This is a genomic window from Streptomyces sp. B6B3, from assembly GCF_039871525.1.
GTDB lineage: Bacteria > Actinomycetota > Actinomycetes > Streptomycetales > Streptomycetaceae > Streptomyces.
In genome coordinates this window covers 1-57,671 of the sequence record NZ_JBDPLU010000031.1, presented here as the reverse complement: position 1 = coordinate 57,671, position 57,671 = coordinate 1, and the positions used below count along the sequence as shown (strand labels likewise).

Annotated in this window: 35 protein-coding genes and 8 pseudogenes (1 of these 43 running past the window's edge); 31 read left to right on the top strand and 12 right to left on the bottom strand. The window is 68.9% G+C overall.

Annotation, left to right across the window (positions count from 1 at the left end):
* On the top strand, positions 1-116 hold the final stretch of the coding sequence (locus tag ABGB06_RS36480; protein WP_347598923.1) for a glycosyl hydrolase. It extends 949 nt beyond the left edge of the window; the window shows 116 of its 1,065 coding nt (coding positions 950-1,065); its start codon lies beyond the left edge, outside the window; its stop codon occupies positions 114-116.
* 202 nt (positions 117-318) lie between these two features.
* Here the strand turns inward: ABGB06_RS36480 and ABGB06_RS36475 are convergent, their stop codons facing one another.
* The gene (locus ABGB06_RS36475; protein ID WP_347598920.1) at positions 319-2,628 is read right to left on the bottom strand and encodes an RICIN domain-containing protein; all 2,310 of its coding nucleotides are present in this window, start codon (positions 2,626-2,628) and stop codon (positions 319-321) included.
* Positions 2,629-3,400: 772 nt separating this feature from the next.
* Here ABGB06_RS36475 and ABGB06_RS36470 point away from each other — a divergent pair.
* From ABGB06_RS36470 to ABGB06_RS36460, 3 genes and pseudogenes are all read left to right on the top strand, one after another.
* Positions 3,401-4,036 (top strand): annotated as a pseudogene (locus ABGB06_RS36470) (dienelactone hydrolase family protein); the annotation flags it as partial.
* 192 nt (positions 4,037-4,228) lie between these two features.
* Positions 4,229-4,609 (top strand): annotated as a pseudogene (locus ABGB06_RS36465) (RICIN domain-containing protein); the annotation flags it as partial.
* 230 nt (positions 4,610-4,839) lie between these two features.
* The gene (locus ABGB06_RS36460) at positions 4,840-6,201 is read left to right on the top strand and encodes a cellulose binding domain-containing protein (RefSeq protein ID WP_347598917.1); all 1,362 of its coding nucleotides are present in this window, start codon (positions 4,840-4,842) and stop codon (positions 6,199-6,201) included.
* An 886-nt stretch (positions 6,202-7,087) separates the two neighbouring features.
* Here the strand turns inward: ABGB06_RS36460 and ABGB06_RS36455 are convergent.
* The 3 genes from ABGB06_RS36455 to ABGB06_RS36445 form a co-directional block, all read right to left on the bottom strand.
* Positions 7,088-9,571: a glycoside hydrolase family 2 protein gene (locus ABGB06_RS36455; RefSeq protein WP_347598914.1), complete on the bottom strand. Its 2,484-nt coding sequence runs from the start codon at positions 9,569-9,571 to the stop codon at positions 7,088-7,090.
* Between the two features lie 152 nt (positions 9,572-9,723).
* A complete protein-coding gene (locus ABGB06_RS36450; protein ID WP_347598911.1) occupies positions 9,724-10,767 on the bottom strand; it encodes a glycosyl hydrolase in 1,044 nt (347 codons plus the stop codon).
* 193 nt (positions 10,768-10,960) lie between these two features.
* A complete protein-coding gene (locus ABGB06_RS36445; protein ID WP_347598908.1) occupies positions 10,961-12,418 on the bottom strand; it encodes a glycosyl hydrolase in 1,458 nt (485 codons plus the stop codon).
* A gap of 584 nt (positions 12,419-13,002) precedes the next feature.
* Here ABGB06_RS36445 and ABGB06_RS36440 point away from each other — a divergent pair.
* From ABGB06_RS36440 to ABGB06_RS36410, 7 genes are all read left to right on the top strand, one after another.
* Positions 13,003-13,980: a glycosyl hydrolase gene (locus ABGB06_RS36440; RefSeq protein ID WP_347598906.1), complete on the top strand. Its 978-nt coding sequence runs from the start codon at positions 13,003-13,005 to the stop codon at positions 13,978-13,980.
* Positions 13,977-16,505 carry a glycoside hydrolase family 2 TIM barrel-domain containing protein gene (locus tag ABGB06_RS36435; RefSeq protein WP_347598903.1) on the top strand — a complete coding sequence of 843 codons (2,529 nt, stop codon included), beginning with the start codon at positions 13,977-13,979 and terminating at the stop codon, positions 16,503-16,505. Before ABGB06_RS36440 ends, ABGB06_RS36435 begins: the two co-directional genes overlap by 4 nt.
* 33 nt (positions 16,506-16,538) lie before the next feature.
* Positions 16,539-18,191, top strand: coding sequence for an extracellular solute-binding protein (locus ABGB06_RS36430; RefSeq protein WP_347598900.1), 1,653 nt, complete (start codon positions 16,539-16,541; stop codon positions 18,189-18,191).
* Positions 18,191-19,156 (top strand): ABC transporter permease subunit, encoded by a 966-nt coding sequence (locus ABGB06_RS36425; RefSeq protein WP_347598897.1) that lies wholly within the window; start codon positions 18,191-18,193, stop codon positions 19,154-19,156. Before ABGB06_RS36430 ends, ABGB06_RS36425 begins: the two co-directional genes overlap by 1 nt.
* The gene (locus tag ABGB06_RS36420; protein ID WP_347598894.1) at positions 19,153-20,139 is read left to right on the top strand and encodes a carbohydrate ABC transporter permease; all 987 of its coding nucleotides are present in this window, start codon (positions 19,153-19,155) and stop codon (positions 20,137-20,139) included. The genes ABGB06_RS36425 and ABGB06_RS36420 overlap by 4 nt, the downstream gene beginning before the upstream one ends.
* Positions 20,140-20,229: 90 nt before the next feature.
* Positions 20,230-21,459 carry an ROK family transcriptional regulator gene (locus tag ABGB06_RS36415; RefSeq protein WP_347598891.1) on the top strand — a complete coding sequence of 410 codons (1,230 nt, stop codon included), beginning with the start codon at positions 20,230-20,232 and terminating at the stop codon, positions 21,457-21,459.
* A gap of 26 nt (positions 21,460-21,485) precedes the next feature.
* Complete coding sequence (locus tag ABGB06_RS36410; RefSeq protein WP_347598888.1) at positions 21,486-22,445, top strand: aldo/keto reductase; 960 nt, start codon at positions 21,486-21,488, stop codon at positions 22,443-22,445.
* A 407-nt stretch (positions 22,446-22,852) separates the two neighbouring features.
* On the opposite strand, the gene ABGB06_RS36405 is transcribed toward ABGB06_RS36410, so the two are convergent.
* Complete coding sequence (locus ABGB06_RS36405) at positions 22,853-24,535, bottom strand: ABC transporter substrate-binding protein (protein ID WP_347598885.1); 1,683 nt, start codon at positions 24,533-24,535, stop codon at positions 22,853-22,855.
* Between the two features lie 267 nt (positions 24,536-24,802).
* Here ABGB06_RS36405 and ABGB06_RS36400 point away from each other — a divergent pair, with 267 nt between their 5' ends.
* Positions 24,803-25,390 carry a dienelactone hydrolase family protein gene (locus ABGB06_RS36400; protein WP_347598882.1) on the top strand — a complete coding sequence of 196 codons (588 nt, stop codon included), beginning with the start codon at positions 24,803-24,805 and terminating at the stop codon, positions 25,388-25,390.
* A gap of 141 nt (positions 25,391-25,531) precedes the next feature.
* Here the strand turns inward: ABGB06_RS36400 and ABGB06_RS36395 are convergent, their stop codons facing one another.
* From ABGB06_RS36395 to ABGB06_RS36375, 5 genes and pseudogenes are all read right to left on the bottom strand, one after another.
* Positions 25,532-26,590, bottom strand: a complete 1,059-nt coding sequence (locus ABGB06_RS36395) for a rhamnogalacturonan acetylesterase (RefSeq protein WP_347598879.1) — start codon at positions 26,588-26,590, stop codon at positions 25,532-25,534.
* A gap of 241 nt (positions 26,591-26,831) precedes the next feature.
* The gene (locus ABGB06_RS36390; RefSeq protein WP_347598876.1) at positions 26,832-28,784 is read right to left on the bottom strand and encodes a family 43 glycosylhydrolase; all 1,953 of its coding nucleotides are present in this window, start codon (positions 28,782-28,784) and stop codon (positions 26,832-26,834) included.
* A gap of 80 nt (positions 28,785-28,864) precedes the next feature.
* Positions 28,865-29,761 carry an alpha/beta hydrolase gene (locus ABGB06_RS36385; RefSeq protein ID WP_347598873.1) on the bottom strand — a complete coding sequence of 299 codons (897 nt, stop codon included), beginning with the start codon at positions 29,759-29,761 and terminating at the stop codon, positions 28,865-28,867.
* 241 nt (positions 29,762-30,002) lie between these two features.
* Positions 30,003-30,818 (bottom strand): dienelactone hydrolase family protein, encoded by an 816-nt coding sequence (locus ABGB06_RS36380; protein WP_347598932.1) that lies wholly within the window; start codon positions 30,816-30,818, stop codon positions 30,003-30,005.
* 321 nt (positions 30,819-31,139) lie between these two features.
* A pseudogene (locus tag ABGB06_RS36375) lies at positions 31,140-32,120 on the bottom strand (glycoside hydrolase family 5 protein); the annotation flags it as partial.
* Positions 32,121-32,461: 341 nt separating this feature from the next.
* Here ABGB06_RS36375 and ABGB06_RS36370 point away from each other — a divergent pair.
* The 9 genes and pseudogenes from ABGB06_RS36370 to ABGB06_RS36330 all read left to right on the top strand — a co-directional run.
* Positions 32,462-34,709: pseudogene (locus ABGB06_RS36370) on the top strand (glycoside hydrolase family 2 TIM barrel-domain containing protein).
* 209 nt (positions 34,710-34,918) lie between these two features.
* Complete coding sequence (locus ABGB06_RS36365) at positions 34,919-36,199, top strand: extracellular solute-binding protein (protein WP_347598870.1); 1,281 nt, start codon at positions 34,919-34,921, stop codon at positions 36,197-36,199.
* A gap of 54 nt (positions 36,200-36,253) precedes the next feature.
* Positions 36,254-37,207 (top strand): sugar ABC transporter permease, encoded by a 954-nt coding sequence (locus ABGB06_RS36360; protein ID WP_347598867.1) that lies wholly within the window; start codon positions 36,254-36,256, stop codon positions 37,205-37,207.
* The gene (locus ABGB06_RS36355; protein WP_347598864.1) at positions 37,204-38,121 is read left to right on the top strand and encodes a carbohydrate ABC transporter permease; all 918 of its coding nucleotides are present in this window, start codon (positions 37,204-37,206) and stop codon (positions 38,119-38,121) included. The genes ABGB06_RS36360 and ABGB06_RS36355 overlap by 4 nt, the downstream gene beginning before the upstream one ends.
* Positions 38,122-38,200: 79 nt before the next feature.
* Positions 38,201-38,315: pseudogene (locus tag ABGB06_RS36350) on the top strand (phosphatase); the annotation flags it as partial.
* A gap of 347 nt (positions 38,316-38,662) precedes the next feature.
* Entirely contained in the window at positions 38,663-39,850 is a 1,188-nt protein-coding gene (locus ABGB06_RS36345; RefSeq protein ID WP_347598861.1) for an ROK family transcriptional regulator, read from the top strand.
* Positions 39,851-39,899: 49 nt separating this feature from the next.
* Positions 39,900-40,607, top strand: a pseudogene (locus tag ABGB06_RS36340) (IS5 family transposase); the annotation flags it as partial.
* A 511-nt stretch (positions 40,608-41,118) separates the two neighbouring features.
* Positions 41,119-42,899, top strand: a pseudogene (locus tag ABGB06_RS36335) (reverse transcriptase domain-containing protein).
* Between the two features lie 108 nt (positions 42,900-43,007).
* Positions 43,008-43,133 (top strand): annotated as a pseudogene (locus ABGB06_RS36330) (IS5/IS1182 family transposase); the annotation flags it as partial.
* Between the two features lie 62 nt (positions 43,134-43,195).
* On the opposite strand, the gene ABGB06_RS36325 reads toward ABGB06_RS36330, so the two are convergent.
* On the bottom strand, positions 43,196-43,678 hold the full coding sequence (locus tag ABGB06_RS36325; RefSeq protein ID WP_347598858.1) for a hypothetical protein: 483 nt from the start codon (positions 43,676-43,678) through the stop codon (positions 43,196-43,198).
* Between the two features lie 9 nt (positions 43,679-43,687).
* Positions 43,688-45,739 (bottom strand): PrsW family glutamic-type intramembrane protease, encoded by a 2,052-nt coding sequence (locus tag ABGB06_RS36320; protein WP_347598855.1) that lies wholly within the window; start codon positions 45,737-45,739, stop codon positions 43,688-43,690.
* A gap of 360 nt (positions 45,740-46,099) precedes the next feature.
* Between ABGB06_RS36320 and ABGB06_RS36315 the strand changes: the two genes are divergently transcribed.
* The 10 genes from ABGB06_RS36315 to ABGB06_RS36270 all read left to right on the top strand — a co-directional run bounded on the left by ABGB06_RS36315 (position 46,100) and on the right by ABGB06_RS36270 (position 57,211).
* Positions 46,100-47,221, top strand: a complete 1,122-nt coding sequence (locus tag ABGB06_RS36315) for a helix-turn-helix domain-containing protein (protein ID WP_347598852.1) — start codon at positions 46,100-46,102, stop codon at positions 47,219-47,221.
* Positions 47,222-47,297: 76 nt separating this feature from the next.
* On the top strand, positions 47,298-48,536 hold the full coding sequence (locus ABGB06_RS36310) for a helix-turn-helix domain-containing protein (protein ID WP_347598849.1): 1,239 nt from the start codon (positions 47,298-47,300) through the stop codon (positions 48,534-48,536).
* 128 nt (positions 48,537-48,664) lie between these two features.
* Positions 48,665-49,093, top strand: a complete 429-nt coding sequence (locus ABGB06_RS36305) for an ATP-binding protein (protein WP_347598846.1) — start codon at positions 48,665-48,667, stop codon at positions 49,091-49,093.
* A gap of 38 nt (positions 49,094-49,131) precedes the next feature.
* Entirely contained in the window at positions 49,132-50,196 is a 1,065-nt protein-coding gene (locus tag ABGB06_RS36300; protein WP_347598835.1) for a radical SAM protein, read from the top strand.
* The gene (locus ABGB06_RS36295; protein WP_347598830.1) at positions 50,196-51,383 is read left to right on the top strand and encodes an enolase C-terminal domain-like protein; all 1,188 of its coding nucleotides are present in this window, start codon (positions 50,196-50,198) and stop codon (positions 51,381-51,383) included. Before ABGB06_RS36300 ends, ABGB06_RS36295 begins: the two co-directional genes overlap by 1 nt.
* Positions 51,380-52,165, top strand: coding sequence for an HAD family hydrolase (locus ABGB06_RS36290; protein WP_347598827.1), 786 nt, complete (start codon positions 51,380-51,382; stop codon positions 52,163-52,165). Before ABGB06_RS36295 ends, ABGB06_RS36290 begins: the two co-directional genes overlap by 4 nt.
* A complete protein-coding gene (locus tag ABGB06_RS36285; RefSeq protein ID WP_347598929.1) occupies positions 52,165-53,316 on the top strand; it encodes a GGDEF domain-containing protein in 1,152 nt (383 codons plus the stop codon). The genes ABGB06_RS36290 and ABGB06_RS36285 overlap by 1 nt, the downstream gene beginning before the upstream one ends.
* The gene (locus ABGB06_RS36280) at positions 53,313-55,469 is read left to right on the top strand and encodes a phosphoketolase (protein ID WP_347598824.1); all 2,157 of its coding nucleotides are present in this window, start codon (positions 53,313-53,315) and stop codon (positions 55,467-55,469) included. Before ABGB06_RS36285 ends, ABGB06_RS36280 begins: the two co-directional genes overlap by 4 nt.
* Positions 55,460-56,329, top strand: a complete 870-nt coding sequence (locus tag ABGB06_RS36275) for a phytanoyl-CoA dioxygenase family protein (protein WP_347598821.1) — start codon at positions 55,460-55,462, stop codon at positions 56,327-56,329. The genes ABGB06_RS36280 and ABGB06_RS36275 overlap by 10 nt, the downstream gene beginning before the upstream one ends.
* A 48-nt stretch (positions 56,330-56,377) precedes the next feature.
* Positions 56,378-57,211 (top strand): class I SAM-dependent methyltransferase, encoded by an 834-nt coding sequence (locus ABGB06_RS36270; RefSeq protein ID WP_347598818.1) that lies wholly within the window; start codon positions 56,378-56,380, stop codon positions 57,209-57,211.
* The last annotated feature ends 460 nt before the right edge of the window (positions 57,212-57,671 follow it).

Here is a 57,671-nt window from a genome sequence, read left to right as displayed (position 1 = left end):
TGTTCAATACCTGGCACGGCGAGCATCTGACGGTGAGCAACTCCGTCGAGCATCTCGCCAAGGTCTACAACCACGACTACGTCATTACCCGCGACGAGGTCCCCGACCTGTCCTGACACGAGCCGTCCCACCTCCCCCGCCAGGCCACGCCCGGCGCCCGGAGACCGCCACGCCCTCTGGGCGTGGCGGTCTCCGGCAGCACTTCCCGCGATGACTGCCGTCAGGCGAGGACCTGACAACGATGAAGGCCGGCCGGACGGATCTGCCCGGCCGGCCGGCGGAAGGTGCTGCTTCCTCCCGGACTGGGGCGGGGTGCCGTCAGCGCAGGTAGATGTTGGGTTGGGGGGGGGGGGTCATGCCGGAGCCGAGGAAGTAGCTGGGGTGGGGCGGCTGGTTGTAGGCGGTGTTCTGCCAGGCGAGGGCGACGCGGTACTGGGCGTCATGGGCCAGGGTGTGCAGTTTGGTGGTGGTGGGCGTGGTGGTGGCGTAGATGCGCAGGGCGTTGTTGTTGGAGTGGCGCCAGATGACCTCCTCGCGCCAGTCGCCGAAGAGGTCGCCGGACAGGACGGGGGTGGACTTGGTGCCGTTGCTGGAGGCGACGCCGCTGCCGGTCAGCAGCCTGGTGTCGCCGCCGGTGCCGTACTTGTCGATCGTGGTGCCGTTCAGGAGCTCGCGGACGGGGTCGGCGTCCCACCAGGCGAGGAAGTTCGCGGAGGAGGGGTTGCGGCCGACGTTGCCGCCGGAGGCGTTGCGCAGGTTGGACATGTTCGGGCCCGATCCCCAGAACTCCGCGCCCGGGTTGCCGGCGTAGATGTCGCCGGCCACACCACGTCCTGGGCCTTCCGAGCCGCTGGTGGGGGTGCGGTGGATGACCTGTCCCGTGTCGGCGTCGTGCAGGTCGGATCCCGGCTGGTTGCTCGCCTCGTGGATGGTGAAGACCTCAAGGCCCGAGCGGTCGGGCACGAAGTCGCCGACGTGCAGGGCGTCGCCGTGGCCGTAGCCGGTGGCGTACATCAGGGTGCCGTTGTCGTCGATGGTGGCGGAGCCGTAGACGATCTCCTGTCGTCCGTCGGCGTCCACGTCGGCGATGGACAGCTGGTGGTTGCCCTGGCCGTAGGCGGCGCCGTTGCCCGAGGCGTTGGAGTCGAACGTCCAGCGCTTGACCAGCTGCCCGTTGCGGAAGTCCCAGGCGGCGATGACGGCCCGGGTGTAGTAGCCGCGGGCCATGATCAGCGACGGGCGTTCGCCGTCGAGGTAGGCGGTGCCGGCCAGGAAACGGTCGGCCCGGTTGCCGTAGTCGTCGCCCCAGGAGGAGACGTTGCCGCGCGGCGGGTCGTAGTTCACGGTGGACATGGCGGCGCCGGTCAGGCCGTTGAACATGGTCAGGTACTCGGGGCCGGCCAGGATGTAGCCGCTGGAGTTGCGGTGGTCGGCGCTGGCGTTGCCGATGACCGTGCCCTGTCCGTCGCGGGTGCCGTCGGCGGTCTTGGCCGCGACCTCGGCGCGTCCGTCGCCGTCGTAGTCGTAGACCTGGAACTGCGTGTAGTGGGCGCCGGCCCGGATGTTGCGGCCCAGGTCGATGCGCCACAGCCGCTGGCCGTCGAGCCGGTAGGCGTCAAGGAATACGTTTCCCGTGACGCCGGACTGGGAGTTGTCCTTGGCGTTGTCCGGGTCCCACTTCACGATCAGCTCGTACTGGCCGTCGCCGTCCACGTCGCCCGGGCTGGCCTCGACGGGGGTGTAGCCGGAGCCGGGGGACTGCAACGGCACGTCGAGGTAGCTGCCGCCGGTGAAGCGCAGCGAGCTCTCGGAGTCCGGCTGTTCGACGCCGTCCACCACCGCGCGCACGGTGTAGGTGGCGTCGGCGGGGGCGCCGTTGTCCAGGTAGTTGGTGGAGTCGGTGATCGGCGAGGCGTTGACCCGGGTGCCGTTGCGGTAGACGTTGAACGCCGTGTCGTAGCTCTCGGTGCCGAGCAGCCGCCAGGACACCAGGTTCCCGCTGCCGGAACGCACCGAGGTCAGGCCCCGGTTGAGGTCCTCCATCTGCTTGGCGTCACCCGTGGGCGGATCGGGATCCTCGCCCTCGACCGGGACGAGCTGCCACTGTTGGTTGGTGCCGTCGTTGTCGGTGTACTGGGAGATCCGGGCGCCGTCGGCGGTGGACCGCTCCCAGACGTCCAGGGCCTTGCCGCTGCTGCGGTTGATCAGCTGCACGTAGCCGCTGTCGGTGTCCACGACGCGGAACTGCTGGTTGGCGCCGTTGCCGTCGGACCACTGGACGAGATTGGCGCCATCCGCCGTGGACGCGGCTTCGACGTCCAGCACCTTGCCGCTGTTCACGGACTTGAGGCGGTAGTAGCCGCTACCGGAGTCGACGAACTGCCACTGCTGCGCGGTGCTGTCGTCGCGCGACCACTGAACGATCGACGCCCCGTCGGCGGTGTCCGCGTTACTCACCGCCATCGCCTTGCCGCTGAGCCGGTTGACCAGCACGTAGGACGCGCTGGTGTCGATGACCGCGGCGTGTGCCCGAGGCGTGGGGAGGACTACCAGCGAGACGACGGCCAGCAACGCCGTCAGCAGGAACGCGACGGGCCCGCGGGATCTTCGCAAACTGTGGACGATCATTGTGCGGCTCCTTCGGATGGGCGGGTAACGACGTGCGGGCTCGCTTCTGGAGACGTGGATGAATCGATTCACTCGGGCGAGCGCGGGTGGGACCTTGTTGTGGAGAGGGTGTGTGGGAGCGCTCCCGGAGATGTGAGGCTAGAGCCGGACCTGGCGGGGCGGCAAGACGCGTGCAGAGCTAAACGTGTTTATCTGTTTGATCAAGTGAGTTCCTGACGCAGAACCGCGGTTGGCCAGTCCTTCATACGACGCGTTCGCGCCAGTGCTTCGACTGCTCCCCACCTGGGAGTGGCGACGGTCGTTACGTCATAGACGCTGCTCAGAGCCCTTTTGCGAGGCCCGGAGAAGCTGGCGAACTTGATGGCTTGCCGCATGCCGCGACGTCTCAGTAGCGTCCCCAATTGTCAACAGAACCGGAAGAACCTCGACGGTCTCTCCGGCGTCGCGACGACGAGCCGCACGCATCGCGACGGAACCTCTCACGCCCGGACCGGGCGACGCCCCGGTCCCGTAACCCACCACTTTCCCCCATGGGTGGCGCGATTCTGGGGTCGCGCAGGGCTCGGCTTGTCATGGTCGCGTCCCCTGGGGGCCATCCGTTGTCCCGGCGCGTCGAGGACACGCCCCACACAAGGAGGATCATTTGCGATCACAACTAACCGACAGCCAGCCCTCCGGGAGAACCAGACCCAGCGGGGCCAGACCCCGGCGGAGAACGACCCTGGCCGCGCTCGTCACCGCCGTGATCAGCCTGATCAGCATCCTGGTCGCAATGCCGGCGGTGTCAGCCGAGGACAACCCGTACCAGCGGGGCCCGGATCCCACGGTAAGCAGCGTCGCGGCCCAGCGAGGAACGTTCGCCACGGCCGAGATCAGTGTGCCGTCCGGCAACGGCTTCAACGGCGGGAGGATCTACTACCCCACCGACACCAGCCTGGGCACCTGGGGCGCGGTCGCGGTCGTGCCCGGCTATACGGCCAGCTGGGAGGCCGAGGGCGCCTGGATGGGCCACTGGATCGCGTCCTTCGGGTTCGTCGCCATCGGCATCAACACCAACACCCCCACCGACTGGGACACCGCCCGCGGCACCCAACTCCTGGCCGCGCTGGACTACCTCACCCAGCGCAGCCCGGTGCGCGACCGGGTTGATCCCCAGCGGCTCGGCGTGATGGGTCACTCCATGGGCGGCGGCGGCGCCATCAGCGCGGCCCAGCGGCGGCCGTCGCTGAAGGCGGCCGTCCCGTTCGCGCCCGCCTCGTTCTCACAGGACCTGTCCGGCGTTCAGGTCCCGACGATGATCATGGGCGCCCGGGACGACGGCACCGTCACGCCGGCCTCCCTCGACCGGCTCTACGCCACCCTGCCCACCACCACCGAGGGCGCCTTCGTCGAACTCTCCAGCGGCGGCCACGGATTCCCCACCTGGGGCAACTCCAATGTGACGCGGCGCATGATCCCCTGGCTCAAGATCTTCCTCGACAACGACACCCGCTACACCCAGTTCCTGTGCCCGGGACTGGCGGACTCCACCGGCGTCTCCCGGTACGGGAACACCTGCCCGTACGAACCGGGCGGATCGACGCCGCCGCCGACGGACGAGGGCCCGATCGTCGGCGCCCAGTCCGGCCGCTGCGTGGACGTCCCGAACAGCTCGCAGACCAACGGGACGCAGGTACAGCTGTGGGACTGCTCGGGCCAGCCCAACCAGCATTGGACACTCACCAGCGCCGGGGAGCTGCGGGTGTACGGAAACAAGTGCCTGGACGCCGAGGCCTCGGCGACCACCGCCGGAACACGGGTCATCATCTGGGACTGCCACGGCGGCGCGAACCAACGATGGGCCCTCAACGCGAACGGCACGATCACCAGCACCCGCTCCGGCCTGTGCCTGGACGCGTACAACGCCGGAACCGCGAACGGCACCCAACTGGTCCTGTGGAACTGCAACGGCGGGCCCAACCAGCGGTGGACTCACGCATAAGAGCCCTTCAGCGCCGGGGCCTCGTCCGCAGCTCGGGCCTGACCGGAGCCTGTGGCCCGGTCAGGCCCCTTCCTCACCCGGGCGGAGGTCCGGGGCTGGGGAACGCCGCCGAGCCGGGCGCGACCTTCGGCGTCGTCGGAGCGCTGGTGACAACCTGCACCACCATCTGACAACAACCGCCCCCCTCCCCCACGCAAGCCGCCACCCCCTCCGACCTCCATGGAGCCTCCATGCCCACCTCACCCCTGAGCCGATCCAAGCGACTCGGCCAGCTCCTGATCCTTCTGGTCGCCCTGCTGACGGCCGCCGGCACCGGCCTCGCAGCCCAGCCCGCCGCGGCAGCCACCTCCACCCGGGTCATGCTGCTGGGCGACTCCATCACCGGCAACAACGGCTGCTGGCGTGCTCTCCTGTGGCAGCACCTGCAGACCACCGGTTACACCGACGTCGACTTCGTCGGCACCCAGCAGAACCCCTACTGTCAGGGCTCCTTCGACATCGACAACGAAGGACACGGCGGCTTCCAGGCCACCGGCATCGTGAGAGACAACCAGCTCCCCGGCTGGCTGTCCGCCACCGACCCGGACATCGTGATGATGATGCTCGGCACCAACGACGTCTGGGGCCACCTGCCCACATCCACCATCCTCAACGCCTACACAACACTGCTCGGCCAGATGCGCGCCAACAACCCGGACGTGCAGCTCATCGTCGCGCAGATACCGGCCATGAATCCCACCGGCTGCGCCGACTGCGCCCAGGGTGCGGTCAACCTCAACAACGCCATCCCCGGCTGGGCGAGCGCGAACAGCACCGAGCGGTCACCGATCACCGTGGTCGACCAGTGGACCGGCTTCGACACGGCCACAGATACCACCGATGGCGTGCACCCCAACGAGACCACCGGCATCCAGAAACTGGAAAGTCGCTGGTATCCCGCCCTGACCGCTGCCCTCGACAGCAGCGGTGCCCCCGATGCCGAGGCGCCCACCACCCCCGGTGCCCCCACCGCCTCCGCGGTGACCGGCACCGCGGCCACCCTCAGCTGGGCTGCGTCCACGGACAATGTGGGGGTCTCCGGCTACGACGTTGTCCGTGTCGACGGCGGCACCGAGACGCGGGTCGCCAGCTCGGTCTCCCGCCAGGTCACCGTGTCCGGGCTGACCGCGAACACCTCCTACGCCTTCGCGGTCTATGCCAAGGACGCGGCTGGTAACCGATCCGAACGCTCGGGCACCGTGGCCGTCACGACCACCGGCGGTGAGACGCCGGGCACCTGCTCCGTCGGGTACCGGGCAGTGGGGGACTGGGGGAACGGTTTCCAGGGCGAGATCACCATCCGCAACACCGGTACCGCCGCGATCAGCGACTGGGAACTGGGCTTCACCTTCACCAGCGGCCAGACCATCAACAACATGTGGGGCGGCACTCCCACCCAGAACGGCGCCGCGGTAAGCGTCACCCCCGCCGCCTACAACAACACCATCCCAACCGGCGGCTCCGCCACCCTCGGCTTCATCGCCAGCCGGGGCAGCACGAACACCACACCCACCACCTTCACCCTCAACGACAGCACCTGCGCCACCGCCTGAGAACAGGCGCCACACCCCGTCCCCCTCCGCAACCCGCGGCGACGTCACACCCGCGGCGACCAGACAACGAAACACCCGTCGGCCCGGCCCCACCAGCCGGGCCGACGCCCCGCCCCACTTCGGACCTGGACAGCTCACCTCCTGGTGCCGGACCGTCCCCGGAACTGAGGCACCGGAGGTCTACCGGCTGCTGGACTCGCCCGGCCGTCCGGCCGAACCGATCATCCTCTTCGACTGCGAGGCCCGGCGAACGGCCCTGGGCCGGTCTGCCTGTACAGCATCGCTGTGCGGTCTCGACGTCCCCGGGCTCTTTGCCTGGGCGGGCAGGCACGGGATCCCGTTCCTGCATCTGCTCGGCGGCCCACGCGGGTTCGACCTCGCCCGACGCGACAAGGCCACCATCCGGCGATGGCGGCGCCGCGCAGGCCGGAGAACCGATCACCGGCGTCACCGCCGGGCTCGTCTTCACCACCCGGCGGGAACGCCGCTCGACGCCGCCAACGTGCGCAGGGCCTTCCGGCGGCGCTGGGCAGGGCGGAGGGCATCGATCCGGAGACCTTTGACGCCTCGGGAGCTGCGGCACAGCTTCGTGTCGCACGGGTCATGATCTCTTCTTCCGCTCGGACGGGCGCGGAGGCGGTGCAGAGACAAGCGGCTCTGGCACCGCCTCCGCGCGGTGGGCCCTATTCCTGGATGAACTCCCAGGAGGTGTCGTCGCCTGCGGCGTCCTCGGACAGGCGCTCGAGTGCGGCGGTGGCCGAGGAGCATCGCAATCCCGACGGCAGCCTGCCGAAGTACGACTACACGGTGAACCCCCCGCGATCTGGGACTCGGCTGCGAACTATCCCGACCGCACCGGCATCGAAGGCCACCCCCGCCGGCCACGTCATCGCAGCTGGAGCAGGTCGTTAGCGGTGCGCAGGACGGGGTGGGTGAGGAGGGTGCTAGGGATGAGGTCGGTGGTCGTGTGGACCGTGAACTCGGCTCGTTCGCCTGGGAGGAGGGTGATCAGGGCGTCGTCCGCTTCGGCGGTCGGGTCGGCCCGGTCGACCAGCAGGGTGAGGTCCTTCACCACCGAGTCAGCCACGATGACGACCCGGTAGCCCTCGGCGGTGCGCGTGGCCTCGCCGGTGAGGCGGGCCGGGGGCAGCCCACTGACGCGGTCCTCGTGTGACCACCACGTCGCCCGCCGCGCGCCGTCCGCCTCGGCGGTGAGCAGCCGGGGCGCGGTGCCGTCGCCGAGCAGCGCGGCGGGCACCGGCACCGTCTGGGTCCGCCGGGGCGCGACGTCGAGCGCGGCCTCGGCGACCCCGGCCGGGGTGCCGTCCAGGCCGTACGCGCGCAGCGTGACCGTGCCCGCCCAGGGCTCAGCGTGGTCGTCGAGCGCGACCACCTCCAGGCCGTCCGCCGCCTGGCGGAAGGTCAGCAGCCGGTCGGCCTGGGCTTGACGCAGCGCGTACCAGGCCGGCTTGCGCCGACCGTCGCCGTCGATCACGGCCCAGGACACGACCGGCCAGCAGTCGTTGAGCTGCCACAGCACGCTGCCGGTGCACAGCGGCGCGAGCGAGCGGAAGTGGCTGACGCCGAACGCGATGGCCCGCGCCTGGTTGAGTTGGGTCGCCCAGTGCCAGTCGTCGAACGTCTGCGGCGTCGGCAGGTGCGGCTCGAGTCCGCGGCGCAGTTTCTTGTTTCCGTCCTCGGCCTTCTGGTGCACCAGCAGGTGCGGGCCGTCCGGGCGCAGTGGCTGGTCGTGCACCACGCGGGTGAGCGCGGTCCACGTCGGCGGGCCCTGGTAGCCGTACTCGGAAGCGAACCGCGGCCGGGAGTCGGCGTAGCCGGTCCAGTCGCGGCTGTTCCAGACGTCCCAGATGTGCGTGTCGCCCAGCCGCGGGTCGTCCGGGGAGGCGTAGTCGCCGAAGGAGTAGGGGCTGTTGGGCACGTACGGGCGGGTCGGGTCCAGTTCGGCGACGATCCGCGGCAGCAGGTCCTCGTAGTACCCGGCGCCCCAGGTCAGCCCGGCCAGCCGGGCGCGCCAGCCGCCCCATTCGGCGAACGCGGCGACGGTCTCGTTGCCGCCGCACCACAGCGCGAGGGAGGCGTGCGAGGACAGCGTCGCCACCGCTTCGCGGGCCTCGGCCTCCACCTCACTCCACAGGGGTTCCTCCTCGGGGTAGCCGGCGCAGGTGAAGGGGAAGTCCTGCCAGACCAGGACGCCGAGTTCGTCACAGACGTCGTAGAACTCGTGCGGCTCGTAGATGCCGCCGCCCCATACCCGCAGCAGGTTGCACTCGGCCTCGACCGCCTGCTCGACGCGGCGGCGGTAGCGGTCTGCGTCCACCCGGGTCACGAACGCGTCGTCCGGGATCCAGTTCGCGCCGCGGACCAGCACCTCGGTGCCGTTGACGGCCAGGTGGAACGGAATGCCGTCCGCGTCGGCCGTGGTGTCGAGGGTGACGGTGCGGAAGCCCACCCGCCGTACGATCTGGTCGAGTTCGGCGCCGGTCGCGTCCGACAGCGTGACCTGGAGCGGGTACAGCGCCTGGTCCCCGTAGCCGCGCGGCCACCACAGCGCGGCGTCGGGCACGTCCAGCTCGACCGTCACCCGCGGCGCGCCCGCGGGGACGGTGACGCGCGTGGTGTGGCCGCCGATCGCGACCCCGACGGTCACGCCGTCGGCGGGGGCCTGTGGGGTGGCCCAGGCGACGTCGAGCTCGGCGGTCAGCCGGCCGGTGGTGCCCCGCACCGAGGTGAGCGGCCGGACGCTCGCGAGCCGCGCGGTGTGCCACCGCTCCAGCGCGATCGGCCGCCAGATTCCGGCGGTCACCAGGTCGGGCCCCCAGTCCCAGCCGAAGTTGCAGGCCATCTTGCGCAGGGCGTAGAAGGGGTGCGCGTTGACGTGTGGTCGGGGCCCGTAGCGCTCGGCCGCGCGCTCCACGAAGTCGAGGGCGGAGGCGAACGTCACGGCGAGGTCGTGCGCGCCCTCGCGCAGGCGGTGGGTGAGGTCGAACCGGTAGGTGCGGAACTGGTTCTCGGTGTGGCCGAGGTCCTCGCCGTCGAGACGGAGGTCGGCGAGCGTGTCCAGGCCCTCGCAGACGAGCTCGACGCGCTCGCCCGGCGCGGGCGCCGCCGCGTCGAAGGACGTGCGGTACTCCCAGGCGTGGCGGCCGATCCAGGCGAGCGCGGACTCGTTGTCCGCGTCGAAGGGGTCGGGGACCAGGCCGGCCTCCATCAGGTCGGTGTGCACACACCCCGGCACCGTGGCCGCGACGGGCGTCCGGGTCGCGTCCTGGTGGGCCGGGGCGGGCGGGCCACCGGCGGAACGCAGGGTCCATCCTGTGTGCAGCAGCGTGCGGTTCACGTTCTCTTCCATTCGTTCGCGGTGTGCATGGCTTGAGACCGTCACGATCAGCGGGAGTTCGGCCTGCCCGGGCCGCACATACCCACGGCCCTGGCCTCGACACGGACATGCCGATGGGCCCGGGCTCCACGCGGCTCGGCGCCGTGTGGAGCCCGGGCCAGCGGTCAGCCGAAGTCGGGGAGCTCGTCGCGGGTGATGACGTAGTCGTGGTCGTACACCTTGCGCAGGTGGTCGACGGAGTTCCCGTCCGTGAGGTGTTGGCTGTTCCAGGTGTTGAACCACAGCCAGTCGGTGCCGGTTGACTGGAGCTGGTCCGGGTCGGGAATGGGGCCGTTCTCGTGCAGGGCGACGGGGAGCTGGCCGCCGACGGCGTCGCGGGCGGCGGTGTAGAGCGTGTGCTGCGGGTCGTAGTTCTGGTTGCCGGCGTAGGTGTCGGCTCCGGCGATGTCCACGTAGTCCCTGCCCGGGTAGAAGTCGGACTGCGGCTCGCCGTTCATGCCGAACATCCAGATCAGGTTGTTCAGGCCCTTGGTGTTGGTCAGGTAGTCGTAGGTGTACTGCCACAGCCGCTGGTACCGGGGGCCGCCCTCCTTGCTCCACCAAAACCAGGTTCCGCCGGCCTCGTGGAAGGGCCGGAAGATGACCGCGGCGCCGGCGTCCTCCAGCAGTTGGAGGTTGGCAGCGGTGGCGTCCAGGCGCTCCAGGAACGAGGCGTTCTCGGCCGTGCCGGCGGTCAGCACGGCGTCGATGGACACCCACATCTGGCTGCCCTCGTAGGTGTCCGGGTGGGTCGGCGCGCCCATGTGGTACGCGACCTCGGGGAGGCCACCGGCGTTCCACCAGTCGATGGCCCGCCCAACGTAGTCGGTCGTGGCCTGGTCCATGCCGCGGATGGCGGGCAGCTTGCCGGTGTTGTCGGAGATGTAGTCCATCTCGTACTCGGGGCCGCCGTTCCAGGTGCTCTCCTCCTGACCCGCCAGGATGTGGTTGCCGTACTGCTCGTGCAGGTAGCACAGGACGTCGCGCACCTGCTGGGTGGCGCTGGGGTTGACGGGGGACACGGTGCACTCCTGGGTGGGGTCGCCTGCGGTGTCGCTGCTGGAAGCGGCCGAGGCGGTGCCGAGCAGGCCGAAAGACAGGATCGTCGTCACCGCTACGACGCCCGCCACGGTCATCCGTGGCGTGGTGCGCGGGGTGTGCTGCTGCATGGTTCTCTCCGTCCCGAAGAGATGTGGGGGTGAGGGAGCCGCGGGCGAGCGGCCCAGACTGTGGCGCGCCCGGATCGCGATACGACGTTGCAATCACATAAGACCGTACAAAACGGCCCAGTTCTGCCAAAGAATGATGTGGGCTTGTGCGCGGCGGTGTGGATGCTGTTCGAGCATCCACACCGCCGTCGACTCAGAAGGCGGGCAGGTCGTCGCGGGTGATGACGCTGGAGTGGTTGAAGACGTACTGCAGGTGGTCGTCGGAGTTGTCCTCACCCCAGCTGTTGAACCAGCTCCACCAGGTCTGGTAGGCGTCGAGGAGGTCGGGGCTGGGGTTTTCCCCGTTTTCCGACATGGCCACGATCTTGCGGTCGTCGACCAGGTTGACCATGTGCTCGAACGCCCAGCTGTTGGGGTGGAAGGAGCCCTTGGGCAAGTAGGAGTCGTAGCTGACGATGTCGACGTGGCTGTCACCGGGATACCAGGCGGGGTCGGCCGAGTTCCAGACCCAGAGGAGGTTGTTGATCCCGTGGTGGTTGGTGAGCCGGTCGTACATGAGGTGGTAGAGCTCGATACACGGGCCCGGCCCCTTGGCGCCCCACCAGAACCAGGTGCCGTCGGCCTCGTGCAGCGGGCGGAACAGGAGGGGGGCGTTGACCGCTTGGAGCCGCTGCAGTTGGACGGCGAAGGCGTCGATGTCCCGGAGCAGCAGCTGGTACCGCTCGGAGTCGGGATCAGCGAGGACTGCCTCGATGTCGAAGGTGGTGGAGTCGGTGTAGAACCCGCGCCACCATTCCTTGCCCGGTTCGTCGATGAGGTCGGTGGGGGCGTTCCAGTGGATGCTGGCGGTGAGGAGACCGCCCTGCTGGTGCCAGGCCAGGGCGTTCTCGGTCTCGGTGATGACCGTGCCGGGGTCGTACCGTTCGACCCGCGACGGGGAGTAGTCCCCGAAGTCGATGCCCAGGATCGCCGGGTGCAGGCCGGTTACGTCGTACACCCGCTCGGCGTTGGCGAGCCCTTGCTGCCCGGAGAGGATCTGGTGGCCGTACTGGTCGGCGAGGTACCGCAGCAGGGTCCGTGCCTCGGAGGAGGCGTTCGGGTTGACGGGCGCGGCGTTCACTGAGTACTTCGAGGGCGCGCCCGACGGTTCGATGTCGAGGTAGTCCATGTCGTAGTGACCCCATCCGCCGCCGAAGGTGACGGTGTTGCCACCGGGCTCCAGGAGCACGAGCCCTGCCGGACCGGCGGTGAAGTCGGCGGCCCCGGTCAGTTTGATCCCACCGACCGGAGTGTCGTTGAGGTTGAGGTCGATCGTCTTGTCGTAGCCGCCCTCGGTGCGATAGCCGAGCTTGATCCGGCTGAGTTGCTGTGTTGCGGATTCGATGGTGAACCGCACCGTGTCGGTCTCCGCGCTGAATCCGGTCACGTAGCCGGCCCCGGAGAACCCCGTCCCAGCAGTGGCGACCGTCACGTTGCCGGTGAGGTCGGCGTCTTCGGCCTCGTATCGTGTGACGCTCTTCGGCGAGTGATTCCGCCGCCTACGATCGGCTCGGTCGTCCGGTTCGGACGAGGCCAGCGCGGGCAGCGCCCCTCCCACCGATGCCGCTACTGCCGCGCCGGTGACGCCGGCCAAGAACGTCTTCCGCGTCATACCTGAGGCATCCGACGCTTCACCTTCCATTGCATTCACTCCTGTGTGGTTGCTTCTTCTCGTTCGATGGCGGCGCGGCGCTCGACCAGGCAGCGACATGCCTGGCAGCTCCGCCGTGGTGCGCTTGCGGTCGCCACCCGCCCGCATCGCAAGGTGACGGACGAGGTGACCCCCATAACATTTGCGTCACTAAATTGATTCGGGTAATCATTGGAGTCGCGTGTCGGACCGTTGTCAAGGCCGTCGCCAGAGCCAAATTTCTCGTCCGGGCGCCAGCTGTCCGGCCGCACGCTTCTGACCTCGGAGTCCACTGATCGCTGGAGTGCCGGTGCCGCAACCGGAGTTTCGCCCCGGGGCGCGCGTCGGGCTCGCTGCCCGCACTCTCGTCGCACCGCATGCCGGCCCCTGATCGGGCTCCGAGGCCAGGCCGCGCCCGTTCGATCGGGGACCTGATCGATCGGGACCAAACACTTGACCGACTCAATTTAGTGGGCTAATACTTACGTCGCCGCAGGTCAGCGCAGTTCTCGCGATTGCCCTGCACCGTGACGTGCAGGTCAACCCGTGCCAGAGGAGACCCGAGCATGGCAATACACCCGGCCACCGAGACAGCCACATCGCACCGCTGCAATGTGGAGCCCGTCAGTCCGGCCGCGACTCCGGCGGTTCGCGAAGTCCTGAGCTACCTGTACGAGCTGCCGGGCCGGCGGATCCTGTCGGGCCAGGAGGAGTCGACCTGGAACGGCGGGCCGGAGTACGAGATGGACTACATCCTCCGCGTCTCCGGCAAACCGCCCGCGATCCGAGGGATGGACCAGGGGACCGACGACTACGTCGGCCGCGCGATCGACTGGTGGAACGCGGGAGGGATCCCCTCCGTCGCGTACCACATGGGCGCGCCGACCTTCGACGACAGTTACGAAGGCTGCCAGCAGGCCGTATCGATCGATGCCGTGCTGACCGTGGGAACGCCGGAGCACACATCGTTCATGGAGCGACTGGACGGGGCTGCAGCGAACCTCAAGCGGTTGCAGGACGCCGGTGCTGCTGCGATCTGGCGACCGTTCCATGAAGCGGGAGGCGCCTGGTTCTGGTGGAGCAAGGAGGGCGGTGCGCAGTATCGGCGGCTGTGGCGGCACACCTTCGACTACCTCACCGGCGCCAAGGGCTTGAAGAACCTGATCTGGCTGCTGGCGTTCAACGGGGAACCGGATCCGTCGTTCCATCCCGGCCGGCGGTACGTCGACCTGGTCGGCGCCGACACCTATGCGACAGCCGGTGACTACGGCCCGCTCGATCGGCTGTACGCCGCGGCTCGGGCCGCTGCCTGCGATGAGGTGCCCGTGGCACTCCATGAGAACGGACCCATCCCCGCACCGGAACGACTCAGGGCGACCGGAGCGAACTGGCTGTACTTCAACACCTGGAACAGCGAACACCTCACCGAGAGCAACTCGGTCGACCACCTGCGCCGCGTCTACCACGCCGGCATGGTGGTCACCCGCGACGAACTTCCGGACTTCGGCCGGTCCCTTCACGTTGAAGGGGCGGTGCAGCGATGACTTCCGTGCCTGCACCCCGCGAGCTGTCGTTCGACCGTGGCTGGCGCTTCCTGCGAGGCGACGTCGACGGCGCGGAGTCCGCGTCGTTCGACGACAGCCAGTGGCGCACGCTCGACGTTCCCCACGACTGGAGCATCGAGGACCTTCCGCATGCGGACTCCGACGACGGCGCGGCCACCAGCTATCCCTCGGTCCTCGTCTACGCGGAGGGAGGGGAGCCGTCGGCGCCGGAGCCGCCGAGCGTCATAGGCCCGTTCGACTTCGCGGGAAGCGAAGGAAAGCGGGACACGGGCTTCACCGTGGGCGGCGTCGGCTGGTACCGCAAGCGGTTCACGCTGGACGACTACGCCGCTTCCGCTCGGGGCGGCGAAAGCCCGCATGTCGAGCTGCGGTTCGACGGTGTCTACCAGAACGCCGACATGTGGCTCAACGGGGTCCACCTCGGTTTCCACCCCTACGGTTACACCTCGTTCGCCTACGACCTGACCCCGCATCTGCAAACCCTCGGGACCAATGTGCTCGCGGTTCGGGTGGGCAACTCAGGTGCGAACAGCCGCTGGTACTCCGGCTCCGGGATCTACCGGCACACCTGGCTCACGGTCACCGGGCCCGTCCGGATCCCGATGTCCGGCCTCCACGTGACGACACCGTCCATCAGCGAACAGCGCTCGACAGCCGAGGTCGAGGTCTCCGTGGCCAACCTCGTTCGCTCTGACGCCCGCAGTAGCGTCCGGGTCTCGGTCTTGGATCCACGGGGGCACGTCGTCGCCACGGCCCAGGGACAAGAGAAGGAACTCGCCGCAGGCGGGCGGTCCACTGAGACGCTCAGGCTGGAAGTCGAACGCGCACCCCTCTGGTCCCCGGAGTCGCCCGCCCTGCATGCCGCGCGCGCCGAGGTCCTGGTCGACGGCGAGGTCGTCGACGTCGTCACGGTCGACTTCGGCTTCCGGTCGCTGACATGGAACGGCACCGAGGGCATCCTCCTCAACGGGCAGCCGATCACGGTGCGCGGGGGGTGTGTCCATCATGATCACGGCCCGCTCGGCGCGGTGTCCCTGGTCCGCTCCGAACAACGCCGCGTCGAAATCCTCCAGGCGGCTGGCTTCAACACCATTCGCGCCGCGCACAATCCACCGGACCCGGCGTTGCTCGACATCTGCGACCGCCTCGGCATGCTCGTCATGGACGAGTTCGTCGACATGTGGGACGAGAGCAAGAAACCCGACGACTACAGCCTCCACTTCGCCGACTGGTGGGAGAAGGACCTCTCGGCCATGGTGCTGCGGGACCGCAACCACCCCAGCGTCATCATGTGGTCGATCGGCAACGAGATCCCCAACCACGAGAAGTCCGACCGCGGGTGCCAGATGGCCGCCCTCGTCCGAGGCCTCGACACGACGCGGCCGATCACCCTGGCCGACGGGCACGACGACACCACCGCCCCCGCATGGGACTACGTCGACATCGCCGACGTGCACTACCAAGCCCAGGGCCAGGGCTACGGCGGCATGGCCGAACTCCACCGGGCTCACCCCGACCAGCCGCTCACGCAGAACGAGAGCTTCCCCGCCACCATCGCCGAGGACGAGTCCTTCACCAACGAGCACCGCTGGTTCGTTGGGAACTGGGTCTGGACGGCGTGGGACTACCTCGGCGAATCCGGCCTGGGCAAGACTCTTGTCACCGAGGAGGGAACCGGGGCCGCCCTGGGCGACAAGACGTGCGCCCCCGGATTCCACAGCGCCCTCGACCTATACAAGAAGCAGGGCGGGTACGGCCTGGACTACCCCTACTTCCAAGCCAACTGCGGCGACTTCGACCTGATCGGGCAGCCCAAGCCGCAATCCCGGTGGCGCTCGGCGGTCTGGGGGCGCAGCCCGGTCGAACTGCTCGTCCAGCGCCCCGTGCCGGCGGGCATGGAACAACTTGCCCTTCGATGGGGCTACTTCGACGAGCTGGAGAGCTGGACCTGGGAGGTCCCGGCCGGCACGCCGATGACGGTGCATGTGTACACGCCCGGCGACTCGGTGCGCCTGCTGCTCAATGGCATCGAGCGGCCTGAACTCGCCTCGGTGCGGCCGCACCACTGCACCGCCACGTTCACCGTGCCCTACCAGCCGGGGACGCTCACCGCCGTCGCCAGCAGCAACGGACGGGAAATCGGACGGAAGACGCTCGCGACCGCCGGCCCGGCCGCGGCACTGCACCTCGAGTCCGATGTCACGACGCTCAACGCAGACCCCGACGAACTCGCCCATGTCCTGGTGTCAGTCCTGGACAGCGACCGGCGACTGGTTCCCGACTCCGTCGTACGGGTCGCCTTCGAGCTCGAGGGCCCCGGGCGCCTCAAGGGAGTCGGCAACGGAAATCCCCACAATGTGGACAGTTTCCAGCAGCCGCGCCGACACACCTGGCACGGCCGCGCGTTGGCGATCGTCCAGCCGACCGGGGAGCCCGGCCACATCACCCTCACCGCACGATCCGACAACCTCACAGCGGCCGCAGCGACGCTGATCGTCCGCTAGGCCCCAACTCTTCATCACAAGGAAGTGATGCCCATGTCCAGCAACAACTCCTTCGATCGCGGTATGAACCGGCGGTCGTTCCTCACCGCCGTCGGCCTCAGTAGCACCGCGGTCGGCCTGGGCCTCGGAACAACCGGATGCTCCGGAGCCACCTCCGTCCCCGCCGACGGGGCCGGCGAGATCTCCGACAGCGTCCTGCCGAGGTACGTGCCCGTCACGTACGCCGAGCCGGACTTCCCGTCGCAGAACGAATCGCCCCCCGGGTACGCCAAGGCCCCCGAGCAGCTCGTCCAGTCGGTCACCCAGACGCCGGGCACAGGCAGAACCATCAACGCGATGACACCGCTGTGGGGAACGATTCCGCGCACGGACGGCAACAAGTACTTCGAAGCGGTCAACGAGATGCTTGGTTCCGAGATCAGGTTCCAAATCGTCGATGCCTACACCTACGGCGACAAGATCTCCACCGTGCTCGCATCGCCTGATGACGTCCCGGACTGGGTGCAGATCCTCGACTACATGCAGCCGCCGACGTTCGCCTCCGACGTCCTCCCGCACGTCTTCGAAGACCTCTCGCCCTACCTCTCGGGCAATGCCGTCCGGGAATACCCGAACCTGGCGAACATCCCGACCGATGCCTGGCGCATGGCGGTCTGGAACAACAAGATCTACGCCATCCCGAAGCCTTCCGCGCCGATCAGCAACGTCATTTTCTACCGCGGCGACCTGTTCGCCGAGATGGGCGTCGACCCGGCCGTGCGTTCCGGTGAGGAGTTCCTGGACCTGCTGAAGGAGATCAACAACCCCGGTAACAACCAGTGGGCCATCGAAGACCCCTGGGACGGGGCCACCCTCTTCCACTCCGTGACGAACTGGAGACTGGACGAGAACGGGAAGCTCCTGAACCGCGTCGAGACCCCCGAGTACCGTGCAGCGCTGGAGTGGGCCGCGAGGGCGTACGAGGCGGGCGTCGTCCATCCCGATGCGGTCGCCGGCAACAAGGAGGGGGCCAAGACGCGCTTCCAGTCCGGTCAGTCCCTGGTCATGATCGACGGACCCGGCGGCTGGGCCGAAGCGCTCCGCGACAATCTCGCCGCGAACCCCAGCTACTCCCAGCGTCCGTTCAACTTCTTCTCCGCCGACGGCGCGGCCGACCCCGTCTACTGGAAGGGCAACGCCGCCGGGATGTACTCCTTCGTCAAGCAGGCTGACGACAAGGAGAAAGTCAAGGAGATCCTGCGCCTGGCCAACGCCATGGCCGCACCGTTCGGCACCACCGAGTTCCAGCTGATCAGGTTCGGTGTCGAGGGTGTCCACTACACCCTCGACGCGGACGGGGCCCCGGTACCGACCGAGCGGGCGGCGAGGGAACTGCAGCCGACCTACCAGTTCCTGGCGGACGCCCCGGCCGCCGAGTTCCAGTACCAGTACCCGGGCTACGTCGAGGCGTACTGCGAGTGGGCCATCGCCAACGGCACGTACCTCCAGGAGCCGCTGTTCTACGGGATGCACATATCCGAGCCCATGGAGTACGCGTCCCTCGGTCAGCCCTTCGAGGACTTGCAGGCCGACATCCCGCGGGGGCGCAGGAGCATCAACGACCTCGATGCGGCGATCGACCAGTGGCGGGCCTCCGGCGGCGACCAGCTGCGCGCGTTCTACCAAGACATCTTGGACCGGGGCTAATGAGCCGCGGCCGAAACCACACAGCCCTTACCGCGCAAGGGCTGAACGTTCAGCGGCGCAACTGGCGGGTCAAGCTGAAGCAGGACCGGGACCTGATCCTGATGACACTGCCGGCCGTCGCGTTGCTCGTGGTGTTCGCCTACATTCCGATGCTGGGCAACATCATGGCCTTCCAGGACTATTCGCCGTACACGGGCTTCCTGGAGAGTCCATTCGTCGGACTGGACAACTTCGTCCGCGTGTTCAACAACCCGGCATTCCTCAACTCGGTCACGAACACTTTTACGATCACCGCCTTCCAGCTGGTCTTCTTCTTTCCCATACCCATCGCGCTCGCGCTGCTGCTCAACAGCGTCGCGTCGGCGCGTGTCCGGACCACCATCCAGATGGTCGTCTACTTGCCGCACTTCTTCTCCTGGGTACTCGTGGTCACGATCTTCCAGCAGATCTTTGGCGGGGCCGGGCTCATCAACGCGACGCTGCGGTCGCACGGCTTCGAGGGCTTCGACCTGATGACGAACCCCGACGCCTTCCTGCTGATGATCGTGTCGCAGCAGGTCTGGAAGGACGCCGGGTGGGGCATCATCATCTTCTTGGCCGCCCTCAGCACCGTCAATCCGTCGCTGTACGAGGCGGCCGCGTCGGACGGCGCGGGCCGGTGGCGGCGAATGTGGCACATCACCCTGCCCGCGCTGCGTCCGGTGATCATCCTGCTCCTGATCCTGCGTCTGGGCGATGCGCTCACCGTTGGGTTCGAGCAGTTGATCCTGCAGCGCGAGGCCTACGGGGCACAGGCCTCCGAAGTGATCGACACCTACGTCTACTACTACGGCGTCGTCAACGGGGACTGGGGCTTCGGCGCGGCGGCGGGCCTGGCGAAGGGCGTCATCAGCCTGCTGCTCGTGCTCGGCGCGAACAAGCTCGCCCATGTATTCGGCGAAGCAGGGGTGTATCAGAAGTCATGACGGCCGAAGCCAGGGCGCGAAAGACGCCCCGCAGCAGCTACCGGGTCGCGCCCGAGCGGCGCGTCCAGCCGCGCCGCCGGCGCAGGCGAGAAAACCGGCCGGTCTGGGAGGAGGCGCCGTCCCCGCTCGGCGCGGCCCTGAAGGCGGCCGCACTCGTCGGCATCATCCTCGCCGTGGCGTTCCCCCTCTACGCCGTCGTCTTGACCAGTTTCTCAACGCAAGCGGAGACCATCAGATCCGGAGGGCTGGTCGTCATTCCCGGCGAGCTCTCCGCGCAGGCCTACATCCAGATCCTGTCGGGAGGCGTCGTCACCAGGGCAGCACTGGTGAGCGTGGGAATCACCGTTGTCGGAACGACGATTTCCACCGTCGTCTCGGCCATGGCCGCCTATGGGTTGAGCAAGCCAAACTCGTTCGGGCACCGCCCGATTCTCTTCGTGTTCATCATCACCATGTTCTTCAGCGCGGGAATCGTTCCGACATACATGGTCGTCAGCGAACTCGGCCTGATCAACTCCTACTGGGCGTTGATCCTCCCGTCGGCCATTTCGACGTTCAACGTCCTGATCCTGCGGAACTTCTTCATGGGCATCGACAAGGGAATCATCGAAGCCGCCCGTATCGACGGGGCCAGTGAGTGGCGGATCCTGCGGAGAATCGTCGTTCCCATGTCAGGGGCGGTACTCGCCGTCGTCGCACTGTTCTACGGCGTAGGATACTTCAATGCGTTCTTCAACGCCGTTCTGTACATCAACGACAACGCTAAGTGGCCGTTGCAACTGGTCCTGCGGTCCTACGTCCTCCAGGGCGCAACCCTGCCCGGCAGTTCCGGCGGCGCCGGCAACCAGGCCGCAGGACAGGTGGCCGGACTCCCTGTGAAGATGGCCATCGTCGTGCTCGCTATCGTCCCGATCATGGCCGTCTACCCGTTCGTCCAGCGACACTTCACCAAGGGAGTAATCTTCGGTGCCATCAAGGGCTGAACCAGGCGCAGCGACGGCAAGATCGATCATGTAAACACCGTGGATGAATCCCTTCTCAGCCCACGACCATAAGAAAGAATAGTGAGTCTCATGTCCGCCGGCACCCGCGAACCAACGCTGATTACCGTGCTCGATCTGATCCGTGAGCACCCCAGCATCAGTCGTGTCGAACTGGCCGACCTGACGGGCCTGACGCCGACCACGATCACCCATGCCGTGCGCAAATTGATGACGTTCGGGTTCGTTCAGGAGGCGGGAAAGTTGCAGGCAGTGCGAGGGGGCCCCCGCAGACTCCTGGAACTTCGCCCGGACGCCTGCTACATGGTCGGCGTCCAGTTCGACCGGTGGTCGGCCGTCGGTGTCATCATTGACCTCGGCGGACAGGTCATGCTGCGGCACGAGCTCCCGGCCCCGGGCACCCGTCCGCCCGAGGACGTGGTCGCCGACTTCGCCGCGCACGTCGAGACGATGCTCCAGACGGCCGGAGTCAACCGCAGCGACGTCCTCGGTATCGGGCTGGCCACCTACGGCCCCCAGGACCGTGAAGGAGGGACACTCCTGACCCCGCAACCGACCGAGGCCTGGCAGGGCTTCTCACTCACGAAGACACTTGCTGACGCGACCGGCCTGCCGGTCGTATTGGAGAACGACGCCACCGCGGCCGCACTGGGCGTGCAATCCCTGGGAGGATCGTCCGGGAGTTTCGCCGTGGTCTTCATGGCGACGGGCATCGGTGCGGAAGTCGTGGTCGACGGCCAGCCGTATCGCGGCGCGGCGTCGAACGGACTGGAACTGGGGCACATCTCCCTCAACATCCACGGTCCGGTGTGCACCTGCGGCAACCGCGGATGCCTGGACTCGTACGCCGGACCCCGCGCTGTCGCGGAAAACGCTGAGCGAGACCCTGAACTGGCACGGCGCCTCGACCTCGGCCATGGACCGCTGGCTGACTTCCTGACTGTCGCCGAGGCCACGCTCAGCGGCGACACCGGCGCCGAAGCCCTGATCAACGACTCGGCGGGGATGCTGGCCGCCGGCATCGTCACGCTGGTCAACCTGCTCGACGTGAACCGGGTCGTCCTGGCTGGCAGCGCCTTCGCAACGATCGGTCCGTTCTACCGAACCGTGATCCAAGAGGTCCTCGAGAATTCGGTGTTCATGCGGCATGTCCACGGAGTACGGACCGAGCTGGCCAACGACACCTCCCACGCAGCAGCGATCGGCGGAGCCATCGTCGTGCTCCGAAACATGCTCGAAGCAAGCGCGATGCGGGAAAGCCGTGCCCCCGGGGGCACGGCCTCACCCGCTGCAACACGATAAGCCCGGACGGCCGCGTCGTCGCTCCGATGAGCCCTCACAGTGAAGGACGCACCATGCTCCGACGGCCCCTCGGCAACACCGGGCTCTCGGTTACACCTCTCTGCGTCGGTACAAGCCCGCTGGGCAGCTCTCCAGGCCTGTACGGATACGAAGTGGACACCCAGCAGGCCATCAACACCGTCTGCAGGGCACTCGAAGGACCGATCAACTTCATCGACACGTCCAACAACTACGGCAACGGTGAAAGCGAACGACGCATCGGTCAAGCCATCGACCGATCCGGCGGCCTGCCGGCGGACTTCGTCCTGGCCACCAAGGTCGACCCCCTACCCGGTAGCGCCGACTTCTCCGGCGCCCGAGTCCGTGCCTCGGTCGCGGAGAGTATCCAACGTCTCAACCAGGACCACCTGCAACTCGTCTACCTGCACGACCCCGAACGGATCCCGTTCGATGAGGCGATCGCGCCCGACGGGGCGGTCGAAGCACTGGTAAAGCTCCAACACGAAGGCGTCATCGGCTTCCTCGGAGTCGCCTGCGGCCCACTCGACCTCGCGCGACAGTACGTCGACCTCGGCGTCTTCGACGTCGTCCTCAGCCACAACCGGTACACACTGGTCGACGCGACCGCCGAATCGCTCATCGCGAACGCGGCTCGCCGCGGGATGGCCTTCGTCAACGCCGCACCGTACGGCGGCGGCATGCTGGTGCGCGGCCCGAAAGCCGAGCCGAACTACTGCTACCAACCGGCGTCACCCGCGACACGTGCCCGCGTGGCACGCATGGAAGAGGTATGCCGAGAAGCGGGCATCCCGCTCGCCGCCGCGGCCCTGCAGTTCTCGATCCGCGATTCGCGGATCGCCTCGACCGTCGTCGGCATGTCCCATCCGGAACGGATCGAGCAGACCCTCCGACTGGCCGATTGGTCGATCCCGGACGACGTCTGGTCGGCGTTGCGTTCGCTGCACGCGCAAGGTCCCGACCGATGACCCCGCCAGTGGGTGGACGATCAGGTCCGCCACTGGGGAGATCAAAGGCTCTTCGGCACTTTCCGTAGAGCGTGGTGGCGGCGCCGGTGGGCGTGCCCGCCGGGGTGGCCGGGTCGGCCCGGCTGGGGCGGCGAGCAGCCCCAGCACCAGCGCGCCGACCAGAGCCCCGGCACCGACGAGGTTCCGCCGCAGCGAGCGAGCCCGGCGCGGTCCGTTCGAGGAGGAAACGCCTCATCTTCTCCGTCCCGTGAGAAGGGTGGACTGGGGGTGGACTCCGTCCAGGGGCGGCCACAGCGGATCCGCCGCCCGGTGCGGTGCCCCGTGATCGCGATGTCGGAGGCTCCTGCCCTCCCGGCCGCCGGGAGGGCAGGTCGCGGGCAGCCCGGGCGGCGGGCCGCGTCACGGATTCACCTCCGGGCCGGGGTCAGGTTCATGAACACCTGGGACTGGTCGGGGCTGCTCCACACGGCGGGGACCGCGTACAGGTCCTCCTCCGTGGGCCAGCCGTCGAACTTGGCGGTGTTGAACTCCGAGGTCGTGCCGCCGGTCAGGATCGGGATGTAGGGCATGTCCTGTTCGATCCGCGTCTGGATCGTGTCAAACTGCGGCTGCCGCGCCTCGGCGTCCGCCGGGTCGAGCCGCGCGAGCTCGTCGATGGCGGCATTGACCTCCGGGTTGTCGTAGCGGGCCCAGTTGGGGTTGGCGGTCTCGCCGACGGGCGCGGTGTTCTCGCCGTGGAAGAAGTTTTGGTACAGGTAGAACGGGTCGGGCGAGGGCCCCGGGGTCAGTGAGTCGATCTGGAGCTGGAAGTCGCCGCGTCCGCGGGCCTCGGTGATCTCGTTCCAGGACGCCTGGGCGACGGTGAGCTCGATCCCGGCGTCCTCCAGCTGTTGGGTCAGGGTCTGGAGCGCGGTGATGTAGTCCGTCCAGCCGCCCACCACCCCCACGGCCAGGGACAGCCTCTCGCCGTCCTTAGCGTAGAAGCCGTCGCCGCCCCTCTCCCAGCCGGCGCCCTCCAGCAGCGCCGCGACCCGGTCCAGGTCCGGCTCCATCGGGCTGATCCGGTCCTCCAGTCGCTCCGACAGCACGCTCGCGTCCCGCTCGGGCAGCGCGAACCCGGGGGATACGTCGCTGGCGGTGTTCTGGAAGGCCAGCTCGTTGAGCTGGGTGCGGTTTATCGCGTAGTAGATGGCCCGGCGTACGCCGGGGTCGGTCTGCGGGCCCTCACAGCCCAGCTCGATGCTGGCACAGGCGCCGAGGACCATCTGGTTCAGCGGCACCGTGATCGCGCCGTAACCGGGGTAGGCCTCCTCGATGTTGGCGATGTCGGGGACCGGGCCGGTCATCCAGTCGATCTGGCCGGCGGCGAGCGCGTCCACCCCGCCCTGGTTGCCGGACAGCGCGAGGTAGCGGACCGACCTCACGGCCGGCTCGCCGTCCCAGTAGGTGGGGTTGGAGGCCAGGGTGAACGCCTGGGGCTTGAAGTCGTCCAGCAGGTACGGTCCGGTGCCGACCGGATCGCGCATGGTGTCGGTCGAGGGGTCGTCGATGCCGGACCAGATGTGCTCGGGCACGATCCATGTCTTGCCGAGCAGCTGCGGGGCGTCCATGAAGGCCGGCTCGTCGAAGGTCACGGTGAGATGGGCCGCGTCGACGACCTCGGTGACGGCGTCGAAGCCTATGGTGTTGATCGCCTGGTTCTCCTTCAGCATGTCGAAGGTGAAGGCCACGTCGTCGGCCGAGAAGTCCTCGCCGTCGGACCACTTCACACCCTCGCGGAGCATGATGGACAGCACCGTGCCGTCCTCGTTGAAGCTGAACTCGGTGCCCAGTCGCGGCACCGGGTCGGTGGCCGCCGCCACGTTGTAGAAGAACAGTGGCTCGAAGATGGAGCCCGGCCCTTCGATCTTCGTCGGCGAGTAAGGGTTGAAGTTCGCCTGGTAGGCCCCGGACTGGCCGGTGAACACCACCAGCGCGTCGGAGCTGCCGCCGCCTCCGTTGGAGTCGCCGCAACCAGCGGCCAGCAGGCCCGTCAGGACGGCGCCTGTCGCCGCTGCCCGCAGCCGCCGCCACCTTCTGTGTAGGGACATGGTGTTCCTCTCTGACCGCCCCGCCGTCGGGGCAAGGGCAGGGCGGTTGCAACGTCACAATAGGCCGTAGGCCGATCAGGGCTCAACACTCCTGCGCAGCTTCGCCCGCCTTCATGTCGCTGCGGGAGGGCCCGGAGAAGCCGGCCACCCCCCATCGGCGCGTTGAGCTGCGCCTCAGCGGCGCTGGCCCATGTGCGGGCACTGGCCCCAACTCCCGTCTCGCGCAGGCGCTCAGGGAGACACTGCACCGAACCCGCATGTGCTGTCTTGAATGGGTGGGAACACCCGTCCGGCTGTACGGCCAGCTGGGAGGCCGAGGGCGCCTGGATGGGCCACTGGATCGCGTCCTTCGGGTTCGTCGTCATCGGCATCAACACCAACACCCCCACCGACTGGGACACCGCCCGCGGCACCCAACTCCTGGCCGCGCTGGACTACCTCACCCAGCGCAGCCCGGTGCGCGACCGGGTTGATCCCCAGCGGCTCGGCGTGATGGGTCACTCCATGGGCGGCGGCGGCGCCATCAGCGCGGCCCAGCGGCGGCCGTCGCTGAAGGCGGCCGTCCCGTTCGCGCCCGCCTCGTTCTCACAGGACCTGTCCGGCGTTCAGGTCCCGACGATGATCATGGGCGCCCGGGACGACGGCACCGTCACGCCGGCCTCCCTCGACCGGCTCTACGCCACCCTGCCCACCACCACCGAGGGCGCCTTCGTCGAACTCTCCAGCGGCGGCCACGGATTCCCCACCTGGGGCAAGGGGAACCGCGAACGGCACCCCACTGGTCCTGTGGAACTGCAACGGCGGGCCCAACCAGCGGTGGACTCACGCATAAGAGCCCTGCAGGCCAAGATCTAAACACGGCTGAGGTCGGAGTGCCGGGCCGCACCCGGCACTCCGACCGACGCCAGAGGACGGTGTCCCGTCGGCGGCCGCGCTGTCGACCAACCCCCAGCGCACGAGGTCTCGGGGGCGATGTGCCGGCGGGTCAGCATCAGCTCAGCGGAACAGGTCGGCGGGGAGCACCTCCTGGGTGCGCAGCTCGCCGAGGACGAGCTGGGCGAACTCCGTGGCTCCGTGTTCGGAGGTGTGGGTGTTGTCGTTCGCCTCGTTGGTGAGGTACAGGGCTTCGGACGCCTCGGGGCCGAGTTCCTCCACCCGCTGCTTGGTGAGCGCGGTGAGGTCGATGAGGTCCACGCCCTCCTCCTCGGCCAGGCTCCGCGTCTCGGCGGGCAGGTCGACGCCGAGCCCGTTGACGTGCAGGGCGGTGCCGTTGTTCAGCGTGCCGTCGTCGTTGAACCAGCGGCGGACGATCGGCGTGACGAGGACGGGCGTGCCGCCCTGCGCGCGGACGCCGTCGATCAGTCCGGTGAGGTTGCCGCGGAAGTCGTCGGCGCTGGTCTGCTTGTCGTTGTGCCCGAACTGGATGAGCACCACGTCTCCTTCGCCGATGAGCGGGCGCATCGTCGGGAAGAGCCGCGAGTCGGCCAGGAAGGATCCGGAGCTCTCGCCGGAGTCCGCGTAGTTGGCGACCGAGAGGCCCTGGGTGAAGGACTGCGGCAGCTCCTGTCCCCACCCCGTGTACGGGACGGTGGACTGGTCGCAGACGGTGGAGTCGCCGGCGAGGAAGAGCTGTGGGTGCTGGGCGGCGGTGACGGTGAGGTCGCTCAGCCGCGGCGCGTCGCCGCCGAAGGACAGGTCGAGGCCGGGGCTGCCGGTGTCCCCGGTCGGCTGGCCCTCCGGGTCGCGCACGTTGACGGTGAAGCTCTCCGTCGACTGTTCCCCGGCGGCGGTCTCCGTCGGTCCGAGCATGGTGCGCCGGGCCTCGGCGGTGACGAGGGTGGAGCCCGCCTCGTCGCCGCCGAGGACCGCGGTGACGTCGTAGGTGCCGGGGGCGACGTCGAAGTGACAGACGATGGGCGCGGTGCCGGTGCAGCCCTCGACCGCCGCGGCGTCGCGGTCCGTCCCGGCCCACGCGGGGCCGTTGGGCAGGGCGGCGAGCAGAGCGGTGGCGCAGAGGGTGGCCGACAGCGCGGCGGCACGGGGAGTGGGGGGCATCGGGATCCTCCGATCGGCGTACGTTCGGGTACATGCAGCGTCAGTCCGATCGACCCCAGCACGGACCATACGCCGGACAGCAACGCTTTCTAGATGGCCTGCCGCGGTGGACGGGGTTCCTGGGGGTGCCCGGCTACGGCCGGCACCCCCAGGAACCCCGTCACGGTGAGTGGACACGGATACGACATCAGCCCACGAAGGGGATCGGTCAGGTGGCGAGCAACGGCTCGGGAGGTGGGGATCAGTTTCCCGTCTGCTGGACGAGTGAGAGGCCGTCGACGCCGAGGTATTGGCCGCCGTCCGCGTCCGACGCTCGAATGGTGACGGTGACGGGCCCGCCGGGCAGGTTGATGTCGGTGAGTTCGTGTTCGGCCCAGTCACTGGGCGAGGAGACGTCGAGGGTGTACTCGTTACCGTCGGCGTCGGTGATCACGACCTCCGCGGAGTCGAGAGAATCCGTTGCCCAGGCGGAGAGCGACAGTGTGTAGGTCCCGACCGGTACATCGATCTCCTGTTGCGTGCCTCCGGAGAAGGATTCCTCGGCGCCGAGCTGAAGCGCGAAGCGGCTGGAGTTGGCGCCTCCCTCGACGTTGGTCACCATGTCTGGTCCGGACTCGAGGTAGTTCGTCCACCCTTGTACTTCGGGGACGATGATCCGGTCGGCCTGGAAGTCGGGGTTGAGGATGTAGTTGTTCTCAGGACCGACGCGCCATTCTCCGGTGGCGGCGTTGAACTCCCACTGGCTCATCGAGTGGAACCGCAGCTCCCCCGAGTCGTTCTTCGTGATCGGCATCCACTGGTTGTAGCCGATGCCGTTCCAGGCGAAGTCGGCCCAGCGGTCGCCCGCGTAGAGCACCGTGGTCTGCTCGGTTCCCTGGACGGTCACGAAGAACCCGGTCTGGGTCACGTGGCTGTAGTCCATCTCGGTGCCCGGGAGCGTGTACTCGTCCGTGTAGTCGCCCTGGATGTCATCGGAGGTCGACTCGATGACGTGGTTGACCGAGGAGTTCCAGCCGTGCAGGTCGGAGGCCGCCAGGTAGTAGGTGCCGTCGAGCTTGAACATGGCGTTGCCCTCGCGGCCCTCGGAGTTGTAGCCGACCTCGACCGCGGGTTCGATGCTGAGTGAGTCGGACTCGGCGATCCTGGAGACGAACGCGTGGGCGCGTCCCTCGGCGTTGGAGTAGACCAGGTAGTCCTGCCCGTCGTCGTCGGTGAAGACGGTCTGGTCTCCGGTGCCCGGCGTGGGGTTGCCCTCGATCTGGCCCTGGGTGGCGGCGTGGGCGAAGTCGTCGGTGGGCGAGTCGCCCTGGAGGAACACGATATTTCCGGGGCCCTGGGTGATCAGCACGTACTTGCCGGTGTTCTCGTTGTAGACCACGCCCAGACGTCCGACCCAGCCGTAGAGGTTGTCGTCGGCGGTGGCGACGTCGTTCTCGAACGTCCAGTTCACCAGGTCCGTGGAGGAGTACACCGGGATCGAGACGAAGGAGGCCTCGTCGTCGTACTTCTGGGAGGGATCCTCGCGGTAGGACTCGGCGCCGGCGTAGTGCACGCCGTACCAGTAGTAGGTGTCACCGAACTTGAACACCCCACCCCCTTGGGAGTAGATGGGGTTGCCGTCGGTGTCGTTCCAGAACGTGTCGTTGGTGATCGTCTCGAACGACCCCTGCAACGGCTCCAATCCGGACGCGGCGGCCTGCAGGTTCGTCTTGGCGGCCGCGACGTCCTGCGCGGTGGCCGACGGGTCACCGGCGACGTCGGACGCGGTGGTCAACGCCTCGGCGAAGGGCTCCCAGGAGTCGGCCGCGTAGTTGGCGGGAACGCGTGTCTCGTAGTCGGCGACCAGCGTCCTCAGGCCGCGCACCATCACCAGGTTGTCCGTGGCGTCCTGTAGTGCCGCCCGCGCCTGTGTACGCTCCGCGGCGGTCGCGTCCTCCCGGTCGACCAGCTGCGCGGCCTCCTCCCGGGCCGCGGCGAAGGGGGCCCAGGAGCCGGCCGCATAGTCCCCGGCGGCGTAGTCGGAGACCTTCTCGGACAGCGCGAGGAGAGGATCGTTCGATTCGACCGCGCCACCGGCCGTGTTCCCCGCGGCGACGGGACCGGTCGCCGAGAACAGTCCCGCCACCAGCGCCAACGACGACGCGGCGACGAACACCCTCCACCGCCCCGCATGCGCACGAGCTCTGCGAGTCATGTGATCATTCCTTTCGCTCGGACGTGCGCGGAGGCGGTGCTGAGACAAGCGGCTCTGGCACCGCCTCCGCGCGGTGGGCCCTATTCCTGGATGAACTCCCAGGAGGTGTCGTCGCCGGCGGCGTCCTCGGGCAGGCGCTCGAGTGCGGCGGTGTCGCCGTACAGGCTCCAGCGCATCCAGTCCACGCAGGTGAGGGGGATGCGGTCATCGTGCCAGTGGCTGGAGTGGTCTGCGCCGAGGAAGGTGAGGAACGCCTTGGGTGCGGCCAGTTCCTCATAAGCCTGACGGGCCTGGTCGTAGGAGCAGACCTGGTCCTGGTCACCGTGGACGAACAGGACCTTGGCCGCGACCGTGCCGTCGGGATCGCCCATGTCGACGGTGGACTGCGGTATCGCGGCGGTGATCCGGTCGTCGGGCGCGATGGTCAGCAGGCCATGGGTGGTCATGCCGCCGGCCGAGTAGCCGGACACGCCGACGCCGGGGGAAGCGTCGACGTGGCCGGCCAGCGGGTCGTCGGCCTCGTTGAGCGCGAGGGTCTGGGTGAGGATCTCGGAGACGTCCCTGGAATGCTCGCCGCTGTAGATGTCGCCGAAGTTGTACTCGAAGTAGGGCGCGGGGACGATGAAGCCGGCCTCGGCCAGAGGACGGATCTGGGACTCGGCGCCCTGCGGACTGGCGCCGGAGCCGTGACTGTAGTTGCAGACGGGGAAGGCGCCCTCGGCGACGGGGGCATCGGGGATGGGGGCGCCGCCGGGGTCACCGGTGGCGGGGTAGTAGACGAAAGTGGTGCACGGGCGGTCGCCGCGGGTCCAGGCGTACTCCCGCACGCCGACGGCGAACGGCTCGGTCGGCGCGTCCAATGGTGTGTGGGCCCGAGGCACGAAGGAGCGGCCAAGCGCCTGACCGGCGCCGGCCAGCGAAAGACCCACACCGGTCGCGGCACCGAGCGTGAGGAATGTGCGCCTTTGCATGGACATGTACGTCTCCTTGTGGAGGATGTGGGGGGTAGGGGGCGGCTCGGGCCTGACCGGGGCCTGTGGCCCCGGTCAGGCCCTTTTCTCACCCGGCGGAGATCCGGGGCTGGGGGACCCCGCCGAGCGGTCCCACCGCTGTACCGCTTCTGGGCGTGCCTGGTCTGCGGTCGTTGACCGGTTCAGCACGCTCGGACGGCGGTCGGAGCGGCGCCGGCGGTCGAGCCGTTGCTCGAGGGCCGGGTGTCTACGCGCCCGGCTCGTACGGGCACTTGTTCTGGTAGCCGGAGACGTCGCTCCAGTCCGCCAGGTCCGGGCAGAGGAACTGGGTGTAGCGGGTGTCGTTGTCGATGAAGATCTTCAGCCAGGGGATCGTCAGGCGCGTGACGGACACGTTTCCCCAGGTGGGGAAGCCGTGGCCGCCGCTGGAGAGCTGGACGTAGGCGCCGGGGGTGTCGGCCGGCAGCGTGGAGTACAGCTGGTCCAGGGAGCCGGGGGTGACCGTGCCGTCGTCCACCGCGCCCATGACCATCGTCGGGACCTGAACGCCGGACAAGTCCTGGGAGAACGAGGCGGGCGCGAAGGGAACGGCGGCCTGCAACTCCGGCCGCTGGGTGGCGGCGTGGATGGCGCCGCCGCCGCCCATGGAGTGGCCCATCACGCCCAGGCGGTCGGGATCGACGCGGTCGGCGACCGGGCTTTCCTGGGTGAGGTAGTCCAGCGCGGCCAGCAGCTGTTCACCGCGTGCGTCGTCCCAGTCGTTGGGGCTGTTGGTGTCGATGCCGATGACGACGAACCCGAAGGACGCGATCCAGTGCCCCATCCAGGCGCCCTCGGCCTCCCAACTGGCGGTGTAGCCGGGCACGACCGCAATCGCGCCCCAGGTCCCCAGACTGGTGTCGGTGGGGTAGTAGATCTTCCCGCCGTTGAACCCGCGGCCGGGCTCGACGTCGATCTCCTCGGTGTCGAACGTCCCGCCCTCGGCGGCGACGCTCTCCACTGTGGGGTCCGGGCCCCGCTCGAACGACTCCAACGACTCGGCCTGGGCGGCTGCCGGCTGCATCGCGACCACGGCCGTGATCAGGACGACGACGGCCGCGATCGCAGCCGTGCCGAGCCTGCCAAGACCGCCCGTTCGACGGGGTCCTGCCCGGCGGCCGGTCGCGGGGCACGCTGGCGCCGCCATCTCTGTGGTTATGGGTTGCGTGCGTGGCGTCGCCATCGAAGGCTCCTCTGTGGGGGGATGTGGGGGTGACGCGGGAAGCGATACGGATCTTCTGGCCCCGCGCCGCTGGTCTTTCGCCGGGCTGACGGGCCGCGGCCACCGGTTCCGCGGCGTCTGCTCGCCGACGGGCAAGCTCGGCTCGGCGGTACTGGATTACTGGTAGATCGTCGCTTCCTGGGAGGTCTCGGCGATGCCGTTGGCGCCGCTGAAGAAGCGCTCGCCCCACTCGGATAGCTGGTTCGGGTCGAAGCCGATCACCATGTCCAGGTACTCCACGCCGCCGCCGTTGCCCGACCAGGACCAGCCCATGTAGCCGAGGCCGAGCTCGGTGGTGGTGGCCATGATGGTGTCCTCGTCGGGGTTGCCGTCGGAGTGGTTGTGGCCGAACTCGCCGACCACGATCGGCAGGCCGGCGTTGACGAACGCGTTGAGGTAGTCGTTGATCTCCTGGGCGGTGTCGTAGACGCCGTACATGTGGATCGAGAAGATCGTGTTCCCTGTCGGGTCGGAGTCGTACACGGACTGGGCGTTGGCGCGCATGATGCCCTCCCAGTCCTGGCCCCAGTTGGGGGCGTCCACCATCAGCGTGTGCTGGAAGCCGGCGTCGCGCAGCTTCTGGATCGCGCCGATGGTGGCATCGGTCCAGCCGGCGGCGTTGTTGTTGCCGTACGGCTCGTTGCCGATGTTGACGATGACGTAGTCCTCCTCGCCGGTGAGGACGTCCTGAAGGCTGATCCAGTAGTCGGCCGCCTGGTCGAGCGAGGCGGTTCCGCCGCCCTCGTCGCCGTAGCCGGTCGTGTCGTGCACCTCCAGCACGCAGATCAGCCGGTTCGCCTTGCACTGGTCGACGACGTTCGCCACGTCCTCGGGGGTGTTAGCGGCTCCGCCGCTATGGCCGCTGCTGAGAACGACGCGGACGGTGTTGGCGCCCTTGGCCTTGATGTCGGCGAAGGACTGCGTCTCGTCGGGATACCAGGCGTGGGGGTGGCTGACGCCGCGGATGAGGAAGTCGTTGCCGGTGCTCTCGACGAGCCGGCCGTCGTGGATCGTCAGGCCTGTGGCCTGGGCGGTGCTGGGCGCCTCGGCGTGGGTGGCGGGGGCGAGGCCGCCCAGGCCGAGCAGGGTGGCCAGTCCGAGCAGCAGGACAGCCAGCGCGTTCTGTCGTTTTCTCACTGCGACTCCTCAAGTGGGGGACCAAGGCTGTTGGCTTGGGAGCGCTCCCAAAAAAATTACATGAACCTGCCAAATAGCTCTCGACCAGGGGCCCGCGCAACGGGCGACGATCGGGAGCGTGTCGCCAGAGGTCGCAAACAAGCGACCATGAACGCCCACAAAACCAATGATGGACTTTGGCACCAAGTGAACTCTGTGACAACTATCCCGTCTTGACTCGCATCTGCAGCTTAGATGCTAGCTGTCCGTCCGCATAGGCTTGGGACCAAAGCTAACGCTCCCGGATCATGCAGCTCCTGAGGAGACGCATGCACGACTGGTTCCGCGACGAGGCGTCCCGCTTCGCGCCGCTGCCCTACCACGAGAACCCGGTCCCCGCCCCGGGCGCGCTCGCGCCCCGTGCCTGGTGGAGTGCCTCCGATGCGGTTCGGCTGTCGCTCAACGGGACCTGGGCGTTTCGGCTGGCGCCGACCGTCTCGGGCACCGGTCCGGGTTTCGGTGCGGACGACCCGGCGGCCACGGCCGGCTGGGACCGGATCACCGTGCCGGAGCACTGGGTGCTCCAGGGTCACGGCGGCCCGATCTACACGGGGTGCGCCTATCCCTTTCCGGTGGATCCGCCGCGGACGCCGGACGAGAACCCGACGGGTGACCACTGGCGGGAGTTCGACCTGCCGGGTGCCTGGCCGGACGGCGGGGCGAGCGTGCTGCGTTTCGCGGGTGTGGACTCGTGCGCCCGGGTGTGGCTCAACGGCACCGAGCTGGGCACCTTCACCGGCAGTCGGCTGCCGCACGAGTTCGCCGTCGGGCATCTGCTGCGGGAGCGCGGGAACGTGCTGGCGGTACGGGTGCACCAGTGGTCGGCCGGGTCCTATCTGGAGGACCAGGACATGTGGTGGCTGCCTGGCATCTTCCGCGACGTCTCCCTCCACCACCGCCCGGCGGGCTGTCCGGCGGACTTCTTCGTGCACGCGGGTTACGACCACACCACCGGTACGGGCACGCTGCGGGTGGAGTGTGACGTGCCCGGCCGCGTCCTGGTGCCCGAGCTCGGTCTGGACCTCGCCGCCGGTGAGGAGGCGTCCGTGCCGGTCGAGCCTGGAGCGCGGAGGTGTCCCGGCTGTACGACGGGGAGTTGGTCACCGACGGCGAGCGGGTCCGGCTGCGGATCGGGTTTCGCAGCGTCGCCGTCGAGGACGGGGTTTTCACGGTCAACGGGCGGCGGGTCCTGTTCCGGGGTATCAACCGGCACGAGTTCCACCCCGAGGCCGAGCGGGCGGTGGACCTGGAGACGATGCGCTGGGACATCCTGCTGATGAAGCAGCACAACATCAACGGCGTGCGCACCAGCCGCTACCCGCCGCACCCGGCGTTCCTGGACCTGTGCGACGAACTGGGCCTGTGGGTCATCGACGAATGCGATCTGGACTCCCGGATGTGCGCCCCGCACGCCGAGGTCGAGGCCATCGGGCGCCGCGAGGAACCGCCGCTGGAGGATTCGGAACTGGACGCGCACCGCCGCTCGCTGCCGTTCCTGCTGGTCGAGTACGCCCACGCCATGGGCAACGGTCCCGGCGGACTGGCCGACTACCAGCGGCTGTTCGAGACCTACGAACGCTGCCAGGGCGGCTTCGTGTGGGAGTGGATCGACCACGGCATCGCCACCCGGACCCGGGACGGGCGCCCGTTCTTCGGCTACGGTGGCGACTTCGGCGAGGAGTACCACGACGGCAACTTCGTCTGCGACGGCCTGCTGTTCCCCGACCGCACCGCCTCGCCCGGCCTGGTCGAGTACAAGAAGGTCATCGAGCCGATCCGGTTCACCGGCGACGCCGCGCGGGGCAGCGTGACCATCCGCAACGGCCACGACGTCGCCGACACCGCCCACCTCGCGTTCGCCTGGAGCTACCAGGTCGAGGGGGAGGTCGTCGCCGAGGGCGACCTGGCCGTCCCGCCGCTGCCCCCGGGCGCCGCCACCGACGTGTCGCTGCCCGCCCGCCCTGACGGCCGTCTACCGGTGGACCGCCGGCGAGGACGGCGCACTCCGGCTGACGGTCGGCGTCCGGCCGCTGGGCGACTGGCCCTGCCCGCTGCCGCGTCTGGGCCTGCGCCTGGGGCTGCCCGCCGCGTTCGGCCGGGTGCGGTGGTACGGGGGCGGCCCGGGTGAGGCGTACCCCGACACCCGAGCCGCCTCCCGCGTCGGCCGCTACCAGGCGACCGTCGACGCCCTCCAGACGCCGTACGTGCGCCCGCAGGAGAACGGCGCCCGCGCCGACGTGCGATGGGCCGAACTCCGTGCCGGCGACGCCGCCCTGCGCGTGGCGGCCGACCCGGCGCCGTTCTGGTTCACCGCCCGCCGCTGGACCAGCGAACGGCTCGACGCCGCCGAGCACACCACCGACCTCGTCCCCGGCGACACCGTCTGGGTCAACCTCGACCACGCCCAACACGGCATCGGCACCCAGTCCTGCGGCCCCGCCCCGCTCGCTCAGTACCACCTGACCGCCGCCCAGCGGGTTCGGCTTCGCGTTCCGCGCCCTGAGCGGAGGCGTGTGATCGAATCGAACATAAGTTTCCATCGCTTTGACTCAACGCCCTTGCGTCACCTTCATTGATCGATTTGCTCCGAGTTGCGGCAATAATTGCTCGCTATCAGTCATGGACAGCTCTCATCTGGCGGGAGTAGGTTGTGCGCGGCAATCGCCGGCGAGTGCTGTGGGGAAGCTCGCTCTGTGCGCGGATCACTCTCGGGACGGAGAACCTCCATGCGGAGACGCTTCCTTGGACGCCTGTGCGCGTTCACGGGTGTGACGGCCGTGCTGGCTGCCTGCGGCGGTGGCGGCAGCGGCGACGATGGCGGTGTCGTCACGCTCGACTACTGGTGCTGGGGCGAGAAGACGAAGGTCGAGGAGTTCAACGCCACCCACGACGACATCCAGGTCAAGCACACGGACGCCGGCGGCGGCACGGACACGGCCACCAGGCTGCTGACGGCCAGCCGTGCCGGAAACGCCCCGGACGTCGCCTGCATCGAGTACCAGACGATCCCCTCGCTGATCGTGTCGGACGTCCTGGTCGAGATCGAGGACCAGGCCCAGACCCTGGAGGGCGAGTTCAATCCGGGGACCTGGAACCTGACGAGCTTCGACGGCCACCTCTACGGCGTGCCGATCGACATAGGTCCGCAGGTGCTGCTGTACAACAAGGCCCGTTTCGACGAGCTCGGCATCGAGGTGCCCTCCACCTGGGAGGAGTTCGCCGATGCCGCGGCCGAGGTGCGGAACGCGGACCCCGACACGTACCTGGCGACCTTCGCCCCCTCGGAGTTCGGCCAGTTCGCCGGCCTCGCCCAGCAGGCGGGAGGCCAGTGGTGGCAGGTCGAGGACACCACGTGGTCGGTCGGCGTGGCGGACGACGCCTCGCTCGAGGTCGCCTCCTACTGGCAGGACCTGCTCGATCGCGACCTGGTCCAGGGCGGGGAGATCCTGACTCCCGAGTGGAACAACAAGCTCAACAGGGGCGAGATCCTCGCGTGGCCCGCGGGCCTGTGGTCACCGGGCGTCATCTACGGCATCGCGGAGTCCCAGGCCGGCGACTGGGCCATCGCCCCGCTGCCGCACTGGGAGGGCGGCGAGGAACAGGTGGCGTTCCAGGGCGGTTCGGCCCTGACCGTCACCGACGACGACGAGGTCGACGCGGCGGTGGAGTTCATGACCTGGATGAACACCTCGGAGAAGGCCTGCGAACTCCAGATCGCCGCAGGCGAGTACCCGGCCTCCGTGGAGTGCCAGGAGATGACCGCGGAACAGCCGCCGTCACCCCTGGTGGGCGACCAGCCGGACTACTGGGAGATCGCGAACGAGGCGGCGAGCAGCACCCTGCCCAACATCCAGTGGGGACCCAACGTCAACGTGGCCCAGTCCGAGTTCACCGACGCCTTCGCGGAGGCCGTGCGCGAGGGCACATCCCTGGAACAGGCGCTGCAGCGGGTCGAGGACGCCGTGGTCAGCGACATGGAACGCCAGGGGTTCGACGTCGCCCAGTGAGCGGGACCGTAGCCGCCTCGTCTTCTCCGAAGTCCCCCTAGCGCGAAGGTCATCATGGCAGGACACGTCACCCAGCGGACCAGCGAGTCCGTGGAGAGGCCCGCGGCCGGGCGACGGCGCGGGATCTCGGCTCCCTACGTCTTCATCGCCCCCGCGTTCCTCCTCTTTCTCGCCTTCCTGGCGATCCCGGTGGCCTACGCGCTGTACCTGAGCGTGCGGGGCATGCGGGTCGAGGAGGGGAGCCTGTTCGGCAGCCGACGCGAGGTCTTTGTGGGGCTGGCGAACTACACCCAGACCCTGTCCGACGGCGAGTTCTGGGCCGGGTTCGGACGGCTGGCCGTCTACGGCGTGTTCGCCATCCCGCTCACCCTCGGGCTCGCCCTGTGCTTCGCGCTGATGCTCGACCACACGGGTGCCAGGGGGCGGCGCCTGTCCCGGGCCGCGATCTTCCTTCCGTACGCGGTGCCCGGGGTCATCGCCTCGCTGCTGTGGGGGTTCATGTACCTGCCGTCCACGAGCCCGTTCAGCTATCTCACCGAGAAGGCGGGGATGGACGCGATTCCGTTCCTGGAGGGCTCGGCCATCTACGGGTCGCTGGCCAACATCGCCGTGTGGGGAGGTGTGGGCTTCAACATGTTGATCATCTACACCTCCCTGCGCGCGATTCCGAACGAGGTCTACGACGCGGCGCGGATCGACGGCTGCACCGAATGGCAACTGGCCCTGCGGGTGAAGCTTCCCCTGGTCATCCCGGCCCTCGTGTTGACCGGCCTGTTCTCCCTCGTCGGCACGCTCCAGGTCTACGGCGAGCCCACCACGCTGCGGCCCATGACCACCGAGATCTCGGGCGACTGGGTGCCGTTGATGCACATCTACGACAACGGCTTCGTCCGCGACGACCTGCCGATGGCCGCCGCCGGATCCGTCATCCTGGCGATCGGCACCTTCTTCGTCTCGCTGCTGCTGCTCCGGGTGGCCCAGCGTCGTGCGTTCGGAGGTTTCCAGTGAGCGCCCAGACCACCACCCGCGGCACCGCGCGGACGCGGCGGCCGACGCCGCCGCGGGCCGACCGGCCCGCGATACGGCAGGCCCACCACCGCGCCAAGCTCCTCCCCACCGTCGTCCTGTTGATCGGCGCCTTCTACTGCCTGGTCCCGATCGCGTGGATCGTCATCGCGGCCACCAAGTCGCAGTCCGACCTGTTCTCCACCTTCACCTTCCAGCCCGGCGACGGCCTGGTGGACAACCTGCGCGACCTCTTCGCCTACAGCGACGGGCTGTACGGCCAGTGGGCGCTCAACAGCCTGCTCTACGCGGGCGTGGGATCGCTGTTGTGCACCGTGATATCCGCGGCCGCCGGCTACGCCTTCTCCCGTTACTCCTTCCGTGGCCGCAACGCGCTCTTCTACATGATTCTCGCGGGCGTTCTGCTGCCGGGCATGACGCTGGCGATTCCGCAGTACCTCATCATGTCCGAGCTGAACATCGTCGGCAGCTACTGGTCGGTGCTCCTGCCGGGCCTCATCTCTCCTTTCGCGATCTATCTCGCCCGGATCTACGCCGACGCCTCCATACCGGCCTCCTTCATCGAGTCGGCCCGCATCGACGGAGCCAGCGAGTACCGCATCTTCGCCACCATCGGGATGCCCATGATGCTTCCCGGGATGGTCACCATCTTCATGCTCCAGTTCGTGAGCAACTGGAACAACTTCCTGCTGCCGTTCATCATGCTCGCCGACGAGAGCAAGTACCCCATCAATCTGGGCCTCTACACCGTGCTGTCGAAGGGCTCGGGAGAGCCGTCCCTGTACGGCATCGCCATCACCGGCACGGCCGTGTCCATCATCCCGCTCATCGCGCTGCTGCTCTTCCTCCAACGCTTCTGGCGGCTCGACATGATCAGCGGAGGACTCCGTGGCTGACAGTGGATGAACGGAGGACTGGGTGACGGCCTGCTCGCTGCCTGGCACGATCTTCGCATGACCGGTGATCCCGGGCGGAGAGGCATGGGCGCTGATGACCCTCGAGCCAAGAGCACCGGGTGCGCGGCCGCTTCCTGCGGACGGGCCTGACGGTGCCGGATGTGAGCGTGGACGCGGCCGCTGCGGAGGAGGGCAGCGGTCAGGACGACGAGGTGATCGACGTCCAGATCTCAGTGGCATTCCTGAAATCGGCGGACGGCTTCGCGGCCCGCGGGAGCCTCCGGGTCGGCGCCGGACACACGTGCATGCATGTGCGGCGGCTGGGCCCAACACCGGGCTGGCTCACGGGTTCGAGTGACGTCCGACTCCGACACCCCGATAACAGCCGGAGGCCCGTCGTCGGAGTTGCGAGACACTTCAGCCAGTCACAGCATTCTGCAAGAGCGTGGCGAATTCCGGCGATTTTCGTTCCTCTCTGTCGGTCCTCGTCTGCTCGGGGAGGGCTTTACTGAAGCTAATCGAGTGCTTGTACGCTGCGTCTGTGCACGTAGCATCCGAGCAGAGCGGCGGTCAGCCGACGATCGAGGCGTGGGACTCCGTCTCCCAGGCAGCCCGCCCCATCATCAGGGAACTGCTGGTCACCGGCCCGCGTTCGAGGACCGAGCTCGCCCGCCTCCTGCGGCTGACGACCAGCAGCCTGACCAGGCTGACCAAGCCCCTGGTCCAGTCCGGGCTCGTGGTGGAACGGGAAACCCTCTACGACCCGATCAACGGCCGCCCCACGCTTCCCCTGGACATCGTCGCAAATGACTTCCACTTCTTCGGGGCCAAGCTGACGGACGACCGGATGTACGGAGTCGTTACCGATCTGCGAGCCGAGGTCGTCGCGGAGCACGCCGAGCCACTCAACGTCCGCACCCCCGAAGGGGTCGCCGCACAGGCCAGGGCGCTGATGGACCGGCTGGCACGGGAAAGCAAGCCGCCGGTCGCCGCGGGATTCGCCATGGGCGGGAACACTTCTGGCAGCGACGACCCTGCGGAGTCCGCGCTGTTCGACGCGCCCTGGCTGGACTGGTGGCGGATTCCTCTGGGGTCCATGCTGAGCGACGCCATGAACATCCCGTGCGTGGTCCGCAACGACGTCTTCGCACTTGCCTACGGTCAGAACTGGTTCGGTGTGGCCCGCGGAATCTCCAATTTCGCGGTGATTACTATCGGTCGCGGCATCGGATACGCCCTCTGCCTGAATGGCCGCGTACTGAGGATGGCCGAGAATGACCTCGTGGAATTCAGCCACCACATCCTGGATCACGGCGGCCCGATGTGCCCGGCGGGGCACCGGGGCTGCGCCGTAGCCTATCTCTCGACAGGAGCCATCCTCTCGGCTGCCGCCCACGGACTGCAGCGACCGGCCTCCCTGGGCGAGATCGCCCCCCGGGCAAGGGAAGGGAACGCAGCGTGCCAGGAGATCGTTCGCCAGACGGGCCGGGCGCTGGGCATGCTCGTCGCGACCATCGCCAATCTCACCGGCGTGAAAACCGTGGTGGTCGCCGGCGAGGCCACTGATGTCGTCCGTGGCGGACACCAGCACATCAAAGAGGGCATGAGTCAGCGACGCCACCTTCGCCGCGACTCCATCAAGACGCCGATGCTCTCTTCCTCCTTTACCGAATGGGCGCGCGGCGGGGCCGTCGAGGCGATCAGGGCCTTCGTCGTCGAGGGCCGCTGAAGGCTCCTTAAGACCGTGTCCTACGTGGTGAGTCGGCCGTTGCTTGGGCATGGGGAGTTCGCGGTGGGGTTGGATCGTTCCGGACGGGTTGTGGGAGATCGCGCGGCCGTTATTGCCGCCTTCGCGAGTGCGTCCGCAGGGCGGCGGGACGCAGAACATGCCTGATGAGGCGGTGTTCGCGGCCATCGTCACGTGCTGACCAGCGGGTGCGCCTGGCGGCATCTGCCGCCGTGCTTCGGGATATCGAAGTCCACCGTGCACCGCAGGTTCCTGATCTGGTCCCGGGGCGGGGTGTGGGGTCGGCTGCACCGGGCCGTGCTCGACGAACTCGCCGCCAAAGGGCTTCTCGATCTGTCCCGCGTCATCCTCGACACGGCCCACGTGCGGGCTAAAAGGGGGCGAACACACAGGTCCGAGCCCCGTGGACCGGGGTAGGCCCGGTTCCAAGATGCACATTCTGTCCGAACGCACCGGACTGCCTGTCGTGGTCGCTGTCTCAGGTGGCAACGTCCACGACAGTGAGGGTCTGAAGCCTCTCCTCGCGGGTCTCCAATCGAGACACGACCCCGACCGCGGCCGGCACTACCGGCCCGGCAAGGTCCACGCCGACAAAGCGTACGACCGGCCTGACCTGCGTAGGTGGCTTCGTGGTAAGCGCATCGCGGTCCGTATCGCCCGCAAGGGAGTGGAGTCCAGCCAGCGGTTAGGCCGTCATCGGTGGGTGATCGAACGCACGATGTGCGCCACGTGGCGCTCTGTTTGTATCCCCGGTTCAGCCGGGAGGAACTCGGAAGGAGGTTTCTGGGCCAGATGACTTACCTGGATCCGAAAGGTGAAGGGGACAACAGCATGTCAGAAAACCAGTGACCGGGCCCAGTTGTCAGGGACGGTGTGCTGGGTGGCCCGCGTGATATGGCGAAGGCTGGATTGCTTGAAGCCCAATCTCCAGAAGATGCAAGTTCCCATCCGCCGGAAAGACAGCTGAAACCGGCGCCGTGCTCTGCACTGGACCGATCGTGACCCGGTGCACTTCCGGAGCGCGGAGCGATGCCCAACGAGGGCATTTAAGGAGATGAGTGGGACGCCTACGTCGCGCTATGACGTACAGCAGAGACGAACGTGGGATCGCCTACGGGACGCGAGTCCTATGGCGACGGAGGCCCCGTAGTAGTCGCCGGAGTCACGCCCGGTCAGGGAGGACGGGAAAGCCGTCCACAGGGCGAAGGGGGCCAGGTGATTCGGACACCGAGACTCGGGAGGTATGCGAAATGCAGAGCGCCGAAACGGTGCTGGGTGTCCTGCGTGAGCGCGGCAGGCGTGGCCTGCTGTGCGATGAACTGTATCGACAGATGTCCAACCCGCAGTTATATCTGCTGGCTTACGGGCGCATCTACGCCAACCACGGTGCGATGACACCTGGAGTCACGAAGGAAACAGTGGACGGCATGTCCCAGCGGAAGATCGGACGCATCATCGATGCGATGCGCCACGAGCGATACCAATTCCGCCCCGTGCGCCGCGTGAACATCCCGAAGAAGAACGGGACAACGCGGCCGCTAGGACTGCCGACATGGTCGGACAAGCTCGTCGGGGAAGTCGTACGCCTTCTACTGGAAGCGTATTACGAGCCGACGTTCTCCAGCCATTCTCACGGGTTTCGGCCCCGGAAGGGACGCCACACCGCATTGCGCGAGGTGGCTCATACCTGGACCGGAACTTCTTGGTTCGTCGAGGGAGATATCGCCGACTGTTTCGGGAGCCTGGACCATGAGGTCCTGCTCTCGATCCTCGGCGAGAAGATCCACGACAACCGCTTCCTTCGGCTGGTGCGCAACATGTTGACGGCCGGATACGTGGAGGACTGGAGGTGGGGAGCCACACTCTTCGGAGCACCGCAAGGTGGAGTGGCCTCCCCGGTCCTGTCCAACATCTACCTGCATAAGTTGGACGAGTTCGTCGAGAAGGTGCTCATTCCGGAATACACCCGAGGGGAACGCCGGGCCCGCAACCCGGAATACCTCGCGGTGGCCAATGCGCTGGCAAGGGCACGCCGGCGTGGCGACAGGGCTGAGGTCCGACGGCTGCGTCAGCAGATGCACAGCTTGCCGAGCTCCGATCCTGACGATCCGGGGTTTAGACGGCTTCGCTATGTCCGCTATGCAGATGACCACCTGCTCGGGTTCACCGGACCGAAGGCCGAGGCCGAGGAAATCAAACAGCGTCTGGCTGAATTCCTGCGTGATGAACTCAAGTTGGAACTCTCCCAGGAAAAGACGCTGATCACTCACGCCAGAACCCAGGCGGCACGGTTTCTCGGCTACGAGATCATAACTCAGCAGAACAGCAGCAAAATTACCGGTGGCCGCCGTGCAGTCAACGGTCAGATTGCGCTGCGTGTCCCACTGGATGTGATCAAGGCCAAAAGCTCCCCGTATCTCGATCGCGGAAAACCCGCGAAACAACCGGCCCTGCTGAATAGCGACGACCACGCTATCGTCGCCACATTCGGGACCATCTATCGGGGAATCGTCCAGTACTACCTGTTGGCCGGTGACGTTCACCGGCTGCACCGCCTGCGATGGGTCATGGAGACCTCGATGCTCAAGACCCTGGCAGGAAAGCACCGTTCAACGGTGACGAAGATGGCAGCGAATACAAGACCACCCTCGAAACACCTAGCGGTCCTCGCGTCGCTTTTGAGGCCCGAATTGAACGGAAGAACAGGAAACCACTGGTCGCACGGTTCGGTGGGATTCCACTCCAACGGAAACGGGCGGCAGAAATTGCCGATCGTGAGCCGGTCCGGGTGGACTATCCGCAGAAGGAACTCGTCGCGAGGCTCCTTGCGGATACCTGCGAGATCTGCGGGAGCAGGGGCAACGTCCAGGTTCACCATGTCCGTGCACTCGCCGACCTCGCACATGCCGGATGGCAGCCTTCTGACTGGGCGCGCGTCATGCTTCACCGACGCCGCAAAACGGTTGTGGCTTGCGACACTTGCCATGACCGAATCCATTCAGAACAGCCTGCTAAACCACTCACGCAGTAGTCACTGGAGAGCCGGATGACAGGAAACCGTCATGTCCGGTTCGGCCGGGAGGCCGTGCGGAAAAGGACTCGCCTTCGGCGGGCACCTCGCTGCGCGGCCCACCCATCGTCCTGGCTGTCCGGCTACCGGCGCCTGTCACCCCGCTACGAGCACCATCCCCGCAACTACCTGGCCTTTCTCGGCCTCGCCGCAGCACTGTGCTGCTACAAACGCCTCCGCCGACTCACCACGTAGGACACGGTCTTAGGCCACGATCCAACGCACGACGTGCTACGTCCTCCAGACGCTGCCGGAGGTCACAGCCAGGTCGCGAAGGGCGGGAGGGCGGCCAGTGTCGGGGAGGCGAGTCTGAGCGATGTCACGAACTCTCGTTCGAGGCTTGTGAGGAGATTCTCCACGTCGTGGTGGGAGCAGGAAATCATCTCCGGGTCAGGGGTCCAGGAGGTGCGCGAGGTGCAGCGCACTTGCGTCGTCTCGCCGTCGGGGGCGAAGGTGACCAGGCGTTCCACGCCCTGTCCGTAGAAGTCGATCTCGGCGTCGAAGCCTTCCCGGAAGTCGTCCAGCGCCTGGGGTACCTGCTCGATCACGGTCGAGAGGTCGTAGGCGACGTCTACGGGCCATTCGTCCTGGCCGAATCCGCTGACCCGGAATCGGCAGTCCGTGGTGGCGAGAAGGCCGCAGGCGTCCATGACCAGCGCGTCGGAGTCCTGGGTGAGGTCGAAGTCCGGTACCAGGTTCCGTGGTCGGGAGGGGGGCACGACGGCCATGCGAAAGTTCATCAGACCATGTCATTTCACGATGGGGAATGCTGTCTTGTATGTCCCGTCCGGCCTCGGCACGAGTCTGGCATGGGTAGCCGGCACGACCTCGCCCGAGGGTGTGATGGCCTGTCCCATTCCCTCGGGCAGAGGGATGTCTCTGACCCCGGCGTGGGGGTCGTGGTTGGCGCGCAGGAAGTCCGCCGCTCGGGAGTCGTCCAGCCATTGGCCTTGGTTGTTCCCGGTGGAGCGGGCTCGGTCCGTCAAGGCCCTGGTGTTCTGGGCTCCAGCGCCGTGCTCGCTGAAGGTGTGTCCGAAGGTGGGGCGGCTCTTCGTAGACCAGTTGAGTGACTCGGTGGGCTTCTTCGGGACCTCCCGTTTCGGTTTTCGTCCACGGCCCGGACCCGTCGGGGCGGCTCCTGCGTCGCTGGTGGCCTCGTTGTAGGCGATGGCCGTGCCGGTGCCGAGGATGCCGGCGGCTACGGCGGCGCCGGCGAGGTTGGCGCTGAGGGCGCCGCCGCCGGTGGCCAGGCCGCCGGTGATGCCGGCCAGGGCCAGGCCGCCGGGTGGGAAGAGGGCGAACAGGCCCGCCGCGAAGAGGGCCAGGCCGAGGTAGAAGAGGAAGTTGTCCAGGGCGGCCAGGAGGGAGGCGCGGTCGGTGTCGACAATGTCGGCATCCAGGGGTGTGCCGATGACACGCAGGTAGAGCAGCCAGCCGCCGGCTATCGCGCCGCCCGTGCCGGCCAACAGGCGCAGGACGAGCGCGGCGACGGGTTCGCCGAGGGGTTGGGCGCGGGTGGGGCGCCAGGCGCGGACGAGAAGGGCGAGCACGACGAGGGTGAAGGTCAGGGACGCGGCGGCGCAGCCGAAGAGGACCCAGGTGCCGGGTGAGCGGGTGAACCACTCGCTCAGGGCATGGGTGGAGGGGAAGTTGCCGGCGGCGAGGTAGAGCAGGGAGGGAAGGGCCAGGAGCAGGGGGATCGTGAGGAGGGGCCAGCGTCGGCGTCGGGCGGCGCGGCGTGCGGCGCGGATGCGGGCGGGGTCCCAGCGGCCGTGCTGGTGGGCGTGGTCGAGCAGTGCGGCGGTCTGGGCAACGGTCTGGCGCAGCGGTTCGACGGTGTGCAGGTCGTCGGTGCGGGTGCGGGCGGCGGCGTACAGCAGGCCGCGACGAGACCGTACGAACCGGGACACGCCGAGCGCGGTGTACGGGAGGTGGTGGTTGCCAGCAGCGATCAGGGCTCCGGCATGGCCCGGGCGTTCGCCGGCCAGCAGGACGCCAGGGACGGTGGCCTTGCCCCACCGCAACGCTCGCCAGTCCACGACGATCGCGCCCAGCAGGCTCACCGTCGCCACGGGGACCAGCAGGTCGTCGGCCCGCCCGACGGCGTCGTAGCCGTTGTTGACCGCCCAGTGGTGCCAGATCGCCGCGCCCAGCGGCGCCACGGCCAGCGCCCGGCTCCACCCACGAGACCGCACCAGCAACCCGACTGCTAGGCCGTCCAGCACGCCCCAGGGTACGTGGCGTACGGTCCCGATCGTGGCGTCGAAGCCCATCCCGATCTCGACCACCCCGGTCGAGGACGGCAACCAGGCAAACAGCACCTCCGCCACGGACGGGTAGTACGCCGCGTTCAGACTCAGGCCCGCCTGGCCCATCCACCCGCCGTCCGGCATGGGCGTCAACGAATTCGGGTCCGGCGGGTTGTTCAGCAGCGTCTCCAACAGCCCGAACCCCGACCCGACCGCCGCACCCAAGACCACCCAGTCCGCCAGACCCCACTGCCGCCGACGCACCCCGAGAACGCAGGCGGCCAACAGCAACGGCACAGCCTTGGCCAACTCCTCGGCCACCGGCGCCACGCTCCGCGACAGAAAGTCGGTGACCTCCTCCGGAACGCCGCCGGCCTCCACCGCGATCCGCCACCAGCCCAGGGAGATCAGCACCACCAACACGCCCGAGCCGTACGCGCCCACCACGAACGCCAACAGCACGGTCGACAGCCGCGTCGCCCGCACCGGCCAAGCCAACACCGCCAACTGCAGCACGCAGTAGACCGCCGCCCCCACCATCACCAGACCCACCGGCACACCCCCAAGTACCCTGCGTGAGCGAGACGTTGCACAACAGCGTAGGGGCTACAACCGCAGGACCGTCAGGAGGCCCCTCCTAAGGGTCCAGGGGATGCCCCGGGCCTTCCTGAGGCACGCCGGTCCTCGCCGAGTTGCGGGTCCACGGCCTCAGTCCCGGCCCATCGCGGGTCGGGCCGTGGACAGTCCCCGGGAGCGGCCCAAGGCCACGGGCAGCCCGTCAGGCGGGCTGCGGCGGGTTCGCACGTGAGGGGGACGGTGTCTACTGTGTGTCGCGCTGGGGGTCTTGTGCGGCTCCTGTGACGGTGAGGATCAGCCCGGGCGCCCTCGGCGACGAGCTGTGATGAACCGATCGTGGTGGCGGGCACGTTGATACACCAAGGAAATCAGAGGGTCGGGCCGGTCGGGGCCCAGCTGGCTGCTTGGCGTGCACGCCGTGGGCTGTCAGTCGCGGAGGTGGCCGCCCGCTGTGGGATGGCCTCGAAGTGGATCGCGGGGTTGGAGTCGGGTGAGGAGTGGCTGGACCGCCGTGGACATCTGACGGCCCTGTCCTCCGCGCTGCGGTTGGATTCGGTTGACCTGACCGGACAGCCCTACCCGCCGGCCGGCCCGGAGCATGCGGTGGCGCGCGCGGTGGCCTTCCATCTGCGGCGCGCGATCGTCGCGGACCTCCCTGCCTCGGCGATGGTGGCGACGGTGGAGGAGCTGGCCGCCCGCACCGACGCGCTGGACGCACTCACGGACAGCGGGGACGAGCAGGGGCTGGCCGAGGCGCTGCCGGAGCTGATCCGCGACGGGGATGCGCTCATGGACGCGGTCCCGATCGGCCAGCGCGACCGAGTGGTCGACCTGCGGGTGGGCGCGCATGTGGCCGCGGCCGGTCTGTTGCGGCGGCTGGGATACCGGGATCTAGCGTGGTTGGTGCTGCATCGGGCCCGGGCAGGCGGGAGCGAACTCGGCGCGGTGCTGGTGGAGGAGGTGCGTCTGCTGCTCGACATGGGTCTGCCGGAGCACGCGCTGACTCGTGCCGATGCTGACGCCAATCTGCCGCTGCTGATCGCCACCGCTCACGCGGTGGCAGGACGCCACGGCGCCGCAGCCCGACTTCTTCGACGAGCTCGGAGTTCGGCGGAGGATGCCGCTGCGGCGGCGCGGGTGACGGTTTGCCAGGTCGTGGTCGCGGTGGAGTGCGGGGAGGTCGAGGAGGCTGCCGAACGCGCCCGGTCGGTGGACAGGTCGGCGCTGGCCCCAGCCGACCTGGTGAGCCTGGCGGTGGCCGCCGCGACAGCAGAAGCCCGCCGGGGGGAGATCGGGCGGGCCGCTGCCTGGCTGCGGGAGGCCGAGGAGATGGCCCCGTTGCGTCTGCGGCTCGACCCCTTCGCGCGGGAACTGCTGGCTGTGCTCCCCTCCCGCGCCAGCAATGCGACGGAGACGGCGGTGCTGGAGCAGATGGCTGGGCGGGCTGGCCGGGGGTGAGATCGGTGAATTCCTGCCACCTCCAGCAGGTTTCGCCCTACGCTACATTCGGGTCACCCGGAGTGAGGCGGCGGCGATGAACGAACCGGAGCGGGCGCGGCGGATCGGCAAACGTGTTCGCTCCCTGCGGCGCCAGCGCGGGATGAGCCTGCGGCAACTGGCCGGGCTCGCAGGCTGCTCGGTCGGGTTCGTGTCCATGGTGGAGAACGGCAAGCGCCTGCTGGACAGCTCCAGCCTGATCGCCGCGTTCGCCGAAGCCCTGCAGGTCTCCCCCGCCGAGGTCACCGGCCAGCCCCACCCGCCAGCGGACCCGCACGCCTCCGCCGCCCACGAGGCGATCCCCGTGCTGCGGTTGACTCTGATGGGCTTGAACCCGGCTCTGACGACGAGCGGACGGCCTGCCGCGCCCCCGGAGGTGTTGGCCGGGAGGGTGGCGGAGGCCAACCGGCTCTACCACGCGGCCGAGTACGGCACGCTGACGGCCGCGCTGCCCCTGCTCCTGGCCGACCTGCACGCCGCCGCAGCAGCGGAACGCGGCACCGGCCGGCGGCGGATGCTGCGGCTGCTGGCCAACGCCTACCACCCGGCCTGCACGCTGCTGCTGAAGAACCTCGGCTACACCGACCTGGCCTTCATCGCCGTCTCCCGAGCCCGGGACGTCATCGCCGAACTCGAGGACCCGGTCTACTCCGCGCTGTCCGGGTTCTTCCAAACCCACGTGCTCCTCTCCGCCGGCAGCCCCACCCAGGCCCTGGCCCGGGCGACCACCGCCATCAACGAGCTGGAACGAAACCTGACCACCCCGGCGGCACACGCCCTCCTGGGCGAGCTCCACCTGATCTCGGCCAGCTCGATCACCCTGGACCGCAAGCGGCCGGGCCGCACCCGGGCGGCGGAGGTCCACGACCACCTCGGCGAAGCCGCCAACCTGGCCACGCGCACCGGCGAGACAAGGGCCTGGCATCTCAACTTCGGCCCCACGAACGTCGGCATCCACAAGGTCAGCCTGAACACCGACCTCGGCCTGCACACCGCCGCCGTGAACGCGGGCAGCGACGTGCGTCCCCAGAGGCTGGACGCCCCCGGACGTCAGGCCGCCTTCCACACCGACCTGGGCAGGTCACTCGCCCACCTGCGCGGACGCGAGGCCGAAGCGGTGGCCGCGCTGCTGCAAGCCGAACGCATTGCCCCACAACGCGTCCACTCCGCCGCACTCGCACGCGAGATCGTCGGCTACCTCCTCGACCGGCAACTGCCCGCCCACGCCGCACGGAATCTTCGGGGCCTGGCGCACCGCATGGGCCTGGTCCTCTAACGCCCCGACGGTCCGCTGCCGGAGCCCTTCCGCCGCGTGGGTTCACCACGGTGAACACCACTGGGTTACCCACCTCCTACCGTCAGTGACGTACTGGTTACGGCGCGCCGGGGAGGAGGTAGGTCCGCATGTCCGTCGGCGAACGCCACGTCTTTCGGGTGCTGTCCATCAGCGAGCACGTTCCGCTGGCTCGCCGGGAGACGGTCAGGGTGCTCTCTGGCTGGGGGATCGACCCGCAACTGCTCGATGCGGCGTCGCTGATCATCACCGAGTTGGTCACCAACGTCGTCCGCCATGCCGCGGTGCTCTCGCCGACCGCGACGGTCACGCTCGCCAGGGATCCGGAAGCGCTGTGGCTGTCGGTCGCGGACGCTCACCCCTTCCGGCCCGCTCCCCTGCCGGCTCCTCACGCCGAGGGCGGGTGGGGCTTGGCCGTGGTGGCGGCCCTGGCGAGCGAGGCCGGCGGCAGCCACGAGGTGGTCGCCGACGAGTTCGGCGGCGGCAAGCGGATCCTCGTTCGGCTGCCCCTGCTGGCCACGGCCAAAGCGGTCTGCTGACCCGGCACCGCCCCATCGGAAACGAGGGAGACTCACGGATGCTCGAATCGGTCGGCCACCTGCACCAGGTGGCCGCGCAGTGGAAGTTCAACCCCGAGGATGTCCTGCTGATCGCGCTCAACGCCTGCGGGGCGCGTTCGCCACTTCCCAAGCCCCGCATGCGTTTCAGGCTCCGCCTGGACTCTCGTCCGGATGAACCGCTGTACCTGATCCTGGCGTTGGGCCGGTCCGACTCACCGTTCGAGCTGGACGAGAACGAGCTACGGCTGGGCGGGGTCAAGGTCGGTCGGGTCGACGGCATCGAGGACGACGACGCCGTGCTCGGCTACTGGCGCGGCGGACGGCGGATGCTGACGCTCAACTCCAACGCCCGCTCACAGTGCACCGGCTGCGTCTTCTGCCCCAACACCCTGGAAGACGCCTCCGACCCGAAGATCAAGGCGCTGGACCTCACCGGCTACCTGAGCACGCTCGCCGCGACCTCCGGCATGGCCGACCTCTCGTCGGTCACCACGGTCACGGTCTGCACCGGCTGCTTCCTGCACGAGCACCTGTCCCTAGAGCATCTCGCCGAAGTCCGCGCGGCGATGGCCGCCAACGGATGCGTGGGCAAGCTCCACTTCCTGTCCTCGGTGCTCACGACAGGCGACGGGCTGGACGCCGCCGCCCGGCTGGGACCGTTTCACCTGACGCTGACCGCGGAGTGCTTCACCGGTCGGCCGCAGATCCTCAAGGAGTCCAAGGCCAAGCTCACCCCCGAGCAGATGGTGTCCGTGCTGGGCGAGGCGAAGGAACGAGGGATCACCACCGACTTCACCTACATCATCGGGCTGGACCCGATCGAGGAGGCGATCGAGCACCTGAGACGGTTCGTCCCGGTCACCACGACGTTCCCGCGGTTCCAGACGTACCAGGCCCACAACGCCTTCATGGACGTCTACCGCGCCCCCGGGTCCGAACGGATCGAGTGGCACCTGACCATGCGCCGCGGCCTGGAGGAACTCTTCGGCCCCACGAGGCTGCGTCCGGCGTGGTGGCAGAACTACCGCAGCCCCTGGTGCTTCAGCTTCGCCGACGAGGACCTGACGGGGGCGAGGATCTGATGGGCACCCTGGTCCCGGTGGCCCAGCCGGCCGGCCACGAGTCCGGGTCGGTGGTACGGGCTGTCCGCGCCTGGCGGCTCGCCGGCCAGCCGGAAGGGCTGCCGAGTGGCCTGCCACAGGAGATCTCCGACGCGGCCGTGGCTCCGGCCGGCCCTGCCTGGGCCGAGCACCGGGAGCGTTTCGCGCTGGAGCTGGTGGGCGAGGGCGCCTCCGGCTGGCATGCCCCGGTCTCCGGTCCGGTCTGGCGGGTGATCGCCGAGGACCTGGCTGGCGGGCTGATCGGGCACGACGCCGCCGCTCCCCGCCGTCTTCCGCATCGCCCGGCCACCGGCCGCCACCGCACGGGTGCGCACGCCCGGGCCGCGGCCTCGGCCGTCGAGCTGGCCTGTTGGGACCTGGCTTCGTACGCGTCCGGTCGAGCCGTGGGGGAACTGCTGGGCGGTCAGGTCCGTTCGCGCGTTCCGGCTTACGCGTCGGCGCTGGGGCTGAACCCCGCGCACCCTGCGGCGCCGGCCGCGGCGGCCTGGATCGCGCGGGCCGGGTTCTGGGGCCAGAAGTGGCCGCTGACCAAGGAGTTGATCGCGGCGGGTCCGCATGCGATGGCCAGGGTGCTGGGGGCATTACGGCAGGCGGCCGGCGAGGGCCGGTTCATGGTCGACGGGCTGGGCCGCTGCCGGGTGGACGAGGCGTTGCGGCTGCTCCCGGTGCTGGCGGACCTGCGGGTCGCCTTCGCCGAGGAGCTGGTGGCGCCGGGGACCTGGGGCTGGCAGCGGCTGCGCGCTGTGGGTGGGGCGGTGCCGATGGCCGCGGGCGAGCACGCGGCCGACGAGGGCGAACAGGTCAGGCTGCTGGCAGGGGAAGCGGTGGACGCCTGGCAGCCCGACCCGGGATGGTCCGGCGGACTCACGCGGTCGCTGCACACCACCGACCTGGCCTGGAACCTGGGCATCCCGACGTTCCCTCACGGCGCTCATCTCCCGGCCGCGCTGGCGCTGGCCGCCGCCTGCTGCCGGGATGCCGTCCCGGCGGTCGAGTACCACCTGACCGTGGAGCCGCTGCGGCAGCAGATCTACGCGGCTCCCCTCGCCGTCACCGCTGGACACCTGCCGGCCCGCATCGCGCCTGGTCTGGCAGGGCCGCTTGCCCGGGTGGACACCGCCCCGGTCGGGGAGGCGATGGCCTCGTGACCACGGCAAGAAACGCGACCAGGAGCACGGCAAGGGGGATGGTCTCGGGCACGTCCACGAGACGGAGCGCGTACCTGGAACACTGGGCGGAAGTTCGCGGGCTCTGCTTCGATCTGGGCGGCACGCTGGTCCAACCGGACAGCCTCCCGACCACGGGCCAGGTCGCGCTGGTGCTGGGCATCTCCCTGTCGACCACGCGAGCGGTGATGGAGGAGGGCGCGAAGCGTCGCCGGATCGCCCCCGGCCAGCTCGCCCGCGAGCTGGCTGCCGGATTCCGCCGGCCGGCCCTGGCCGGGCGTCTGGAGAAAGTGCTGCTCCAAGCCCGGGGCCGGGCGGCCAGGCCGGAGCTCTTCGAAGAGGCGGAGGGCGTCCTGAGGCTGCTCAGGAGTCGCGGGTTCGGCCTGTTCGCACTGACCAACTCCCTCGGCTCCTCCATCCCCGACCGCCCGGCGCCCTTCACCAAGCTGTTGGACGGGGTCGTCTACTCCGCGGACTGCGGAGCCGTGAAGCCCGAGCGGGCGGCGTTCGCCGCCGTCGAGAGGCTCTCCGGGCTGTCCGGGCCGGAGCTGCTGCACGTGGGGGACTCACTCCGGGCCGATGTCGCCGGGGCACTGGCGGCTGGTTGGCAGGCGGCCTATCTGAGCCGCTCCACCGCGACCGGGCCTGCCGGGCCGCTCCCGGAGGCGGCCGTGCTGATCCGCACGCTGGCCGCCCTCCCCGTTCTGTTGCCCGCCCGTCCCGCACTGCGGCGGGCTTCCCCGGAAGGAGGGGCTCGGCCGTGATGGATCACAGCGCGGATTCCGAGCATGTCCTGGAGTCTCTGTCCACGTCGGTTCCGCTGTTCGACCCAAGCAGCCTGCCCCTGAAGGGCTGGTGCACCGGGAGTCGGGAGGACCCGCTGACAGGACTGATCGCCTTCCCCGACTTCCACAGCAGCCTGCCGCGCGAGTTGGCCGCCACCCTGACCGGGGGCGGCATGGCAGGTCTCGCGATCGGCGACGTCGACGGGCTCAAGCAGCACGTCGAGCAGGCCAACGCGACCGACCCCGACTGCTACGGACACCTCGCGGGCAACAAGGTGATGGCCCGGCTCGGAGCGGTCACCAGGGAGTGGTTCCGTCAGCAGTCCTTCGCCGCCGGCTGCGCGGCCACCTTCGGTGGGGACGAGGTCATCATCGCCGCCGCGATCGGCTCCCCGGCCACCTTCCTGCGCAGCGTCGCCGACCTGCGTGACCGGCTAGCCGCCGCACTGCCCTGCGCGGTGTCCTTCGCGCTGGCCATCGTCGCCGCCGGTCATCTGCCGGCGAGGCGGGAGGGCAACCGGTGGAAGCACGCCTTCACCGACGGGCTGCTGGCGGCGGTGGATCGCTGCCTGTTCACCCACAAGGCCGCCCGCCGGGCCGAGGGTGGGCGGGGCGGCACGATCGCCGCCACCGCGATCCCCGCCACCGACGGTGCGGACGTTTCCGCCGCGCTGCTGCCGCTGCCGGACGGTGCGGAGACGCTGCATGTGCTGGCCCGCCCCACCTCGTTGGCCGGCCGGACGGCGCTGCTGCTGCCCTGCGCCGGTCCCGCCGGACTGCGCGGGCGACGCGTCCGCGTCTCCTACCCCGAGGTGGGGGCGAGGACCGAGGTCGTGGTTGCTCTGAACGGGCAGGCCGCCATCCCCGCCGTCGCACAGCCTGAGCCGACCGGCCCCCTCCCGCTGGCGCTGCGGGCCATCCGGCCGCCCGCCGTGCGCGGCGTCCCCGGCGACCTGGCCGCCGCGTTGGAGCGGGCGGGCCTGGACTGGGCGGTGCTGCCCGCCCACGAACAGACCCAGATGCTCCACCTGATCACCGAATCGGCCACCGAGACCATCCGCGCCGCCCGCATCACCGCCGTCATCGACGCGGTCGCCACGCACCACGCCCATCCCCGGAGCCACCCATGACCCTCTCCCCACCAGCGTCCAACGTGGCCGCCGCGTCGACGAGCCTCCCAGACTGGGCCGGGGCGGCGGCCCAGGCCGTCACCCACGTCCCGGACGCGGCGGTCGACGCCTGCTGGCGGGCGTCGACCTACCTGTCGGCGGCTCAGCTCTACCTGGCCGACAATCCCCGACTGGCCCGCCCCCTGCGCCGGCAAGACGTGAAGCAGGCGCCGCGCGGCCACTGGGGGGTCTGTCCGCCGGTGAGCTGGATGCTGGCCCACCTCGGCCCCATCACCGCCCACCGCCCGCGCGGGGCCGAGCTACTGGTCCTCCATGGCGCCGGGCACGCCGGCCCCGCCGCGCTGGCCCACGCGTACCTGAGCGGCGCCCTGGACCTAACCGGTGCCGGGCCGGGATGGTCGATGCCCGCCCTACGGGAGTTGATCGAGGGCTTCCCTCACACGCAGCGGTTCGGCGGGGAGATCACGCCTCTCATCCCCGGCGTCCGGTACACGGGCGGGCAGCTGGGCCCCGCCCTGGCCGTCGCCCAGGGCATGGTGCTGGACGCCCCGCACCGGCTGGTCATTCCGCTGATCGGGGACGGCGAGCTGGAGACGGGGGCGACCGCGGCGGCCTGGCTCGCCCGCCGAGCCCTGGCCGGCAGCGGCCAGCACGGGGCGGTGCTACCCGTGGTGTTGGCCAACGGTCAGCGCATGGGCGGCCCCTCACTGCTGGCGGGCATGAGTCAAGACGAGGTGCGCGGCTACTTCACCGGTCTGGGCTACGCCCCGTTGCTCCACGATGGCGCCGACCTGCGGAGCTTCCGCGAGCTGCTGGCCGACGCGCTGGCCCGGCTGCGTCCGCTCGGCGAACCCGGCCGGCAGCCGGTGATCGTGCTGACGATGCCCAAGGGTCACACAGGCCCGAGAGCGGTCGCCGGCCGCCGCATCGCCGGCACTCCCGCCGTCCACAAGACGCCGCTGACCAATCCTCGGGATCACGACGAGGAGTTCGCGGCGCTGGCCGCGTGGCTCGCCTCCTACCGGCCCGCCGAGCTGCTCACCGTCCAGGGGCGGCCCTCCGCCGAAGTGCGGCTCGCCCTGCCCAGCCGCCGGCCGCAGCCAGCTCCCGTCAGCGAGGCGCCGCCGCCCAGGGCCCTGGGCGGGGAACCGTGGCATCAGATCAGCGCGGTCATAGGCGAACGCGCCGCCGCCGGGGACTTCCGGCTGTTCAGCCCCGACGAGATCGCCTCCAACCGCCTGCACCTCGCCGAGGCCGGCGACCGCGCCCTGCCGCCCTGGGCGGTCGAAATCCTGAACGAGGAGATCTGCCACGGCTGGCTTCAGGGCTACACCGAGACCGGCCGGGACGCGCTGCTGGCCACGTACGAGGCGTTCGCCGCCATCAACGCCAGCCTGCTGGCCCAGCACCTCAAGCACCGCCGCCTGGCCTACCGCGCCGGTGGCAGCGGCCTGCCCAACATCAACTACCTGATCACCTCCTTGGGCTGGCGCAACACCTACACCCACCAGCACCCCGGGCTGGTCGGCAGCCTGCTGGAGCTCGAAGACGGTTTCGTGCACGTCTACACTCCCGCCGACGCCACCCGGGCCGCCGCCGTACTCGCCGCGATGCTCACCGGCCGCGACCGCGTCAACCTGCTGATCACCGACAAGCACCTGGGCCCCACATTCCCGCCCGGCCCGTTCCGCGACGAGCTCACCGAAGGCGCCGCGATCTGGCCCCACCTCTCCTACCGTGGTCGCCCCGACCTCGTCCTCGCCTCCGCCGGAGACGTCCCCGCCCGGGAGCTCACCGCCGCCGCCCAGACGCTGCGCACGACCAGGCCGGACGTCCGGTTCCGCTACGTGCACATCAATGATCTCGCCGTCCTCGGCCCCGCGCCGCAGTGGCCCTACGGCCTGCGCGAACGGACCTTCACCCGCCTGTTCGGCGCCGACACTCCCGTCCTGCTGGCCGTCCCCACCTACACGGCGGCCGTTCGCGCGTTGCTCGCCGCGCGCGGCCAAGCCGACCGGTTCACCGTCATCGGCTACCGCGACCCCGGTCGTCCCACCACGCCGACGGACCTGCTCGAGCACTGCGGCATGTCGGCGTCGACCCTCTCAGCCCAGGCCACCCTCATGTTCAAGGAGCACAGCCGATGCCACTGAACGAACGCGACGCCGCATCCGCGCCCGACCCCAACATGCTTGCCGCGTTCGATCGCGACGGCTATGTCATCCTCCGCGACGCCCTCATCCCCTCCTGGCGCGAGATGGCCGCAGACGCCGCGAGGCGGCTGCTGGAGTCAGGCCGTACCGCCGGGCGGGACCGAAGTGCGGACGGCAAGGACGGCTTCCGCGGCATCGTCGCCATGAACGACACCTTTCTCCCGCTCGTCGCGAATCCGAGGGTGCTGCCTACGGTGGTCGCTCTGCTCAGCCCGGATCTCCGTCTGATGTCCAGCAACCTCATTCATCTGCCCTCCATCCCGACCGGCGGCACGCGCACCATCCGCGTCCCCTTCCGTCACGGTTGGCACCGCGACATGTCGGCCGCCACGAGGGACCTTGGCCCCGACCGCATCCCGAGGCTGGCGATCAAGGCCGCCTACTTCCTCACCGACTCCGCCGCCGACGCCGGCATCACCATGATCGTCCCCGGCAGCCACACCCGCACCGGCCCCGTCACCGTTCCTGATGGCGCGATCGATCCACTCGACGCCATCACCCCCGACGTAGGCCCCTGCGACGCGATGCTGTTCGAAAACCGCACCTGGCACGCGGGCGGCCTGAACACCTCCGGCCACCCCCGTCTGGCGATCATGATGCAATACGGCTACCGCTGGCTCGCGCCCGTGGACGACCCCGCCCCGGAACTCCTCCGGCGCGACGAGCTCACCGACGTCGAGCGCCAGCTGCTGGGCGCCCCCGACCGCAACCCCGACGGCTCCGTCGCCCACGAAGGCGCCGGCGCGGAGCCGCTAGGGGAATGGTGGCAACGCCTGACGCCCGACCCGGCCCGTCCCTGACACCCGCAATGGCCCTGTACACCCTCCGTCACACGAAACACTGGACCCATGCCCCCGTACACGCCCTCCGAGCTCTTCGCCTCCACCGCCCCCTACTACGCCCGCTTCCGACCGGGCTACCACCCGGCCCTCTACGAGCTCCTCGCCGAGCGCTTCGGCCTCGACGGCACCCAGCGCATCCTGGACCTGGGCACCGGCACCGGCACCCTCGCCCTCCCCCTCGCCGCACACGCCGCCGAGGTGATCGCCGTCGATCCCGAACCGGGGATGCTCGACGAGGGCCGCAAACTCACCGCCGAACGCGGGATCACCAACGTCGACTGGCGGATGGGCGACTCCACCGCCCTCCCGGCCCTGCACATCGGGCCCGTGCTGCTGACCGTGATGGGCGCCAGCTTCCACTGGATGAACCGCCACCAGGTCCTGCGCGACCTCGACCAGATCATCCAGCCAACCGGCGCGGTCGTCCTCGCCTCCGGCGGCGCCCCCGGCGACCTCAAGCCCGCCCCCTGGCTCGACGTAGTTGCCGAGGTCCGCACCCGCTACCTCGGCCCCGAGCGCCGCGCCGGCTCCAGCACCTACACCCACCCCAGCGAGCGCCACCAGGACGTCCTCGCGAACAGCCCGTTCCCGCACATCGAGACAACGCACTGGGACCGCACCCTCACCCGAGACGTGGACCAAGTGGTCGGCTACGTCTTCAGCCTCTCCTACTCCAGCCCCGCCCAGCTCGGCGACGCGAAGGACGCCTTCGAACGCGACCTCCGCACCGCGCTCCTCGACTTCAACCCCGAGGGTCGCTTCGAGGAGACCATCCGCACCGAAGCGATCATCGCCACCCGGGAGGACGAAAGCCAGACGGGAGATGCTGCATCTTCGTAGTTCTCATAGCCGTGACCGTCCGGACCACCACCGTTCGCTGGGCAGTCTCCCGCTGCCGCATCGTCCTGCTCGTCATGGGCGTGGGCCAGATCAGCCGGGCCGTATCCTTCGGCGCCCAGCCGCCAACGGAATCGCCGGGCCTTGCCCCAGCGCCCAGTCTTTGTCGGGGGCGGACCGACAGCGTATGAGAGGTCACGCTGGCGGCCGACCATGCCGTGGCTGGTGCGAGGCTGACCGATGGAGGTAAGTCACCACCGCCACCACCACCCGGGGCGGGAGCCAGTCAGGCGTTCCCAAGCGTCGCATTGTTCCTTCCACTGAGCGTCAGCCTTAAGTAGCTGTTGTCGTTCCGATCGTGAGGGTTGTGCGTCGAACGAGAGTCTCGATCGGGTGGTCGCAGCTGGCGGCGGGCATGAAGACAGGGCCTCTTGGTAGCTCGGGGTTGCGAAGCCAACCGAGA

What these genes read in the sequence shown, in the direction of transcription:
- ABGB06_RS36475 (WP_347598920.1), bottom strand. Translation starts at nt 2,628, where the DNA reads ATGATCGTCCACAGTTTGCGAAGATCCCGCGGGCCCGTCGCGTTCCTG.
- ABGB06_RS36460 (WP_347598917.1), top strand. Translation starts at nt 4,840, where the DNA reads ATGCCCACCTCACCCCTGAGCCGATCCAAGCGACTCGGCCAGCTCCTG.
- ABGB06_RS36455 (WP_347598914.1), bottom strand. Translation starts at nt 9,571, where the DNA reads ATGGAAGAGAACGTGAACCGCACGCTGCTGCACACAGGATGGACCCTG.
- ABGB06_RS36450 (WP_347598911.1), bottom strand. Translation starts at nt 10,767, where the DNA reads ATGCAGCAGCACACCCCGCGCACCACGCCACGGATGACCGTGGCGGGC.
- ABGB06_RS36445 (WP_347598908.1), bottom strand. Translation starts at nt 12,418, where the DNA reads ATGACGCGGAAGACGTTCTTGGCCGGCGTCACCGGCGCGGCAGTAGCG.
- ABGB06_RS36440 (WP_347598906.1), top strand. Translation starts at nt 13,003, where the DNA reads ATGGCAATACACCCGGCCACCGAGACAGCCACATCGCACCGCTGCAAT.
- ABGB06_RS36435 (WP_347598903.1), top strand. Translation starts at nt 13,977, where the DNA reads ATGACTTCCGTGCCTGCACCCCGCGAGCTGTCGTTCGACCGTGGCTGG.
- ABGB06_RS36430 (WP_347598900.1), top strand. Translation starts at nt 16,539, where the DNA reads ATGTCCAGCAACAACTCCTTCGATCGCGGTATGAACCGGCGGTCGTTC.
- ABGB06_RS36425 (WP_347598897.1), top strand. Translation starts at nt 18,191, where the DNA reads ATGAGCCGCGGCCGAAACCACACAGCCCTTACCGCGCAAGGGCTGAAC.
- ABGB06_RS36420 (WP_347598894.1), top strand. Translation starts at nt 19,153, where the DNA reads ATGACGGCCGAAGCCAGGGCGCGAAAGACGCCCCGCAGCAGCTACCGG.
- ABGB06_RS36415 (WP_347598891.1), top strand. Translation starts at nt 20,230, where the DNA reads ATGTCCGCCGGCACCCGCGAACCAACGCTGATTACCGTGCTCGATCTG.
- ABGB06_RS36410 (WP_347598888.1), top strand. Translation starts at nt 21,486, where the DNA reads ATGAGCCCTCACAGTGAAGGACGCACCATGCTCCGACGGCCCCTCGGC.
- ABGB06_RS36405 (WP_347598885.1), bottom strand. Translation starts at nt 24,535, where the DNA reads ATGTCCCTACACAGAAGGTGGCGGCGGCTGCGGGCAGCGGCGACAGGC.
- ABGB06_RS36395 (WP_347598879.1), bottom strand. Translation starts at nt 26,590, where the DNA reads ATGCCCCCCACTCCCCGTGCCGCCGCGCTGTCGGCCACCCTCTGCGCC.
- ABGB06_RS36390 (WP_347598876.1), bottom strand. Translation starts at nt 28,784, where the DNA reads ATGACTCGCAGAGCTCGTGCGCATGCGGGGCGGTGGAGGGTGTTCGTC.
- ABGB06_RS36385 (WP_347598873.1), bottom strand. Translation starts at nt 29,761, where the DNA reads ATGTCCATGCAAAGGCGCACATTCCTCACGCTCGGTGCCGCGACCGGT.
- ABGB06_RS36380 (WP_347598932.1), bottom strand. Translation starts at nt 30,818, where the DNA reads ATGCAGCCGGCAGCCGCCCAGGCCGAGTCGTTGGAGTCGTTCGAGCGG.
- ABGB06_RS36365 (WP_347598870.1), top strand. Translation starts at nt 34,919, where the DNA reads ATGCGGAGACGCTTCCTTGGACGCCTGTGCGCGTTCACGGGTGTGACG.
- ABGB06_RS36360 (WP_347598867.1), top strand. Translation starts at nt 36,254, where the DNA reads ATGGCAGGACACGTCACCCAGCGGACCAGCGAGTCCGTGGAGAGGCCC.
- ABGB06_RS36325 (WP_347598858.1), bottom strand. Translation starts at nt 43,678, where the DNA reads ATGAACTTTCGCATGGCCGTCGTGCCCCCCTCCCGACCACGGAACCTG.
- ABGB06_RS36310 (WP_347598849.1), top strand. Translation starts at nt 47,298, where the DNA reads ATGAACGAACCGGAGCGGGCGCGGCGGATCGGCAAACGTGTTCGCTCC.
- ABGB06_RS36305 (WP_347598846.1), top strand. Translation starts at nt 48,665, where the DNA reads ATGTCCGTCGGCGAACGCCACGTCTTTCGGGTGCTGTCCATCAGCGAG.
- ABGB06_RS36300 (WP_347598835.1), top strand. Translation starts at nt 49,132, where the DNA reads ATGCTCGAATCGGTCGGCCACCTGCACCAGGTGGCCGCGCAGTGGAAG.
- ABGB06_RS36295 (WP_347598830.1), top strand. Translation starts at nt 50,196, where the DNA reads ATGGGCACCCTGGTCCCGGTGGCCCAGCCGGCCGGCCACGAGTCCGGG.
- ABGB06_RS36285 (WP_347598929.1), top strand. Translation starts at nt 52,165, where the DNA reads ATGGATCACAGCGCGGATTCCGAGCATGTCCTGGAGTCTCTGTCCACG.
- ABGB06_RS36280 (WP_347598824.1), top strand. Translation starts at nt 53,313, where the DNA reads ATGACCCTCTCCCCACCAGCGTCCAACGTGGCCGCCGCGTCGACGAGC.
- ABGB06_RS36275 (WP_347598821.1), top strand. Translation starts at nt 55,460, where the DNA reads ATGCCACTGAACGAACGCGACGCCGCATCCGCGCCCGACCCCAACATG.
- ABGB06_RS36270 (WP_347598818.1), top strand. Translation starts at nt 56,378, where the DNA reads ATGCCCCCGTACACGCCCTCCGAGCTCTTCGCCTCCACCGCCCCCTAC.